Origin of the sequence: Paraliobacillus zengyii (assembly GCF_003268595.1) — a bacterium.
In the GTDB taxonomy this organism is placed as follows: Bacteria; Bacillota; Bacilli; order Bacillales; family Amphibacillaceae; genus Paraliobacillus_A; species Paraliobacillus_A zengyii.
On record NZ_CP029797.1, the window covers coordinates 437867 to 495537 of the forward strand.

The 57671-nt window shown below is 36.9% G+C and carries 46 protein-coding genes, 13 tRNA genes, 3 rRNA genes and 2 pseudogenes (1 of these 64 cut by a window edge); 55 read left to right on the plus strand and 9 right to left on the minus strand.

The genetic code is table 11. The features are described 5' to 3' along the window. The 15 genes from acpS to DM447_RS02370 form a co-directional block, all read left to right on the plus strand. On the plus strand, nt 1-145 hold the 3' end of the coding sequence (gene acpS, locus DM447_RS02300) for a holo-ACP synthase (protein ID WP_112179722.1). It extends 224 nt beyond the left edge of the window; 145 of the gene's 369 nt are visible here — the last part of the coding sequence; its start codon lies off the left edge, out of view; it ends in the stop codon at nt 143-145. A 67-nt stretch (nt 146-212) separates the two neighbouring features. Further along, the gene (locus DM447_RS02305) at nt 213-1724 is read left to right on the plus strand and encodes an NAD(P)H-hydrate dehydratase (protein ID WP_112179723.1); all 1512 of its coding nucleotides are present in this window, start codon (nt 213-215) and stop codon (nt 1722-1724) included. A gap of 53 nt (nt 1725-1777) precedes the next feature. Beyond that, nucleotides 1778-2797: a LolA family protein gene (locus tag DM447_RS02310; protein WP_112179724.1), complete on the plus strand. Its 1020-nt coding sequence runs from the start codon at nt 1778-1780 to the stop codon at nt 2795-2797. 164 nt (nt 2798-2961) lie between these two features. Continuing rightward, nucleotides 2962-4077, plus strand: a complete 1116-nt coding sequence (gene alr, locus DM447_RS02315) for an alanine racemase (protein ID WP_112179725.1) — start codon at nt 2962-2964, stop codon at nt 4075-4077. Between the two features lie 162 nt (nt 4078-4239). After that, nucleotides 4240-4521 carry a CopG family ribbon-helix-helix protein gene (locus DM447_RS02320; RefSeq protein ID WP_112179726.1) on the plus strand — a complete coding sequence of 94 codons (282 nt, stop codon included), beginning with the start codon at nt 4240-4242 and terminating at the stop codon, nt 4519-4521. Nucleotides 4522-4525: 4 nt separating this feature from the next. Then, on the plus strand, nt 4526-4876 hold the full coding sequence (locus tag DM447_RS02325) for a type II toxin-antitoxin system PemK/MazF family toxin (RefSeq protein WP_112182627.1): 351 nt from the start codon (nt 4526-4528) through the stop codon (nt 4874-4876). Between the two features lie 206 nt (nt 4877-5082). Beyond that, on the plus strand, nt 5083-5952 hold the full coding sequence (locus DM447_RS02330) for an RsbT co-antagonist protein RsbRA (protein ID WP_112179727.1): 870 nt from the start codon (nt 5083-5085) through the stop codon (nt 5950-5952). Between the two features lie 5 nt (nt 5953-5957). After that, nucleotides 5958-6314, plus strand: coding sequence for an STAS domain-containing protein (locus tag DM447_RS02335; protein ID WP_112179728.1), 357 nt, complete (start codon nt 5958-5960; stop codon nt 6312-6314). Between the two features lie 3 nt (nt 6315-6317). Then, nucleotides 6318-6737 carry an anti-sigma regulatory factor gene (locus tag DM447_RS02340; RefSeq protein ID WP_112179729.1) on the plus strand — a complete coding sequence of 140 codons (420 nt, stop codon included), beginning with the start codon at nt 6318-6320 and terminating at the stop codon, nt 6735-6737. Continuing rightward, nucleotides 6738-7751, plus strand: a complete 1014-nt coding sequence (locus DM447_RS02345; protein ID WP_112179730.1) for a PP2C family protein-serine/threonine phosphatase — start codon at nt 6738-6740, stop codon at nt 7749-7751. It abuts the gene before it with no gap. Between the two features lie 52 nt (nt 7752-7803). Further along, entirely contained in the window at nt 7804-8139 is a 336-nt protein-coding gene (locus DM447_RS02350; protein ID WP_112179731.1) for an STAS domain-containing protein, read from the plus strand. Then, a complete protein-coding gene (gene rsbW / locus DM447_RS02355) occupies nt 8139-8615 on the plus strand; it encodes an anti-sigma B factor RsbW (protein WP_112179732.1) in 477 nt (158 codons plus the stop codon). The genes DM447_RS02350 and rsbW overlap by 1 nt, the downstream gene beginning before the upstream one ends. After that, complete coding sequence (gene sigB / locus DM447_RS02360; protein ID WP_112179733.1) at nt 8587-9378, plus strand: RNA polymerase sigma factor SigB; 792 nt, start codon at nt 8587-8589, stop codon at nt 9376-9378. The genes rsbW and sigB overlap by 29 nt, the downstream gene beginning before the upstream one ends. Further along, nucleotides 9378-9974, plus strand: a complete 597-nt coding sequence (locus tag DM447_RS02365) for a SpoIIE family protein phosphatase (protein ID WP_112179734.1) — start codon at nt 9378-9380, stop codon at nt 9972-9974. Before sigB ends, DM447_RS02365 begins: the two co-directional genes overlap by 1 nt. Before the next feature lie 109 nt (nt 9975-10083). After that, complete coding sequence (locus DM447_RS02370) at nt 10084-12258, plus strand: Tex family protein (RefSeq protein ID WP_112179735.1); 2175 nt, start codon at nt 10084-10086, stop codon at nt 12256-12258. Between the two features lie 22 nt (nt 12259-12280). Here the strand turns inward: DM447_RS02370 and cmpA are convergent, their stop codons facing one another. Next, complete coding sequence (gene cmpA, locus DM447_RS02375; RefSeq protein WP_112179736.1) at nt 12281-12397, minus strand: cortex morphogenetic protein CmpA; 117 nt, start codon at nt 12395-12397, stop codon at nt 12281-12283. Nucleotides 12398-12478: 81 nt separating this feature from the next. On the opposite strand from cmpA, the gene DM447_RS02380 reads away from it, so the two are divergent. The 22 genes from DM447_RS02380 (at nt 12479) to tsaD (ending at nt 24022) form a co-directional block, all read left to right on the plus strand. Continuing rightward, nucleotides 12479-12922: a SprT family protein gene (locus DM447_RS02380; protein ID WP_112179737.1), complete on the plus strand. Its 444-nt coding sequence runs from the start codon at nt 12479-12481 to the stop codon at nt 12920-12922. A gap of 267 nt (nt 12923-13189) precedes the next feature. After that, nucleotides 13190-13264: transfer RNA gene (locus DM447_RS02385), tRNA-Asn, on the plus strand. Between the two features lie 2 nt (nt 13265-13266). Continuing rightward, nucleotides 13267-13357, plus strand: a tRNA-Ser gene (locus tag DM447_RS02390). Between the two features lie 19 nt (nt 13358-13376). Next, nucleotides 13377-13448, plus strand: a tRNA-Glu gene (locus DM447_RS02395). 40 nt (nt 13449-13488) lie between these two features. Next, nucleotides 13489-13565: transfer RNA gene (locus DM447_RS02400), tRNA-Asp, on the plus strand. 7 nt (nt 13566-13572) lie between these two features. Further along, nucleotides 13573-13647, plus strand: a tRNA-Gln gene (locus DM447_RS02405). A 115-nt stretch (nt 13648-13762) separates the two neighbouring features. Beyond that, nucleotides 13763-13835, plus strand: a tRNA-Lys gene (locus DM447_RS02410). A 36-nt stretch (nt 13836-13871) separates the two neighbouring features. Further along, nucleotides 13872-13958: transfer RNA gene (locus DM447_RS02415), tRNA-Leu, on the plus strand. A gap of 68 nt (nt 13959-14026) precedes the next feature. Beyond that, nucleotides 14027-14100: transfer RNA gene (locus DM447_RS02420), tRNA-Arg, on the plus strand. Nucleotides 14101-14107: 7 nt separating this feature from the next. Then, a tRNA-Pro gene (locus DM447_RS02425) sits at nt 14108-14184 on the plus strand. A 26-nt stretch (nt 14185-14210) separates the two neighbouring features. Next, a tRNA-Gly gene (locus tag DM447_RS02430) sits at nt 14211-14284 on the plus strand. Between the two features lie 9 nt (nt 14285-14293). Continuing rightward, a tRNA-Ile gene (locus DM447_RS02435) sits at nt 14294-14371 on the plus strand. 96 nt (nt 14372-14467) lie between these two features. After that, nucleotides 14468-16055: ribosomal RNA gene (locus DM447_RS02440) — 16S ribosomal RNA — on the plus strand. Nucleotides 16056-16410: 355 nt separating this feature from the next. Beyond that, nucleotides 16411-19357, plus strand: a 23S ribosomal RNA gene (locus DM447_RS02445). A 64-nt stretch (nt 19358-19421) separates the two neighbouring features. Beyond that, nucleotides 19422-19537, plus strand: a 5S ribosomal RNA gene (gene rrf, locus DM447_RS02450). The 16S, 23S and 5S rRNA genes sit together here with 13 tRNA genes alongside, the layout of an rRNA operon. 41 nt (nt 19538-19578) lie before the next feature. Then, a tRNA-Met gene (locus DM447_RS02455) sits at nt 19579-19655 on the plus strand. Between the two features lie 7 nt (nt 19656-19662). Then, nucleotides 19663-19739: transfer RNA gene (locus tag DM447_RS02460), tRNA-Asp, on the plus strand. A gap of 670 nt (nt 19740-20409) precedes the next feature. Then, nucleotides 20410-21384, plus strand: coding sequence for a thiamine-phosphate kinase (thiL, locus tag DM447_RS02465; RefSeq protein WP_112179738.1), 975 nt, complete (start codon nt 20410-20412; stop codon nt 21382-21384). A gap of 5 nt (nt 21385-21389) precedes the next feature. After that, nucleotides 21390-21848 (plus strand): tRNA (adenosine(37)-N6)-threonylcarbamoyltransferase complex ATPase subunit type 1 TsaE, encoded by a 459-nt coding sequence (gene tsaE, locus DM447_RS02470; protein WP_112179739.1) that lies wholly within the window; start codon nt 21390-21392, stop codon nt 21846-21848. Continuing rightward, entirely contained in the window at nt 21845-22552 is a 708-nt protein-coding gene (gene tsaB / locus DM447_RS02475) for a tRNA (adenosine(37)-N6)-threonylcarbamoyltransferase complex dimerization subunit type 1 TsaB (protein WP_112179740.1), read from the plus strand. The genes tsaE and tsaB overlap by 4 nt, the downstream gene beginning before the upstream one ends. A 16-nt stretch (nt 22553-22568) precedes the next feature. Next, on the plus strand, nt 22569-22991 hold the full coding sequence (gene rimI / locus DM447_RS02480) for a ribosomal protein S18-alanine N-acetyltransferase (protein ID WP_338418770.1): 423 nt from the start codon (nt 22569-22571) through the stop codon (nt 22989-22991). Beyond that, nucleotides 22991-24022, plus strand: a complete 1032-nt coding sequence (gene tsaD / locus DM447_RS02485) for a tRNA (adenosine(37)-N6)-threonylcarbamoyltransferase complex transferase subunit TsaD (RefSeq protein ID WP_112179742.1) — start codon at nt 22991-22993, stop codon at nt 24020-24022. Before rimI ends, tsaD begins: the two co-directional genes overlap by 1 nt. Nucleotides 24023-24271: 249 nt before the next feature. Here tsaD and DM447_RS02490 read toward each other — a convergent pair whose 3' ends face one another. Further along, nucleotides 24272-26209 (minus strand): ABC-F family ATP-binding cassette domain-containing protein, encoded by a 1938-nt coding sequence (locus DM447_RS02490; RefSeq protein WP_112179743.1) that lies wholly within the window; start codon nt 26207-26209, stop codon nt 24272-24274. 205 nt (nt 26210-26414) lie between these two features. Between DM447_RS02490 and DM447_RS02495 the strand changes: the two genes are divergently transcribed. Continuing rightward, nucleotides 26415-27053: a redox-sensing transcriptional repressor Rex gene (locus DM447_RS02495; RefSeq protein ID WP_112179744.1), complete on the plus strand. Its 639-nt coding sequence runs from the start codon at nt 26415-26417 to the stop codon at nt 27051-27053. A 35-nt stretch (nt 27054-27088) separates the two neighbouring features. Here the strand turns inward: DM447_RS02495 and DM447_RS02500 are convergent, their stop codons facing one another. Beyond that, a complete protein-coding gene (locus DM447_RS02500; protein ID WP_112179745.1) occupies nt 27089-27292 on the minus strand; it encodes a DUF4305 domain-containing protein in 204 nt (67 codons plus the stop codon). Nucleotides 27293-27295: 3 nt separating this feature from the next. Then, entirely contained in the window at nt 27296-28015 is a 720-nt protein-coding gene (locus tag DM447_RS02505; protein ID WP_112179746.1) for a CPBP family intramembrane glutamic endopeptidase, read from the minus strand. A 269-nt stretch (nt 28016-28284) separates the two neighbouring features. On the opposite strand from DM447_RS02505, the gene groES reads away from it, so the two are divergent. Then, a complete protein-coding gene (groES, locus tag DM447_RS02510; protein ID WP_112179747.1) occupies nt 28285-28569 on the plus strand; it encodes a co-chaperone GroES in 285 nt (94 codons plus the stop codon). A gap of 51 nt (nt 28570-28620) precedes the next feature. Then, entirely contained in the window at nt 28621-30252 is a 1632-nt protein-coding gene (gene groL, locus DM447_RS02515) for a chaperonin GroEL (protein WP_112179748.1), read from the plus strand. Nucleotides 30253-30428: 176 nt separating this feature from the next. Here the strand turns inward: groL and DM447_RS18455 are convergent, their stop codons facing one another. Next, nucleotides 30429-30587, minus strand: a complete 159-nt coding sequence (locus DM447_RS18455; RefSeq protein ID WP_241964547.1) for a site-specific integrase — start codon at nt 30585-30587, stop codon at nt 30429-30431. A gap of 1414 nt (nt 30588-32001) precedes the next feature. On the opposite strand from DM447_RS18455, the gene DM447_RS02525 reads away from it, so the two are divergent. From DM447_RS02525 to DM447_RS02530, 3 genes and pseudogenes are all read left to right on the plus strand, one after another. Then, nucleotides 32002-37338: a leucine-rich repeat protein gene (locus DM447_RS02525; RefSeq protein WP_162632538.1), complete on the plus strand. Its 5337-nt coding sequence runs from the start codon at nt 32002-32004 to the stop codon at nt 37336-37338. Between the two features lie 12 nt (nt 37339-37350). Further along, nucleotides 37351-37626, plus strand: a pseudogene (locus DM447_RS18900) (hypothetical protein); the annotation flags it as partial. A 9-nt stretch (nt 37627-37635) separates the two neighbouring features. Further along, nucleotides 37636-38958 carry an RHS repeat-associated core domain-containing protein gene (locus DM447_RS02530; RefSeq protein WP_338418776.1) on the plus strand — a complete coding sequence of 441 codons (1323 nt, stop codon included), beginning with the start codon at nt 37636-37638 and terminating at the stop codon, nt 38956-38958. 904 nt (nt 38959-39862) lie between these two features. Here the strand turns inward: DM447_RS02530 and DM447_RS02540 are convergent. Then, the gene (locus DM447_RS02540) at nt 39863-40123 is read right to left on the minus strand and encodes a tyrosine-type recombinase/integrase (RefSeq protein ID WP_241964548.1); all 261 of its coding nucleotides are present in this window, start codon (nt 40121-40123) and stop codon (nt 39863-39865) included. A gap of 135 nt (nt 40124-40258) precedes the next feature. On the opposite strand from DM447_RS02540, the gene DM447_RS18220 reads away from it, so the two are divergent. Beyond that, nucleotides 40259-40405 (plus strand): hypothetical protein, encoded by a 147-nt coding sequence (locus DM447_RS18220; protein ID WP_162632540.1) that lies wholly within the window; start codon nt 40259-40261, stop codon nt 40403-40405. Between the two features lie 497 nt (nt 40406-40902). Here DM447_RS18220 and DM447_RS02545 read toward each other — a convergent pair. After that, a pseudogene (locus DM447_RS02545) lies at nt 40903-41232 on the minus strand (tyrosine-type recombinase/integrase); the annotation flags it as partial. A gap of 663 nt (nt 41233-41895) precedes the next feature. Between DM447_RS02545 and DM447_RS02550 the strand changes: the two are divergent. The 4 genes from DM447_RS02550 (at nt 41896) to DM447_RS02570 (ending at nt 44248) form a co-directional block, all read left to right on the plus strand. Beyond that, complete coding sequence (locus tag DM447_RS02550; RefSeq protein WP_112179754.1) at nt 41896-42768, plus strand: ABC transporter ATP-binding protein; 873 nt, start codon at nt 41896-41898, stop codon at nt 42766-42768. Further along, nucleotides 42765-43484: a hypothetical protein gene (locus tag DM447_RS02555; RefSeq protein ID WP_112179755.1), complete on the plus strand. Its 720-nt coding sequence runs from the start codon at nt 42765-42767 to the stop codon at nt 43482-43484. Before DM447_RS02550 ends, DM447_RS02555 begins: the two co-directional genes overlap by 4 nt. Nucleotides 43485-43504: 20 nt before the next feature. Then, a complete protein-coding gene (locus DM447_RS02560; protein WP_112179756.1) occupies nt 43505-43738 on the plus strand; it encodes a helix-turn-helix transcriptional regulator in 234 nt (77 codons plus the stop codon). A gap of 321 nt (nt 43739-44059) precedes the next feature. Continuing rightward, entirely contained in the window at nt 44060-44248 is a 189-nt protein-coding gene (locus tag DM447_RS02570; protein ID WP_112179758.1) for a hypothetical protein, read from the plus strand. Nucleotides 44249-44371: 123 nt separating this feature from the next. Here the strand turns inward: DM447_RS02570 and lanM are convergent, their stop codons facing one another. Then, complete coding sequence (lanM, locus tag DM447_RS02575) at nt 44372-46531, minus strand: type 2 lanthipeptide synthetase LanM (RefSeq protein ID WP_112179759.1); 2160 nt, start codon at nt 46529-46531, stop codon at nt 44372-44374. 115 nt (nt 46532-46646) lie between these two features. Here lanM and DM447_RS02580 point away from each other — a divergent pair, with 115 nt between their 5' ends. The 4 genes from DM447_RS02580 (at nt 46647) to DM447_RS02595 (ending at nt 50735) form a co-directional block, all read left to right on the plus strand. Continuing rightward, nucleotides 46647-48407: a lanthionine synthetase LanC family protein gene (locus DM447_RS02580; RefSeq protein WP_112179760.1), complete on the plus strand. Its 1761-nt coding sequence runs from the start codon at nt 46647-46649 to the stop codon at nt 48405-48407. Nucleotides 48408-49193: 786 nt separating this feature from the next. Further along, entirely contained in the window at nt 49194-49583 is a 390-nt protein-coding gene (locus tag DM447_RS02585; protein WP_112179761.1) for a transposase, read from the plus strand. Between the two features lie 352 nt (nt 49584-49935). Continuing rightward, a complete protein-coding gene (locus DM447_RS02590; protein WP_241964550.1) occupies nt 49936-50211 on the plus strand; it encodes a helix-turn-helix domain-containing protein in 276 nt (91 codons plus the stop codon). Between the two features lie 281 nt (nt 50212-50492). Then, entirely contained in the window at nt 50493-50735 is a 243-nt protein-coding gene (locus DM447_RS02595) for a glutaredoxin family protein (RefSeq protein ID WP_112179762.1), read from the plus strand. A gap of 696 nt (nt 50736-51431) precedes the next feature. Here the strand turns inward: DM447_RS02595 and DM447_RS02600 are convergent. Further along, nucleotides 51432-51653, minus strand: coding sequence for a tyrosine-type recombinase/integrase (locus DM447_RS02600; RefSeq protein WP_277871507.1), 222 nt, complete (start codon nt 51651-51653; stop codon nt 51432-51434). A gap of 390 nt (nt 51654-52043) precedes the next feature. Here DM447_RS02600 and DM447_RS02605 point away from each other — a divergent pair, with 390 nt between their 5' ends. The 3 genes from DM447_RS02605 to DM447_RS02615 all read left to right on the plus strand — a co-directional run bounded on the left by DM447_RS02605 (nt 52044) and on the right by DM447_RS02615 (nt 57666). After that, on the plus strand, nt 52044-54986 hold the full coding sequence (locus DM447_RS02605) for a phosphatase PAP2 family protein (RefSeq protein WP_112179764.1): 2943 nt from the start codon (nt 52044-52046) through the stop codon (nt 54984-54986). 144 nt (nt 54987-55130) lie between these two features. Further along, nucleotides 55131-55385 carry a hypothetical protein gene (locus DM447_RS02610; RefSeq protein WP_162632544.1) on the plus strand — a complete coding sequence of 85 codons (255 nt, stop codon included), beginning with the start codon at nt 55131-55133 and terminating at the stop codon, nt 55383-55385. 466 nt (nt 55386-55851) lie between these two features. After that, the gene (locus DM447_RS02615; protein ID WP_232827977.1) at nt 55852-57666 is read left to right on the plus strand and encodes a TOTE conflict system archaeo-eukaryotic primase domain-containing protein; all 1815 of its coding nucleotides are present in this window, start codon (nt 55852-55854) and stop codon (nt 57664-57666) included. The last annotated feature ends 5 nt before the right edge of the window (nt 57667-57671 follow it).

Below are 57671 nucleotides of genomic sequence, written 5' to 3' on the forward strand. Positions count from 1 at the left end.
GGATATTGAAATTAGAAGAAACGAGTTAGGAGCTCCGTTTATTATCTCACAGTCAACCGCATCTAATATTGTCTTCTTATCACTATCACATAGTGACACTTATGCAATTGCTCAAGTCGTAATTGAGCAAAGTATACAAGAGTAGAATTGGACAAGTTTGCATAAATGGCTAAGCTGTCTCATATATTTTAGTGCGGGTAGGAGGGAATAAGTTGAAGATCGTTACCGCAAAAGAAATGTACGAAGTTGACCGAATTGCGATGGAAGAAAAGGGATTACACGGGTGTATTCTGATGGAAAACGCAGGACGATCAATAGCTGAAAAGGTAAAAAAACATACTAGTAAAAGCAGTAAAATAATAGTTCTAGTTGGTAGTGGAAATAATGGAGGAGATGGTTTTGTTATTGCTCGAACATTATTTAATCAAGGCTACTTGATCGAAGTTATTCAACTAGTTACTAATGATCAAATAAAAGGGGACGCGCTATACCATAAGAATGTTTTCGAACAATATAGTGGCATTGTTCATCCTTATTCTATGGCTAGCCACACATTGATTGCTGAGGCAGATGTCATCGTTGACGCAATGCTTGGTATTGGTGTGAATGGTAAAACGCGTTATCCATACAATGAAATAATAACCTCAGTAAATGCATCTCAAAACCTGATCATATCGGTTGATATTCCAAGTGGTGTTCCTTCAGAGAATGATCTGGATTTTGAAGTCGCAATTAAGGCAGATTATACGTGTGTAATTGAGGCACCAAAGTTAAGTGCTTTCGTTACAGGCTATGCTTCTTATTATGGTGAATGGGAAGTCATATCAATTGGTTTACCGGTTGATGCATTCGAACAAGTTCAAGAAAGACGTACATGGGATCAATGTGATGTTAAAGCTACTTTGCCTAAAAGGGATCGATTTGCTCATAAAGGAAGCCACGGGAAAGGGCTGATCATAGGAGGAAGTAGATTGATGCCTGGTTCGGTTACGATGACAGCAAAAGCTGCATTGCGTGCAGGAACAGGTTTACTAACAATTGGGACAAAGAAAGATGCAATCCCATCTATTGCATCACAGTGTGCAGAAGCAACCTTTATTGATTTAACTGCTGAAGGTGGTTGGATTGGTGCTGAGAATGTAATAAAAGACAGTAACTATGACGTGATTGCAATTGGTATGGGAATGGGAAGAGAAAAAGCTACCTGCGAATTTACTAAACAGGTTTTAAGGGAAGCAAAGGTCCCTGTGTTAGTTGACGCCGATGGTCTTTCTCACATCCAAGATGATTTGACTATTTTGCAAAGTCGCTCTTACCCGACAATCTTAACTCCACATCCAGGGGAAATGGCAATGTTACTGAATTGTTCAATAGCTGAGGTAGTTGCTGCACCTTTTAAGGTCGCTAAAGAGTTTGCTGAGAAATATCACTTGCATCTCGTTCTTAAGGGGACATATTCGATCGTAACGGATCCGTCTGGTAACCAATGGGTAAACACAACTGGTAATCAAGGACTTGCCAAAGGTGGAAGCGGAGATTGTTTATCCGGAATTATTTTGGCAATGATAATGCAAGATCAGACTATTTCTGAAGCATTGTCCAATAGTTGTTATATTCATGGGAAGTCAGCTGATTTACTTGTGGAAGATAGCCATAGTACGTATGATTTACTTGCGACAGATGTAATCGAAGGAATTCCTTTCGTGTTTCGTGCATTTTCTTAATGTGGTACGGTCATTCCTTTTGTCCTTGGATTTGAGCCGAAGGAGCTGTGACCATGAAAAAAAGTATCAGCGTTGGAATCATACTTGTGTCGATGCTGTTGTTAGTTGCCTGTGGAGAAAAGTCAAAAGAAGATGTGATGACGAAATTAGAAGAGAGTCTAGAAGAAATGAGTGGCTACCAGACACAAGCGAGCATGCGTCTTCAAACAGGTGAGAAAGAGCAAAGTTATGAGATTGAAATTGCGCATAAAAAGAAAGCCTATTATCGTGTTTTGCTAAAAAATGACCAAGATGAAGAAGGTAGTCAAATTATTTTAAAAAATGATGATGGTGTATTTGTGTTGACACCTGCATTAAACAAAAGTTTTAAATTTCAAAGCGATTGGCCATCCAATAGCAGTCAGCCCTATTTATATCAATCACTTGTAACCGATATATTAAATGATGGGGATGCCGTATTTAAGACGACTGAAAATTATTATGTGTTTGAGACGAAAACGAATTATCAAAATAATAGTACGTTACCGTATCAAGAAATTTATTTCGATAAAAAAACGTACACACCTGTAATGGTAAAAGTGTTAGATCAAGATCGAAAAGCATTAGTCGAAGTCGAGTTTACAAATTTCGAATTAGATCCTGAATTTCCTGATGATATGTTTGAAATGGAAAATAATATGACAAGCAGTCTATTTGGAATACCTGTAAGCGCGGATGTTGAAAATATGGATCAAGATTTAACTGTTTTATATCCAACGGAATTATTAGGAAGTGAATTAACCGAAACAACAGAGGTCGATACAGAGAATGGTAAGCGAGTCATGTTATCCTATCAAGGTGATAAAGATTTCACACTAGTTCAAGAGAAACCAGAAGTATATCAGACATCTGTGATGCAACCTGAAATGGTGAATGGAGATCCAGTTAGTTTAGGGTTTACCATCGCAGCACAGACTGCATCAGCATTAGAATGGAGCTATCAAGGTGTCGATTATTATTTGGCTAGTGAGGCATTAACGAAAGAAGAGATGACTGAAGTGGCGACATCTATAACCGCTCAAGCAACAAAATAATCGTTCATTAAAATTAATAGAAATGAAGCAGATACCTTTTTGTAAGGCTCTGCTTTTATTTTTTTAACGGAGCTGATGATAAAGGCTTCCATATTTCTTTTAAATCATAGTTGACACAGAAAAGCGGGAGGTAAATAATAAAGACATAAAAGGAGAAGTTGGACATGACACAATTATCATACCGCGCTGCTTGGATAGATGTTGATTTAGGGGCGATTCGCTATAATGTGAAGCAAATCAAAAAACGCCTCTCTCCTACAACAAAAGTCTATGCAGTTGTAAAAGCAAATGGATATGGACATGGAGATGTGGAAGTTGGTAAAACAGCACTTCAAGCAGGGGCTTCAGCATTAGCAGTAGCTTTACTAGAAGAAGCGATTCGATTAAGAGAATCGGGTATTACTGCTCCCATCCTTGTGCTAGGCAGGGTTGCACCTGAATACGTAGAAACGGCAGCGAAATATAAAATAACACTTACTTTTTATCAAAAAGATTGGCTTAAACAAGTAAAACAACAAGATTTTACAGAACAGTTAGATGTCCATTTGAAATTAGATACCGGAATGGGAAGAATTGGTGTACAAAAATCGGAAGCGTTAGTTGATATTTTACAAGAAATGACCGATCCACGAATTCATTTTCAAGGATTATTTACACATTTCGCAACTGCCGATGAGGGAAGTCTAACGTATTATGAAGAACAGAAGGATAAGTGGGAATCATTACGGACAGTTGTTGAATCTAACTGGTCCAATCCCGTGTTGATGCACACTGGAAATAGTGCTGCTAGTATGCGTTTTCCGGACGAGATGTTAGACTATGTGCGTTTCGGTATTAGTTTATACGGGTTATATCCCTCGCCAGTTGTTAAAGAAGAAAAGCCAATTCCCTTAAAACCAGCACTGTCATTACATGCGCAATTAGTACATGTAAAAAAAGTTTCACCGGGCATGTCAGTTAGTTATGGTGCGACCTATACTGCTACAGAGGAAGAATGGATAGGAACGATCCCACTAGGTTATGCAGATGGATTACGCCGTAAATTACAAGGAACAGATGTGCTAATAGCAGGAAAACGAATGAAAATTGTCGGAAAAATATGTATGGATCAATGTATGGTTAAATTAGATCAAGCATATCCTATTGGAACACAAGTAACATTAATAGGTAGAATGCAAGATGAAGAAATAACGATGGATGAAATGGCTGAAAACTTAAATACAATTAATTATGAAGTAGCTTGTATGTTAAGTAATCGTATCCCTCGTTATTATAAGTGAAAGAAGTTTTATAAGCTTAAATCTTAGTAAGGGCGCTTCATTTGGTTCAAAGGGATAATAAAAATTAAAAAAAGTGAAAAAAATGCCTTTGCAAAGCACTTTGCACAATGATATGATAGATAGTGGATAAAGTAAATGGGCTTGTAGATGTGGTGGAGGTGTATGGTTTTGTCAGAGAACGCACAAGAAATTGTTGTTCGATTACCTAAGAATCTGCTTAATGAGGTGGACCGTTTAATGAAGAATGAGAACAGTGATCTGAATGAATTTATTTATCAGGCAACTAAATCGTATTTACGAGAGAAGAAAAAAAGACATATTCGAGAATCCATGCAAAGAGGCTATATGGAAATGGCTAAAATTAATTTAAATATTGCTTCAGAAGCTTTTCAAGCTGAAGAGGAGGCAGAAAACACCCTTGAGCGCTTAGTGAGTGGGGTGTAAACAGTTGATTGTAAAAAGAGGCGAAGTTTATTTCGCCGATCTTTCTCCTGTCGTTGGATCAGAGCAGGGCGGGGTACGCCCGGTATTGATCCTACAAAATAATATAGGTAATCGTTTTAGTCCTACGGTTATCGTTGCTGCCATTACCGCACAAATTCAAAAAGCTAAATTGCCGACGCATGTCGAAATTGATGCAAAGAAATACGGTTTTGAACGTGACTCTGTTATTTTATTAGAGCAGATTAGAACGATAGATAAACAGCGATTAACAGACAAAATAACGCAACTAGATAATAACATGATGGAAAAAATTGATAAAGCATTAGAAATCAGTTTAGGTCTAGCAGATTTTTAACGCAGATGAACAGAATAAAAAAGCTCTTGTCTAAAATCGACAAGAGCTTTTTTATATAGGAAAGAGGATAGGGAAAGGACGATTAGAAAATATGCATAAAATACGACAAATAAGTATGTTATTATGGAACTGTTAGACAAACAATGATAAATTACTTATATATATAGTTTTGTTTAGATAAAAGATAGCAATACGGAGGAGATAAGATGCACAGAAGATTACAAGCAATTGTTGTTGATAACAGTGATACAATTATTAAGAATTGGCTAGAACAAGTGTCAGAAAAGCGTAAATCTGACTATACCTCTGCAATATCAGATGAATTATTTCAAAGTACAAATAGAGAATTTGTAAATGTAATCTTTACTAGTGTTGATAAAAGCGGTCTAACGGATGAATTAGATAACTTCTCAGAACGATTAGTTAATCTTGGCTGGCCATTAAGTTACTTAACAGATGGTCTACAGACGTTTCGTCGTGTAACGATTGACTTTATTCTTAGTCAATCCGAAAAAATAGATTCCGATCACTTTTCAACAGTTTTAGATATGGTCGATAGATGGATTGATCCAATTATTAATCGATTGGTTAATGAGTATTCAGGTAGTTGGGAGCATACGGTTTCGATGCAACGTGTTGCATTGCAAGAACTATCGGCACCACTCATTCCAGTAATGAATAATATCACTATAATGCCTTTAATTGGGACAATTGATACTGAACGAGCTAAGTTAATCATGGAAAACTTATTGGAAGGTGTTATTAAGCATAATTCGGAAGTTGTCTTAATTGATATTACTGGCGTGCCAGTTGTAGATACCATGGTTGCGCACCATATCATACAAGCATCTGAAGCAGTGCGTTTAATTGGATCTACTTGTATTTTAGTTGGAATTCGTCCAGAAATAGCCCAAACAATTGTTAATTTAGGGATTGATTTAAGCAAATTCCCAACGAAAAGTTCATTAAGAAAAGGTTTTGAGACAGCACTGGAATTGACTGACAGAAAAATTGAAAACTGCGGAGAAACGGAACAAAATATTGAGAAGTTATTAGGGTCTCTTAAAAAGGAGTGAGTGCCGTGCGAATACCAATTTTAAAGTTGCATAACTATTTACTTATTTCCATTCAAACTGATTTGGATGACCAAACAGCGATTCAATTTCAAGAAGATCTTCTAAATAAAATACACAAAAGCGGTGCCACAGGGGTAGTGATTGATTTAACATCTGTAGATATTATCGATTCATTTATTGCAAAGGTACTAGGAGATGTCGTGACTATGTCCGATTTGATGGGAGCAAGAGTTGTATTAACTGGCATCCAACCAGCAGTTGCCATGACATTAATTGATTTAGGAATTCATTTGCAAGATGTGCGAACTGCTTTGGACTTGGAACAAGGCTTGATTAAACTTCGCCAGGAACTGGAGGACTGATGAATGGACTTCAAACCCTGCGTTAACATACAAAATGAATGGGATATTGTTGGAGCGCGTCAACTAGGTCGTGAACAGGCTAAAGAGGTAGGATTCGGTACAGTTGATCAAGCACGCATAGCAACAGCTATCTCAGAGCTTGCAAGAAACATTTATCTCTATGCAGGAACCGGTAAGATTTGTTTTGAAATTATAAATAATTTAGAACGAAAAGGATTGATTATTGTTGCTGTAGATCAAGGGCCTGGAATAAGAGATATTAGTCAGGTAATGCAGGACGGATATACCACGTCAGGTGGTTTAGGTGCTGGTCTTCCTGGTGTAAGACGATTAATGGACGAGTTTGATATTGTATCAGATATTGGGGTAGGTACAGAAATACGTACATCCAAGTGGATACGTAAAGGTTTAGGGGGTGCTTAAGTGGAAACAATTAAGCTTGATATGGAAGATTATCGTAAATTACTAAAAGAATATTTACTTACAAAGGATGAAACTGCTCTTTATCGTGCAGAACAATTCAGTAAGTTATCCATGCAACATAATATTTCTCCAGAAGAGATTATTAATACGCATATTGAAGCTTTAAAAGAATTATATCCAAGTTTACAGAAAGAAATCAGTGACTCTTTAAACTTCTTGTTAGAGGCTATGATTTCTTATGGTTTGGCTTATCAAGAATTTCAGAGCCTCCGAGCCAAACAGTCTGAATTAAACTCGGAAATATCGGTTGCAGCTAACATGCAACAAACATTATTATCTACTATTAAGCCGCAGACAAAGGGTCTTGATATTGGAGCTATTAGTGTTCCAGCAAATCAAATGAATGGTGATTATTATCATTTTGTTACAGATAAAAAAGATGATTCTTTAGGAATTGCGGTCGCAGATGTTATTGGAAAAGGAATACCAGCAGCGCTAGCGATGTCGATGATTAAGTACTCAATGGATAGTTTTCCGGAATCTCAGCGTAATCCGAGCGCTATTTTAGAAAATTTAAATAGAGTTGTAGAACGTAATGTTGATCCTAGCATGTTCATTACCATGTTTTATGGCTTATATAACCCGAAAGACGCGGTTTTTTCATATGCATCTGCCGGTCATGAACCAGGTTTTTATTACCATGCAGATAAAGGTGAATTTGAGGAAATAGAGGCGAGAGGTCTCGTGTTAGGGGCAACAGATCAATCGAAATACCAACAATTTGAACGTCACATTAAAAAAGATGATCGAATTATTTTATTGACAGACGGTGTGTCGGAATGTCGTGTGGGTGATCGGTTTATTGAACGTGAAGAAGTCCTAGATGTTATCAAAGAATACATACACTTGCCTGCTCAAGAAGCTGTAGAACATGTCTATAAACACTTTGAACGTGTACAAGACTTCCAATTAAGGGATGATTTTACATTAATTATTCTACGAAAAATAGTTTAACGGTTTAATTGAAAGGGTAAAGAGTGAAGACAATTAATGATGGAGGTAAATAATGAATATTAACCTAGATATACAAGTAGTTGAGGAAGACTTAACTACGACGCTGGTATTAGCTGGAGAGATTGATGCCTATACTGCTCCTAAATTAAAGGATGCTTTACTTCCACTAACCCAAAAGGCTAACGTAATGGTTATCGTTGATTTAGAAAAAGTAGACTACTTGGATAGTACTGGACTTGGTGTCTTCATAAGTGCGTTGAAGTCAACAAAGGAGTACGGTAGTGAATTGAAGTTATTACAACTACAAGACAGGGTACGTCGATTATTTGAAATTACAAGTTTAGATAGCATCATTACAATTGAAACGACTGTACGGGGTGGGAACTAATGGAATATTTTGACTTCATTGAAATGAAGGTACCTGCAAAAGCGGAATATGTAGGTGTTGTACGTTTGAGTATCTCAGGCATTGCTAATAGAATGGGTTTTACATATGAAGATATTGAAGATTTAAAGGTAGCGATTTCTGAAGCGATGACAAATGCTACAACGCATGCATACAGCAAGCGAGAAGAAGGTGAAGTAACAGTAGGATTTGGTGTATATGACAACCGTTTAGAAGTTATGGTTGCCGATCATGGCGGTAGTTTTAACCTGGCGGAAGTTAAAAACGGGATAGGACCATATCGTCAAACGGAAGCAATTGAGAATTTGCGAGAAGGCGGGTTTGGTCTATTTTTGATTGATGCATTAATGGATAAAGTAGAGATTAAAAATGAATATGGTGTAATTGTGCTTATGACAAAGTATGTCCATACGAATGAGGTGGGAATAGATGACGACCAAATCTCAACCACACAATAGTCGTGGGGATGAGGTTTACCAATGGATAAAGCATCTTCAAGAAAACCCAAAAGACGAAGAAATACAAGAAAAAATTGTCTTGACCTATCAAAATCTTGTTCATTCTATCGCTCGTAAATATGCAAAGAATAGTATGATACATGAAGATCTTGTTCAGGTAGGGATGCTCGGATTATTAGCGGCAATCAGACGGTATGATCCAACATTAGGTAAATCATTTGAATCGTTTGCGATACCTACTATTATAGGTGAAATAAAACGATTCATAAGAGATAAAACATGGAGTGTGCATGTCCCACGTCGAATCAAAGAACTTGGTCCGAAGATTAAAAAAGCAACAGAGGAACTTACAACGGACAATCAACGTTCGCCATCTGTTGGAGAAATTGCTGCCTATTTAGAGGTGTCGGATGAAGAAATATTAGAAACGATGGAAATGGGTCAAAGTTATCGAGCGCTCTCAGTTGATAAAAAAATCGAGGCAGACTCAGATGGAGGAACTGTCTCTATCTTAGATCTAGTAGGTAATGAAGATGACGCCTATGAAACAACAGATCAGCGAATGTTACTAGAAAAGGTTTTACCCCTCTTAACTGAAAGAGAACAACAGATTTTACAATTGACTTACTTTGATAACAAAAGTCAAAAAGAAACAGGAGATACGCTTGGTATTTCCCAAATGCATGTTTCGCGCATCCAAAGAAAAGCTTTAAAGAAGTTAAGAGAAGCACTTCAAGCTGAAGATATAGGGGCGCATTACTAGTGAAACAACGTGAACATATGCAACTATCTGTTTATCAAAAGGCGAAAAAAGGTAATTATTATTGTGGAGACAGCTACTATTTTAAAGAAACAGAAAATGAGTTTATTTGTGCACTTGCAGATGGTTTAGGAAGTGGCGAACAGGCAAAAGAATCATCTCAAGCTGTAATGGATATTATTGAGGATAATGATTATGCAACTGTTGAGCAACTAATTAAATTATGTAATAAAGAATTAATTGGCAAGCGCGGTGTTGTACTAGGTGTGCTTAAAATTAACTTTATTGAAAAAACATACACATATTCTTCTATTGGTAATATTGGGATCATGACGATTTCTGCGGATTCAGAGAAAAAACGAAATATTCCCCAAAATGGATATTTAGGTAGTTTTCCTCGTCAATTGAAAGTAGTACATGAAACATTTTCTGAAAATATGGTTTTTGTCATGTTTTCCGATGGTGTAACTTCGAAAGACTTATCATATAAGTATTTTTTGGAAAAAGATGTTACAAAGATAACGGACTTGTTCTCACATTCGATGGATCCAATTCGACATGATGATACCACGCTGATTGTAATGAAATATAATTTATAAAAAAGTTCTTATCGATACGGATAAGGACTTTTTTTAGTAGCAATAATCTCTATTATGCAAAAACATAGGAGTTTGATAAACTATAGAGGAATAGATAGGAGGAAATAACGTGACAGAAGCCACCGCACCATTAAAAGAAATAATTGATTGGGTAGTAAAAGAAACGGATATAGCTGCATCTTCAATTAATCAAGTGATTACATTACTTGAAAAAGGCAACACTGTGCCATTCATTGCTCGTTATCGTAAAGAGCAGACAGGGGCATTGGATGAAGTTCAAATCAAAACAATTGAAGATAAATGGGAATATGCTGTACATTTATCTGAACGTAAGCAAGAAGTAATTCGCTTAATTGATGAACAAGGAAAACTAACAGATACACTGAAAAATGATGTGGAACAGGCAACACAATTACAACGAGTAGAGGATCTTTACCGTCCATATAAACAGAAAAGAAAAACAAAAGCAACCGTTGCGAAGGCAAAAGGCTTAGAGCCATTAGCAGAAATAATTTGGACACAAGATGTCATTTCCATAGAACAAGAAGCGACTTCTTACTTATCAGAAGAGCATGAATTACTAACGGTAGAAGAAGTCCTTGCTGGTGCTAATGATATTATTGCAGAATGGATATCTGATGATGCTGTGTATCGAGAATACATAAGAGAGAGCACACATAAAAAAGGAATTATACAATCAGAGGTAAAGAACAAGGCTGAGGATGAGAAAGGCGTATTTGAAATGTATTATGCATACCAAGAGCCGATTCGTTCTGTTGTCTCTCACCGTATACTAGCGCTTAATCGTGGTGAAAAAGAGGGAATTATTAAGGTAGGTATTTTACCACCGATTGAAAGTATTGAAGCTTATTTAGAAAGAAAAATAATAAAAACAAAAGCAGCTGAAGCGGTGCGGACGTTTTTACAACAAGCGATAAGTGACAGTTATAAGCGTCTTATTCAACCGTCAATAGAGCGAGAAATTCGCAACTTATTATCTGAATCAGCAGAAAAACAAGCGATTGATATTTTCTCGAAAAATCTTAAAAACCTTTTATTACAACCACCTCTTAAAGGTAAAACAATATTAGGTGTAGATCCTGCTTTTCGTACGGGTTGTAAACTAGCAGTTGTTGATGAGACTGGAAAAGTATTTGATATTAACGTTATATATCCAACTGCACCAAAACATGATACAGTTGGTGCAGAAAAAATAGTATTAGACTATTTGAAACGATATGATGTTGAATTAATATCGATTGGAAATGGTACAGCTTCTAGGGAAACAGAACAATTTATTGCTGATTTAATTAGTAAGCACGATCTTTCTGTAGCATACATGATAGTTAATGAGGCGGGAGCAAGTGTATATTCTGCTTCTAAGTTGGCTAGAGAGGAATTTCCTGACCTGAAAGTGGAAGAGAGAAGTGCTGTGTCGATTGCAAGAAGAGTTCAAGATCCTTTAGCTGAATTGGTTAAGATTGATCCGAAGTCCATAGGGGTAGGCCAGTATCAACATGATGTCACACAAAAAAGTTTGAATGAGTCATTAAAATTCGTGGTAGAAACTGCGGTTAACCAAGTTGGGGTTAATGTAAATACTGCGTCGACATCCTTATTGCAATATGTTTCTGGTTTAAGTAAAACCGTAGCAACCAATGTGATCAAGGAAAGAGAATCTTTAGGTAAATTTACAGATCGTAAGCAATTAAAAAAGATACCAAGATTGGGTAACAAAACGTATGAACAGAGTATTGGGTTTTTACGTGTCTCTAATGGGACTGAACCTCTTGACCGTACGCCTATTCATCCAGAGAGTTATCCGGCTACCAAAGCTTTACTAAAAATGATTGGTTGTAAAACCGAAGATTTAGGTTCTGAAAAACTAAAACTGAAATTAGAAGAACTTGATGTTGAGGCTGTTGCAGAACAATTAGATTTAGGGAAGTTAACCTTATCGGATATTGTTAAAGCATTGGGTAGTCCTGAACGAGATCCGCGTGATGATCTAGCACAACCTTTATTGAAGAAAAATGTATTATCAATGGAAGATCTAAAAACAGGTTTAGAATTACAAGGTACCGTCCGCAATGTAGTGGACTTCGGTGTGTTTGTGGATATTGGTGTTAAACAAGATGGGCTTGTTCATATTTCAAAGATGTCAAACAAGTTTGTTAAACATCCAATGGATATAGCGGCTGTTGGTGATGTAGTAACAGTTTGGGTCGATAAAGTTGATGAGCAAAAACAACGTATTGCTTTAACGATGATTAAAGAAGACTAAGAGATAGAAGGATATCGAGAGACTATCTCGATATCCTTCTATCTAAATAAAAAAACCAGCATTGATTTAAGATTTTTATCTGTCTTAAGTTTTTTTCTTGAAAGGCGTCCGACATTTGTTTTTTGAACCAATTGGGCATATGATCTTCTCCTTGGTTTGGTTATGATGATATAAGATATGTAGGACATAAGTTGAATGTGATAAATGAGGGGTATAGTAGATGGAACAAATAGAATTAGAACGATTGATCAACGAATTGTCACTTACTTATTTTAAAAAGCCATATATAGATAAAGTTTCCTTTAATAAAAGATTACGAACTACTGGTGGAAGGTATCTTCCAACAAAAAGGTCGATTGAATTAAATCCGAAATATTTAGAGGAATTAGGATTAGAAGAGTTTTGCGGTATAATTAAGCATGAGTTATGTCATTATCATTTACATATAGAAGGAAGAGGATATAAGCATGGCGATATAGAATTTAAGCGTTTGCTAGAGAATACTGGATCACCTCGTCATTGTCAGCCTTTACCTACAATGAATGAGGATCCGTTACATTTATATGAGTGCATAGCATGTAAACAACCTTATCCTAGAAAAAGAATACTTAATGTTAAGAAGTATCGTTGCGGTAAATGCAGAGGAAAGTTAGTAAAGCTCTAGTAATGAGAGCAGTTATTAAATTTGTAGCGGTTTTTTTAATTAAAAGATTGACGAGTAATAAGATTTTATGTTAAATTATATAAGCATTTGAAAAACAGACCTACTTTTTTATATAAGAAGCTTGACCTCTTCCTATTCTTTTTAGTAGAATATAAGGAGTGTCGACAGTATATGAAAAGACTAATAGAGAGTTTTGAAAAATGTTATTGACATAGGGTGTTAATTGTAGTATTATTTTAAAAGTCGCCAAAGAAAACATTTAATTATTCCACAGTAGCTCAGTGGTAGAGCAATCGGCTGTTAACCGATCGGTCGTAGGTTCGAGTCCTACCTGTGGAGCCATTGGAGAAGTACCCAAGTGGCTGAAGGGGCGCCCCTGCTAAGGGTGTAGGTCGTGTAAGCGGCGCGAGGGTTCAAATCCCTCCTTCTCCGCCATTTTTATATATTTTATCAAGGCCCGTTGGTCAAGCGGTTAAGACACCGCCCTTTCACGGCGGTATCACGGGTTCGATTCCCGTACGGGTCACTTTTATTATTTTGAATATTTTCGCTTTGCGAAAATTATTGGTCCGGTAGTTCAGTTGGTTAGAATGCCTGCCTGTCACGCAGGAGGTCGCGGGTTCGAGTCCCGTCCGGACCGCCATTATTTATGGGCTATAGCCAAGCGGTAAGGCAACGGTTTTTGGTATCGTCATGCGCTGGTTCGAATCCAGCTAGCCCAGCCATTTTAAATAAAGCAAACTTAAATATTTCTACTATATTAAAACCTTTGGAACGTAAGTGTTTTCGAAGGATTTTCTATTGTTACAAAGAAAATTAAAATTTGGTATTTTATAATTCGAGCCATTAGCTCAGCCGGTAGAGCATCTGACTTTTAATCAGAGGGTCGAAGGTTCAAGTCCTTCATGGCTCATCACATATAGTTGTTTCTTTTGTCTCAATTATATATGCGGTCGTGGCGGAACGGCAGACGCGCTAGGTTGAGGGCCTAGTGGGTGAATAACCCGTGGAGGTTCAAGTCCTCTCGACCGCACCAAGTTGACTATAGAAAATCATTGACGTTTTAGGTGCTCTGTGATATATTTAAATATGTCGCTTTAACGAGCGCCCGTAGCTCAATTGGATAGAGCGTTTGACTTCGGATCAAAAGGCTAGGGGTTCGATTCCTCTCGGGCGCATCATAACCGGGAAGTAGCTCAGCTTGGTAGAGCACTTGGTTTGGGACCAAGGGGTCGCAGGTTCAAATCCTGTCTTCCCGACCATGAGGACAATTTATATATTTAATAATGCGGGTGTAGTTTAGTGGTAAAACCTCAGCCTTCCAAGCTGATGTCGAGGGTTCAATTCCCTTCACCCGCTCCATTGTAAAATGGGCCTGTAGCTCAGCCTGGTTAGAGCGCACGCCTGATAAGCGTGAGGTCGGTGGTTCGAGTCCACTCAGGCCCACCATTTAACAATTGATCTTTGAAAACTGAACGAAACACACAGTATGTTAAGTAAGTAGAAACAACAAGCTAGTTAAGTATTTGAGCAGCAAGCTCGCATTTTATGGAGAGTTTGATCTTGGCTCAGGACGAACGCTGGCGGCGTGCCTAATACATGCAAGTCGAGCGCATGAAATAAGTGAATCCCTTCGGGGTGAAACTTATGGATTGAGCGGCGGACGGGTGAGTAACACGTGGGCAACCTGCCTGTAAGACTGGGATAACTCCGGGAAACCGGGGCTAATACCGGATAACACTTTTCTTTACCTAAAGGGAAGTTGAAAGGCGGCTAGGGTGAAAGTTTACTTTCACCCCTGGCTGTCACTTACAGATGGGCCCGCGGCGCATTAGCTAGTTGGTAGGGTAATGGCCTACCAAGGCGACGATGCGTAGCCGACCTGAGAGGGTGATCGGCCACACTGGGACTGAGACACGGCCCAGACTCCTACGGGAGGCAGCAGTAGGGAATCTTCCGCAATGGACGAAAGTCTGACGGAGCAACGCCGCGTGAACGATGAAGGTTTTCGGATCGTAAAGTTCTGTTGTTAGGGAAGAACAAGTACCGTTCTAACAGGACGGTACCTTGACGGTACCTAACGAGGAAGCCCCGGCTAACTACGTGCCAGCAGCCGCGGTAATACGTAGGGGGCAAGCGTTGTCCGGAATTATTGGGCGTAAAGCGCGCGCAGGCGGTTCTTTAAGTCTGATGTGAAATCTTGTGGCTCAACCACAAGCGGTCATTGGAAACTGGGGAACTTGAGTACAGAAGAGGAGAGTGGAATTCCACGTGTAGCGGTGAAATGCGTAGATATGTGGAGGAACACCAGTGGCGAAGGCGACTCTCTGGTCTGTAACTGACGCTGAGGCGCGAAAGCGTGGGGAGCAAACAGGATTAGATACCCTGGTAGTCCACGCCGTAAACGATGAGTGCTAGGTGTTAGGGGGTTTCCGCCCCTTAGTGCTGCAGCTAACGCATTAAGCACTCCGCCTGGGGAGTACGGCCGCAAGGCTGAAACTCAAAAGAATTGACGGGGACCCGCACAAGCGGTGGAGCATGTGGTTTAATTCGAAGCAACGCGAAGAACCTTACCAGGTCTTGACATCCGCTGCCAACCCTAGAGATAGGGCGTTCCCTTCGGGGACAGCGTGACAGGTGGTGCATGGTTGTCGTCAGCTCGTGTCGTGAGATGTTGGGTTAAGTCCCGCAACGAGCGCAACCCTTGATTTTAGTTGCCAGCATTTAGTTGGGCACTCTAAAGTGACTGCCGGTGATAAACCGGAGGAAGGTGGGGATGACGTCAAATCATCATGCCCCTTATGACCTGGGCTACACACGTGCTACAATGGATGGTACAAAGGGCAGCGAAGCCGCGAGGTGAAGCAAATCCCATAAAACCATTCTCAGTTCGGATTGTAGGCTGCAACTCGCCTACATGAAGCCGGAATCGCTAGTAATCGCGGATCAGCATGCCGCGGTGAATACGTTCCCGGGTCTTGTACACACCGCCCGTCACACCACGAGAGTTAGCAACACCCGAAGTCGGTGAGGTAACCTTTACAGGAACCAGCCGCCGAAGGTGGGGCCAATGATTGGGGTGAAGTCGTAACAAGGTAGCCGTATCGGAAGGTGCGGCTGGATCACCTCCTTTCTAAGGATAAATGAAAAGCGTAAGCACGCGTTTAACGACGTATGAACTGGACTGAACCGAAGGAGATAAAGAAAACACAACGAACGAAAGTGAGTTGATGTTGCCTTATCGTACGGAGGAGAAGGAAGTTTACTAGTCGTTGCGTGCTAGAAGCTGGACATAATAGGAAAACATACTGTGTGGTTTGGTTCAGTTTTGAGAGATCAAGTATCTTTCATTTTATGTACCTTGAAAACTAGATAAGAAGTTAGGAAGCGAGAAGGATTGTACTTTGTATAAAACAGAACGTGAGCCTAACATATGACAAGACATCATATCAAAGTAAGAAGAACCAAACGCTTTTATTAACTAATATAGTTAAGTAAGAAAGGGCGCACGGTGGATGCCTTGGCACTAGGAGCCGAAGAAGGACGGGACAAACACCGATATGTCTTGGGGAGCCGTACGTAGGCATTGATCCAGGAATTTCCGAATGGGGGAACCCCCTGCTCGTAATGGAGTAGGACACTTTACTGAATACATAGGTAAAGTGAGGCAGACCCGGGGAACTGAAACATCTTAGTACCCGGAGGAAGAGAAAGCAAATGCGATTTCCTGAGTAGCGGCGAGCGAAACGGAATCAGCCCAAACCAAAAAGCTTGCTTTTTGGGGTTGTAGGACACGCTATACGGAGTTACAAAGAAACGTTTTACATGAATCGATCTGGAACGATCAGCCGAAGAAGGTAAGAGCCCTGTAATGAAAAGGACGTTTCCTCCAGCGTGGATCCTGAGTACGGCGGAACACGAGAAATTCCGTCGGAATCCGGGAGGACCATCTCCCAAGGCTAAATACTCCCTAGTGACCGATAGTGTACCAGTACCGTGAGGGAAAGGTGAAAAGCACCCCGGAAGGGGAGTGAAAGAGATCCTGAAACCGTGTGCCTACAAGTAGTCGAAGCTCGATATTTTCCTTCGGGAAAAAGAATGAGTGACGGCGTACCTTTTGTAGAATGGACCGGCGAGTTACGATTCTTTGCAAGGTTAAGCCGCACAGGTGGAGCCGCAGCGAAAGCGAGTCTGAATAGGGCGTGATAGTAAAGGGTCGTAGACCCGAAACCGTGTGATCTACCCATGTCCAGGGTGAAGGTCAGGTAACACTGACTGGAGGCCCGAACCCACGCATGTTGAAAAATGCGGGGATGAGGTGTGGGTAGGGGTGAAATGCCAATCGAACACGGAGATAGCTGGTTCTCTCCGAAATAGCTTTAGGGCTAGCCTCAAGGAACGTATGTTGGAGGTAGAGCACTGATTGGACTAGGGGCCCTTACCGGGTTACCGAATTCAGTCAAACTCCGAATGCCAATCATATTGCCTTGGGAGTCAGACTATGGGTGATAAGGTTCATAGTCGAAAGGGAAACAGCCCAGACCGTCAGCTAAGGTCCCAAAGTATACGTTAAGTGGAAAAGGATGTGGCGTTGCATAGACAACCAGGATGTTGGCTCAGAAGCAGCCATCATTTAAAGAGTGCGTAATAGCTCACTGGTCGAGTGACGCTGCGCCGAAAATGTACCGGGGCTAAACGTATCACCGAAGCTACGGATTCCAAGAAGTATTGCACTTCTTGGATTGGTAGGAGAGCGTTCTAAGTGCAGCGAAGTCAGACCGTGAGGACTGGTGGAGCGCTTAGAAGTGAGAATGCCGGTATGAGTAGCGAAAAAGAAGTGAGAATCTTCTTCACCGAAAGCCCAAGGTTTCCTGAGGAAGGCTCGTCCGCTCAGGGTTAGTCGGGACCTAAGCCGAGGCCGAAAGGCGTAGGCGATGGACAACAGGTTGATATTCCTGTACCACCTCCTTTCCGTTTGAACAACGGGGGGACGCAGTAGGATATGGAAAGCGCGCTGCTGGTTATGCGCGCCCAAGCAGTGAGGCTGTTGGATAGGTAAATCCGTCCAATGTAAGGTTGAGCTGTGATGGGGAGGGAACTTAAGTACCGAAGTTCCGGATTTCACACTGCCAAGAAAAGCCTCTAGTGAGGAAAGAGGTGCCCGTACCGTAAACCGACACAGGTAGGCGAGAAGAGAATTCTAAGGTGATCGGGAGAACTCTCGTTAAGGAACTCGGCAAAATGACCCCGTAACTTCGGGAGAAGGGGTGCTTCTTTTACGAGAAGCCGCAGTGAAAAGGCCCAAGCGACTGTTTAGCAAAAACACAGGTCTCTGCGAAGCCGTAAGGCGAAGTATAGGGGCTGACACCTGCCCGGTGCTGGAAGGTTAAGGGGATGCGTTAGCTTTCGGGCGAAGCGCTGAACCGAAGCCCCAGTAAACGGCGGCCGTAACTATAACGGTCCTAAGGTAGCGAAATTCCTTGTCGGGTAAGTTCCGACCCGCACGAAAGGTGCAACGACTTGGGCACTGTCTCAACGAGAGACCCGGTGAAATTATACGATGCGTGAAGATGCGCATTACCCGCGACAGGACGGAAAGACCCCGTGGAGCTTTACTGTAGCCTGATATTGAATGTCGGCACAGCTTGTACAGGATAGGTGGGAGCCGTTGAAGCGTGAGCGCTAGCTTACGTCGAGGCGCCCGTGGGATACCACCCTGGCTGTGTTGACCTTCTAACCCAGAACCGTGATCCGGTTCGGAGACAGTGTCAGGTGGGCAGTTTGACTGGGGCGGTCGCCTCCTAAAGAGTAACGGAGGCGCCCAAAGGTTCCCTCAGAATGGTTGGAAATCATTCGAAGAGTGTAAAGGCAGAAGGGAGCTTGACTGCGAGACCTACAAGTCGAGCAGGGACGAAAGTCGGGCTTAGTGATCCGGCGGTACCGTATGGAAGGGCCGTCGCTCAACGGATAAAAGCTACCCCGGGGATAACAGGCTTATCTCCCCCAAGAGTCCACATCGACGGGGAGGTTTGGCACCTCGATGTCGGCTCATCGCATCCTGGGGCTGTAGTCGGTCCCAAGGGTTGGGCTGTTCGCCCATTAAAGCGGTACGCGAGCTGGGTTCAGAACGTCGTGAGACAGTTCGGTCCCTATCCGTCGTGGGCGCAAGAAGTTTGAGAGGAGCTGTCCTTAGTACGAGAGGACCGGGATGGACACACCGCTGGTGTACCAGTTGTTCTGCCAAGAGCATCGCTGGGTAGCTACGTGTGGAAGGGATAAGTGCTGAAAGCATCTAAGCATGAAGCCCCCCTCAAGATGAGACTTCTCATCTTTTTAGAGTAAGATCCCTCAGAGACGATGAGGTTGATAGGTTCGAGGTGGAAGCGTGGTGACACGTGTAGCTGACGAATACTAATAGATCGAGGACTTAACTATAATACTATATGGTGTCTTGTTGTAATTCTTATCTAGTTTTGAAGGTACACTATCTTCAAAATGGTTTAGTGACAATAGCGAAGAGGTCACACCTGTTCCCATGCCGAACACAGCAGTTAAGCTCTTCAGCGCTCATGGTAGTTGGGGCTTTGCCCCTGCGAGAGTAGGACGTCGCTAAGCCAGAATTTTTTTAATATAGTAGGTTATATAATCTACATTATCGCGGGGTGGAGCAGTCTGGTAGCTCGTCGGGCTCATAACCCGAAGGTCGCAAGTTCAAATCTTGCCCCCGCAACCAAATTATTGGTCCGGTAGTTCAGTTGGTTAGAATGCCTGCCTGTCACGCAGGAGGTCGCGGGTTCGAGTCCCGTCCGGACCGCCATTTTTATTTTAAATTAATAATACATATAATTGAAGCCTTAGGAATATACTCCTAAGGCTTTTTTGAATAAAATTATTTATCTACCAAAATTATACTTTTTCTGAATACTAATTTTTCATTGAAGGACGATTAATAAAATATATTACTTTTAAAATGTATGACTCGATCTATATTTCGACGCAGCGAAATTTTTTTATCCACTATGTCAGCAAATTGACTCCCTTTTCTGTGCGCAAAGCTTAAAGTTTTCATTGGTAAAGAAAAACAAATTACCAAGTGGATCTTCGACTCGTGCTGTTCCCACAGAACAAGTAATGCTTCAAAGCTATACATTGCAAGAAGAAAATCGCTTTTAATTTTCCATGAGTATCATCCATTTGCTTCTTCAGTTGGATATAATTTAAAAGTAATACGCAATACGCAATCTGTTGGCTCATAAAGTTTTATTGTGCTCATAACAACGTTGATCTATCTGTTATAGTTGATATAGCACCTCCAACAATAAACTGTACCAACTAATGTATTTCCAAAGCGTGTTAAGCCTGTAATGTTTACGTCGAAGTTTATAGATATATCTTCTTGAAATAGCCTAAATATATGCGTCATGATTTTTAATTGTTTGTTTTTTTGCTATGATATAGATAGTAATAATAAAAAATGAGGGTCGTTCATGGATGAGTTTAAATTTATTGATTCAATTAAACAGAGTACGTATAAACAATCAAGCATAGTTAAAGGAATTGGTGATGATGCAGCTGTTTTTCGCCAGAATTATCAAGATGTAGTCACAGCTGTTGATACATTCGTTGAGAATATTCATTTCTCAAGAGAAACAATGGATCCGTATCATGTTGGATACCGCGTCTTGGCTACAAATATCAGTGATATGGCAGCAATGGGTGCTACGCCGACTTATTATATGATCTCAATAGTAATACCAGAGGATTGGTCTGATCAGGAGTTACAAGAAATTTATCAAGGAATGAAGGCTATTGCATCAAATTATCGTATGGATTTAATTGGTGGTGATACTGTAGCTGGTTCCGAGTTAGTAGTTTCTGTTACAATTATAGGTATTGTCGACAAAGGAAAAGCACGGTATCGAAGTGACATGAAAGAAAATGATATACTATTCGTAACGGGAACATTAGGAGATGCCGCTGCAGGACTATATTTATTAACTACAAAAGAATTGGATAACTTAAAGAATCATAAGTATTTAATTGATCGACATCGTTTACCTACACCACGAGTGGCATTTGCAGAAGCTTTAGGAGAATTAGATCGTGTAGCATTAAATGATATAAGTGATGGAATTGCTAGTGAAGCAAATGAGCTTGCTGTCGCGTCAAATCTTACCATTCATCTTGATTTGTTAAAACTACCAAAGCATGAGAATTTAACGCAATTTACAAGTGAACAACAACGAAACTTTCAATTGTTTGGCGGAGAGGATTTTGAGTTGATAGGATCAGTTCCCCAAAAAGATTGGAATAGAGTCCAAGAGGCAGCTAAGAAAACAAATACGAAAATTACAAAGATTGGCTTTGTATCAGATGAAGAGTCTACTAATAAGCTGGCTTTTATCCATGAAGGTGGAGCGAAGAAGTTATTAAATAAAGACGGCTATACACATAGGAGATAGAGTTTATGACGAAAAAATTTGAGATTATAACACATACATCTGAGGAAACAACGCGTTTTGCTGAAAAGTTAGCAATCTTGTTAAGACCAGGTGATGTAGTCACATTAAAAGGTGATTTAGGTGCTGGTAAAACGACTTTTACTAAGGGAATAGGTGCTGGATTAGGTGTTAGGCGAACAATAAATAGCCCCACCTATACAATTGTAAAAGAGTATGTCGGTGAATTAACACTTTATCATATGGATGTTTATCGTCTAGAAGATAGTGAAGAAGACATTGGATTTGACGAATACTTTAATGGAAATGGTATATCGATAGTAGAATGGCCACAATTCATTCAACCGTTTTTACCTGAAGCGCGGTTAGATATATCTTTAGAAGTGATAGACGATCTAAAACGAAAGATTACATTTTATCCAAAAAGCGCTGATTTTCAAAGGTTATGTGAGGAGTTATTACGATGAATATACTAGCAATAGATACATCAAGTGAGACGATGGGAATTGCCATATACGAACAAGATAAATTGAAAGTTGAATATATTTCTAACAGTAAGAATCAGCATTCTGTTCGATTAATGCCTGCTATTCAGCAACTTATGAGTGATGCAATGTTAGCGCCCAGAGACTTATCAAGAATTGTTGTTGCGAAAGGTCCGGGGTCGTATACTGGTGTAAGAATAGGATTATCAACTGCTAAAACGATGGCATGGTCTTTAAATATTCCTGTAATAGGAATTTCTAGTTTAGAGACACTAGCACTACAGGCAGCAAGTTTTCAACAACTTATTTGTCCGTTTTTTGATGCGAGACGTGGATTAGTCTATACTGGATTGTACCAACCTAATGATATTGGTGTATTGGAATCAGTAGAAGAGGAACAAAATATTTTATTTGAAGATTGGTTAAAGCAATTAAAACAAAAAAATGAAAAGATCATTTTTTTAAGTCCAGACATAGAGATGTATAGGGAATTAATAATGGAGACACTTGGCGAGTTGGCCATTATTCCATTAGAATCATTTCATATTGCAAGACCATCACTATTAGCAATAGCAGGAAGAGATCGTCAACCTACTAATGTACATGAGTTAATTCCAAATTATTTACGGTTAGTAGAGGCTGAAGCGAAATGGTTAGAAGCACAAAGGAAAGAACATAATGGATGATATCCTTTTTAGAGAAATGACATATAAAGATATAGAAGAAGTAGCAATGATTGAAAAAAAATCATTTACCTTACCGTGGACAATAGATATATATGAAAAAGAGTTGACGGAAAATTCATACGCACATTATTATGTTGTAGAAAAAAACGATAAGATCATTGGTTTTTGTGGTGTATGGATCGTAATTGATGAGGCACAAATAACAAATATAGCTATCTTGCCAGATTATCGTGGTCAAAATTATGGTGTAGGTTTATTCCAATATATTATTAATCAAGTTATTGCAAGTGGGGTAAGAAGACTTTCTTTGGAAGTACGTGTATCAAATATAATTGCACAGAGGTTATATCGGAAGTTTGGTTTAAAACCGGCCGGTATAAGGAAAAATTATTATACTGATAATAATGAAGATGCAATAGTGATGTGGGTGGACTTATAATGCATACAAAAAAAGATGAATACATATTAGCAATAGAAACGAGTTGCGATGAAACTGCTGCTGCGGTTATTAAAAATGGAACAGAAGTAGTAGCTAACGTAGTAGCATCACAAATTGAAAGTCATAAGCGTTTTGGTGGTGTTGTCCCTGAAATTGCATCACGACATCATGTTGAACAAATTACAATTGTATTAGAGGAAACATTTGAACAAGCTAAAATGACTGTAGATGATGTTGATGCAATTGCTGTTACAGAAGGCCCAGGTCTAGTTGGTGCTTTGTTAGTTGGGGTAAATGCAGCAAAAGCCTTAGCATTTGCTCATAATAAACCACTAATTGGTGTACATCATATTGCGGGTCATATTTATGCAAATCGGTTATTGGAAGAATTCACTTTTCCACTCCTTGCATTAGTTGTTTCTGGTGGACATACAGAGTTAATTTTAATGCGAGAACATGGAAAATTTGAAGTCATTGGTGAAACGCGAGATGATGCAGCTGGTGAAGCTTATGATAAAGTTGCCAGAACATTGGATTTACCCTATCCTGGTGGACCACAAATTGATAAACTAGCACAAATAGGTAAAGAAGTGATCGATTTTCCACGTGCTTGGCTTGAAGAAGGCTCTTATGACTTTAGTTTTAGTGGCTTGAAATCCTCCGTAATCAATACGATTCATAATGCGACGCAACGTGGAGAAGTTTTAAAGAAAGAAGATATAGCAGCAAGTTTCCAAGCTAGTGTGGTAGAGGTTTTAACAGAAAAGGCTTATCAAGCAGCAAAGAAATACCAGGTAAAGCAAGTTATTGTAGCAGGTGGTGTAGCTGCGAATCAAACCTTACGAAAGTCCTTAACAGATAAGTTTGAACAGGAACCAGTAGCGTTACTCATACCACCGTTATGGTTGTGTACCGATAATGCTGCAATGATAGGCGCTGCAGGATCGATTGCTTACACCTTAGGTCATCGTTCAGATTGGTTTTTAAATGCTAACCCTGGGTTAGATATTGAGCTCTATGGTCGACGCTAAGAAGCGAAAGGATAAATAATTCCTTTCGCTTCTTTTTTAAATGAAAAACTATGTTATCCACAGAAAGTTATTCGAAATGTGGATACATTTTTACAAACCCACTAATAACATATACTATAGTTGTGCACAATTTCTGTGGGTAAGTAGTTAAAAAACTGTTGATAAAGTGGATAACTTGTAAATACATTATATTATAAGTACTTTTTATGTATATAACCCTGTGGACAATAAAAAAGGCTAACTCTTTTGTTAGCCTTTCACTTCTTCCTGAAGCAATTCCCATTCCTCCATTAAATCTTCCATTTGTTTATTATTCTGGTCATTTTTTTCTGTTAATTCTAAAGCTTTTTCATGATCTTGAAAAATTTCTGGCTGGCATAATAAATCTTCATTTTCAGCTATTTCCTGTTCGAGTACTTCTATTTTATTTTCTATTTCTGTAATTCGTCTCTCTTTCTTACGTTGTGTTTGCTTCTTTTCTTTATCAGTATGAAAGTTAGTCTTCACGTCTTTGGTTTTTGTGACTTGATTAGAAGTCTGCTCTTCTAATTTTTTTAATTCAAACGCTTCTTGTTTCTTTTCTAAGTAATAATCATAATCACCTAAGAAAATAGTAGCCCCGTCTGGTTGCATTTCGATAACTTGAGAAGCAATTTCATTAATGAAATAACGATCATGTGAAACGAAAATCAGTGTTCCTGGAAACTCTAGTAATGCAGCCTCTAATATCTCTTTACTGTCTAAATCTAAATGATTTGTTGGCTCATCGAGTACTAATAGATTTGCCTTTTGCATCATGAGTTTAGCAAGAGCTAGTCTAGCCTTTTCACCACCACTTAGGGAGTTAACACTTTTTAAAACATCGTCACCAGAGAATAAAAAGTTACCAAGCACTGTCCGTATATCTTTTTCATTTACTGTTGGATAATCGTCCCAAAGTTCCATTAAAACAGATTTAATGGAACTGAGATTTGCTTGTTCCTGATCATAATAACCGATTTGTACATTGCTGCCAATATCGATAGACCCACTAGAAGGCTCTAGTTCATCTATAATCGTTTTTAATAAAGTGGTCTTCCCTACACCATTAGGTCCAACTAAAGCGATGCGGTCACCTCTATTTGTTTGGAATGTAAGGTCAGAAAAGATAGTCTCTTCATCCTTGTTATAACGAAAAGCAAGGTTATTAATTTTTAAAACATCATTACCACTTCTACGATTTATATTGAAGGAGAAGGTGGCTGAAGATTCATCACCACTGGGTTGATCTAATCTATCCATCTTTTCTAGTTGTTTTCGTCTACTTTGTGCTCTTTTAGTTGTAGATGCGCGAACAAGATTCTTTTGAACAAAATCTTCAAGTTTTTTTATCTCGGTTTGCTGTTTCTCGAATTGCTTCATTTCTAACTCATAATCTACAGCCTTTTGTTCTAAATACTTAGTATAATTACCATGATACTTTTTCGACTGATTACGGGAAATCTCATATACCGTTTTCGTTGTCTTATCTAAGAAATAACGATCGTGTGAAACAATTACAACCGCACCATCATAATTATTTAAATAACCTTCAAGCCATGTTAATGTTTCAATATCTAAATGGTTTGTTGGTTCATCTAATATTAAAATAGAGGGCTTTGATAGAAGTAGTTTTCCTAACGCTAAACGTGTTTTCTGACCACCACTAAGTGTATTAATTGGCGTTTCTAGGTCGTAGTCTTGAAAATGCAAGCCATTTAATACAGACTTTATATCGGCTTCGTAGTGATAACCGCCCTCCATTTTAAAGGCTTGTTGCTGTATATCATATTGTGCAAGTAGTTGTTGATATCTTTTTTCATCTTGAATAATTGCAGGATCGCCCATTTGTAATTCCATTTTACGAAGTGCAGTTTCCTTTTTTATTAAATCCTCGAAAACATGAAGCATTTCAGCCCAAATGGTTTCATTGGTCTCTAGCCCAGTGTTTTGTGCTAAATAACCTAAGGAGACATCTTTTGGTTTATGGATTTCACCTTCATCGTAAGAGAGGAGACCAGCCATTACTTTTAGTAAGGTTGATTTACCTGCCCCATTTCTACCAACAATAGCAATCCGATCGTTGGTTTGTATTTCTAATTTTATATTTGATAGAATTAATTCAGCACCATATCTCTTCACTAAATTGTTTACTTGCATTAAAATCATCTTTTTGTTCACCTCATCTTTTCTAGTGTATCGCACTTTTTATCACACTAGCAAGCAAATGGACGTGTATTAATTGGTGAATTGCTTTATACTAGAAGAAGTAAGTGAATTAGTTCACGACAAATACGTTGGATTTTAAAAACGTATGGCTTTAGGTCAAGGTTTATTAGGGGTTTGTACAAATTGTTATAAAGGGGATTGAAATATGCAAAGTAAAATACCACAAGCAACAGCTAAAAGATTACCATTATATTATCGCTTTTTAAATAATTTACATATACAAGGAAAATCGCGTGTCTCTTCAAAAGAACTGAGTGAAGCAGTAAAAGTTGACTCTGCAACGATTAGACGAGATTTCTCGTATTTTGGAGCATTAGGTAAAAAAGGTTATGGCTATAATGTCGAATATTTATTAGGCTTCTTTAGAAAAACATTAGATCAAGATGAGACGAGCAATGTAGCATTAATTGGTGTAGGTAATTTAGGAACTGCCTTTTTGCATTATAATTTCACGAAAAATAACAACACAAAAATAGAAATGGCATTTGATGCAGATGATGGTAAAGTAGGCCAAGAAATTGGAGGTGTACCGATTCATCATATAGATGATTTGGAAAAGAAACTTGGTAACGTTGAGGCGGTTATTTTAACTGTACCAGGTGCAGAGGCACAACAAATAACGGATCGATTAACTGATTCCGGAATTACAGGTATTTTAAATTTTACACCTGCACGTATAAATGTTTCAGAAGATGTCCGAGTCCATCACATTGATTTAGCAGTTGAGTTACAGTCATTGTTATACTTCATGAAGCATTATCCAAATGATGCAGTAGAGGAATAGAAATAAAGCAGTGACCTAATTAGGTCACTGCTTTATTATTTTGAATTCTTCGCTTTCTTTATATGAATGTGTATTCTAATTAGGCGAATTGCTACTGCAAAATCTAAAGTAGCAAATATAGCAAATAATAGAATTAATAAACTCCAACCGGTCTCTTGGATTGATGTTATCCCTATATATGTGAATGCAATCCCAATACCAATGTAAAAGGTTGCTGCAACCAATGGCGAGGTTCGCATATGTTAGCCTCCAATCACTATCATTTGTAATTTTTCATATTGCTCGAGCATTTTCTCAAGCTCTTCTGGTGAAATACTTAATTGTGCAATGACGACCATTGTATTCATCGATGCATGTGCAATGATTGGTACAATAATCCGTTTTGATTGAACATAAATAAACGCAAACACAAATCCAATTGTTAGATAGGTTAAAATGTGTGGGAAATCATTATGCACCACTGCAAAAATTAAACCAGAAGCTAAGGCGCCAATAAAGAAGTTCGTTCTTTTATATATGCTTCCGAAAATGATTTTTCGAAAAACAATTTCTTCTAAAATTGGACCAATTACAGCAACTACAATGATAAAGATTGGTGCTGCTCTTGCAATTTCGATTATATTTTGGGTATTCTCTGAATCTGGACTAACTCCAAGAAATGTTGTTTGAAGATAGTTGATAACCCCTTGGCCAATGAATGCTAAGATTAAGCCTATAAGAGACCAAATGATTACCATACCATTACTGGCTGCTTCTGGGTCTTTTCTCAAATTTTTCTCAGGTTTTAACAACAGTAATATAATGAGTAATGCTGCCAAAAAGCTGAATACGGTCCACGCGATACCTATTGTTCCAAAATAGTCTTCGTTCACATCAGCAATTTCTAGGACCAATAGAAGTGGATAAGAAGAAAGTTGCATCAATATATATGTTCCTAAGATGTATATGTAGTTTCTAGTCAAAGCTAAACGTCTCCTTTAATAATATATAATTGTCCAATATACGTATTTTAACATAACTTTAGAATAGAATTGTACTAGTTCGATTTTTCTAATTGAATGATGAAATCCAATGTAATTTACTATGTTTAAAAAAAACATAAAAAAAACAAGTGCAATACTTGCAAAATGGTAAACAATTCATTATTATAATAATTGTGTTAGCACTCTTCATTGGTGAGTGCTAAGAATAAATAAAACCATTTTGAAATATATGAAGGAGGGTTTTTATAATGTTAAAGCCATTAGGAGACCGTGTCATTATTGAACTCGTAGAAGAAGTACAGAAAACAGCAAGTGGAATTGTTTTACCAGATTCTGCACAAGAAAAGCCGCAAGAAGGAAAAGTTGTTGCAGTCGGGTCTGGTCGTGTAGCAGATAATGGAGAAAGATTTCCTTTGGAAGTCGCAGAAGGAAATACAATTATTTTCTCTAAATTTGCAGGCACAGAAGTGAAGTATGAAGGTAATGAATACTTAATTCTTCGTGAAAGTGACATTCTAGCTATTATTGGCTAAGCGAAGACAATTAATTTTAAAGATACTTAAGAATCAAGGAGGGCTTTTAAGATGGCTAAAGAATTGAAATTTAGTGAAGATGCTCGTCGCGCAATGCTACGAGGTGTAGATACATTAGCAAATGCAGTGAAAGTAACATTAGGACCAAAAGGACGTAATGTCGTATTAGGTAAAAAATATGGTTCACCGCTTATTACTAATGATGGTGTAACAATTGCTAAAGAAATTGAATTAGAAGATGCGTTTGAAAATATGGGTGCACAGCTTGTAGCTGAAGTTGCATCTCAAACAAACGATGTTGCTGGTGATGGTACGACAACTGCAACAGTACTTGCACAAGCAATGATTCAAGAAGGTTTGAAAAACGTTGCTTCTGGTGCAAATCCAGTAGGCGTACGTCGTGGTATTGAAAAAGCAGTGAAAGTTGCAACTGAAGAATTACGCAGTATTTCTAAACCGATTGAAGGAAGAGATTCAATTGCACAAGTTGCAGCAATCTCCTCTGGTGACGATGAAGTAGGACAATTAATCGCAGAAGCTATGGAACGCGTTGGTAACGACGGTGTTATCACAATTGAAGAATCAAAAGGTTTCAATACAGAATTAGAAGTAGTAGAAGGTATGCAATTTGATCGTGGTTATGCTTCTCCATATATGGTTACTGACCAAGATAAAATGGAAGCAGAACTTGAAGATCCGTACATTCTAATTACAGATAAAAAAATCAATAATATCCAAGAAGTACTTCCTGTTCTAGAACAAGTTGTACAACAAGGTAAACCACTTCTATTAATAGCTGAAGATGTAGAAGGCGAAGCACTTGCAACACTTGTTGTAAACAAACTTCGTGGTACATTTAATGCCGTAGCAGTTAAAGCACCTGGTTTTGGTGATCGTCGTAAAGCTATGCTTGAAGACATTGCAGCATTAACTGGTGCAGAAGTAATTACAGAAGACCTTGGTCTTGAGTTGAAGAACACTACAATCGAACAATTAGGTCGCGCAACTAAAGTAGTTGTAACAAAAGAAAACACTACAATAGTTGAAGGCTCTGGAAATCCAGAACAAATCTCTTCACGTGTTGCACAAATTCGTGCACAAGCAGAAGAAACTACTTCTGAATTTGATAAAGAGAAACTACAAGAACGTTTAGCAAAACTTTCTGGTGGGGTTGCAGTAATTAAAGTTGGTGCAGCAACTGAAACAGAATTAAAAGAACGTAAACTACGCATTGAAGATGCATTGAACTCAACACGCGCAGCTGTAGAAGAAGGTATTGTTGCTGGTGGTGGTACAGCGTTAATTAATGTCTACAAAAACGTTCAAGCACTTGATTTAGTTGGAGACGAACAAACTGGTGCAAATATTGTACTTCGTTCTTTAGAAGAACCAGTTCGTCAAATCGCACACAATGCTGGTTTAGAAGGCTCTATTATTGTAGAACGTCTTAAAACAGAAAAAGTAGGCATGGGTTATAACGCGGCTACTGGCGAATGGGTAAACATGATCGACGCTGGTATCGTAGACCCAACTAAAGTTACACGCTCAGCACTACAAAACGCAGCATCCGTTGCAGCAATGTTCCTAACTACTGAAGCAGTAGTAGCAGACATTCCTGAAGAAAACACAGGTGGCGGAATGCCAGACATGGGCGGCATGGGTGGCATGGGCGGCATGATGTAGGATAGTTACATCAAATACTGTTAAATCAACGTTTACACCCTTTTGAAACACCTTTTCACAAGAAAATGTCACTGTTATGTCACATTTATTTATAAAACTAAGTCTGAAAGGGCGTTTTCGTACAAAGTTTTTACTTTGGCGGAGGCGTCCTTTTTCATCTTGTTAGTAGCGTGCGTTTAAATCTTCATTGTGGTTTTCATATCTTCGTGGCCAACCTTTTCCATGATTGTCGCAAGATCGATTCCTGCTTCTGTCAACATGCTAATATGTGAGTGTTTAAATATAGGTGGTGTGGCTATCTTTAATATTTTCGTATGCTCTAATATCCTTTGCATTCTCGTGATGATATTTTGTGAATGTACGGATAACCGTTCGCACGACTAAAAACAAAGTGATATTCTTCAAATTCATGTTTGTGCTGCAAGTTGAATTTTTTCTGTCGTCTGTTTAGGTGGAGTTAATTCATAGCTTCACATATTATTCGAAAATAGTAAATTTCATGGGCTGTAATTAATAAATAGAATAGTTACCCAGATACGTTAATTTAAGTGGCTAATTACCGTTAATATACCGTAATAAATCATAAGTATTTGTTGGTGAAACGGTGAAATACACACTTAAAAGTTGAATAATAAGTTTTAATTTTAAAAGTTCTGTTAGACTATAATCATACTGGTAATTCATTTTATATTTGGAGTGATTATAAAAATTTTAATTCTAAAAGTAGTTTTCTGGAGAAACAGGCAGTAAAAGATAAAATTTTGGTCACTGTAAATGGGACAGCTCCTATTTAATTCTCTAACTTAGTTTTGGGATTGATTGAATTTGTGACTCCTGAAAATATCAGAAAAATGATGGATATGAATAAGCATGGATTTAATATTTATCGTTAAAATATGGAAACTTGTATTTTGATTAATTTATAGCGATCAATATTCAAGAATGGGGTGCTAATCTGTAATAAGAATTGCAACCTTTCTTTATGTATAGGGCCAGATTGTGAAGTGATATTATATAGACTATTACTGCGAAACAAATACCTTCATTTTCAATTACTTTCATAAGTCATTAGAGGTAGTAATTTCCCACACTGTAAGCATCATTTATCATTACTAACACTTTATTAAAAAATTATATGTTATTCGACAATCGATTCAGTTAATAAAAGAAATAGTTATCTTACTGAAATATTATTAATTTTACGGAACTATAACCAATTTATTTAAACCTGTTTCTTAACCAATTAGAATTATCCTTACAAACAATTGATGGTGGCCACCATAGTGAAGGAGAGCATTCCTCCTTACATGTCATAGAAACATCCGTTTAAGATATTATAGAAGAAATCAAAAGCACTGAATCTATACAAGGATTCAGTGCTTTTAGATGTACTAATTAATCGTTTTAAAAGATAATCTATAATATATATTTGGTTCGTTTAAATTAATTATAGCTAATAGATGTATCTTGACTTTCTGTTTTCTTCTAAATACTTATAATAAAAAGTTCTATATCTAGATTATTTTTGATTTTTTTCCAATACATAACAATTATTCGCTTAAAGTATGGGGGGATAATTCATACAATCAACTAACTAACGAATCAATAGAGTTTCTACAAACACCAACTAATATATCGGATTTTCCTGGAGACTCTAATCCTCCAACAATCAATATTTCGCAAGTTAACCAATCTAAAACAGAAGTATTGATTACCGCAGAAGTATCAGATAATGATACGGGTCTAGCTTTGCAAAAATGGGGGAAAGGGAAGAAAAATTCAAGTTATTTTGATGAAAATGGAAATGAATTTACTGGTTCAACCTTTATAATAGATAAAAATGATACTTATACAGTATATGCAAAAGATAATGCAGGGAATACAAATATAAAAACTATTTTAATAGATAGTATAGATAATGTTGCACCATCGATACCTACAAATTTAATTTCTACTACGAAAACAGAAAGCTCCATAACTATTAAATGGGATTCTAATAGCCAAGACGATGATTTAACTAACTACCTGATTTTTCGAGATAACGAATTAATAAAAAAATCAGCAGAAAATGAATATACTGATACAGGACTTTCAGAAAATACAACCTATAATTATATTATTAAAGCGGAAGACGATGTTGGAAATATATCAAATGCAAGTAATGAACTTTCTGAAGTCACAAAAAGTTCATATGATATTTCTTCACCAACAATCCCTAGTAATGTTGAAACTAGCTCAATATTAGAAACATCTATAACGCTTTCCTGGAAACCTTCAACAGATGATGTAGGAGTTGTGGAATATGAAATCTACCGTGATGGCAAAAATATAAGTAGCAGTCCTACCACTACTTTTATAGACACATCTTTGAAAGGATCTACTACTTATATTTATACAATTAAAGCTGTAGATGAAGCTAGTAATAAATCAGAATACTCTAAGGAATTGTCCGTTACAACATCTGATCCAATTGATAAAGAGGCTCCCTCAATTCCTTTAAACCTTGCTTGGTCATCTAAAAGTGATGCCTCTGTAACTCTTTCTTGGGATTCTTCAACTGATAATGTTGAAGTTACTAATTACAGAATTTTTCGTGATGGATTAGAAATTGGATCTACGAAAAATACTACTTATCAAGATGAGAATCTTGGCATGGGAAAAAGCTATATCTATACGATAAAGGCTGTAGACGCAGAAGGAAATCTTTCTAATTTTAGTAACTCTGTTAGTGTAACTACTTCAGTATTCTTTTATTATTCTTTAAACGAGGACGGAACAATTTCAATTACTGGATATACAGGAGATGAAGGTAATGTCATTATTCCGTCTGAAATTGAAGGAAAGACGGTAACTACTATCGGTACTAACGCATTCTCTTCTAACGATGTTATAACAAACATATATATTCCAGAAAAAATTACATCTATAGGTGATAATGCATTTAGATATATGGAAAACCTTATTGAAATTGAGGTTGATAGCAATAACATAAATTACACTAGTGAAAAAGGTGTATTATTCGATAAGACTATGAAATTATTAATTCAGTATCCTGCAGGTAACTCGGCAACAGAATATGATATACCAGATGGAATAGAAGAAATAGATTCCTATGCGTTTATAATTAGTTCAAATTTAGTTAAAGTAAGTATGCCAAGTAGTATTATTACAATTGGTGAATGGGCATTTGGACATGCTGTTAATCTTTCAGACTTAACAATCCCGGATAGTGTTGTAACAATAGAATCTTTTGCCTTTTATAATTGTAATAATATCACAAGTTTAATAGTACCGAATAATGTAAAATATATAGGAGGAAGGGCATTTTCAGAATGCGACAATTTACATAGTTTGTCAATTACAGGATACGAAACTTATATTTCTGGATATATAGCTGAAGATTCAAATAAGCTCACAAAAGTTACATTAGGTGATGATAACAATAAGAAAAATCAAATGGTAATAGATGACTTTGCGTTTAGTAATCTTAGTAATTTAAAAAATGCAACATTTAAAAATGGTGTTTCAACTATTGGAAATAGAGCTTTTTCCTATACTGGTATCGAAACCTTAGTTATTGATAATGATAGTGTAGTAATTAAAGAATTTGCCTTTAGCGGTGCTAACCTAACTGAGCTAAGTTTAAATGTAAGTAACATTGAAAGATTTGCTTTTTCAGATTGTAACATTTTAATAAGTGCAGATATAAAGACACAAAATATAGGAGAGTATGCTTTCTTTGATCTCGAAAATCTAGAATCACTAGACATTGAAGCAACTAACATTGATAGATATGCATTCGCTTCTCTTCCTAATTTAACTAGTCTCAACCTTCAAGCAGGGGATATAGGTGAATGGGCTTTCAGTCAGCTCCCTAATTTGACTAGTCTCAATCTTCAAGTAACAGATATAGGGGACTGGGCATTTGGGTATTGCGAAAATCTAGAAAGCATTGTAATTCAAGCAGAGAATATAGGAAACTATGCTTTTGCACAATGTTCTAATTTGTCTTCAATTATTCTAGGTGAGAACGTTAAGACCATTGGGGAGGGTGCTTTTCTCGGAACGAACATAAGTAGTATTAGGATTCCTGATAGTGTCGTAAGTATAGGTGCAATTGCATTTGTTGAATGTTCTAACTTAGTGAGTATTTATTTCGGAAAGAATCGACCAACTATGACTCCTAACACATTTGCGGGCACTCCTTATAATTTAATGACTTATTATAGTTCTTTAGAAGATAATGATCCACCGTTAAAACCGGCAGAAACGCATGTAGCAGATCCGGTTGATACATCAACTGGTGCGCATTTTCTTGACATAGATTTACTAAATATTAAAGGAGCACAAGATTTATCTTTTAAATTAAACTATAATTCCTCACATTTAACTATTGGAACGATGGGTAGAGGATGGAACAATAACTTTGAGATACGAATTGATGAACAGTATGATAATTCAATTTTTGTCTATTGGTCACCTTCTATTTACACTAGATTCACCAAGAATGAGAAAGGTATTTTTACTTCAGATTCACTTGGCAAACAAAACTATGAACTTTCTCAAAATAGTGATGGAAGTTATAAACTTAATAATCCTTATGACAAAAATTACTCATTTAACACCAATGGTCAATTAACAAAAATAAAAGATCACGCTGGCAAGGAGCTGCTTATTACTCATAACTCTGAGGACAGTTTTACGGTTACCGAACCAGTTTCTAACAAAACATTTACGATTAGGTATAATTCTCTTGGTCTTATTGATAGCGTTACTGATTCATCAGGTAGAGAGGTAACATTCGAATATGATGTTATAAAATGTCTGACTTCTATTACAGACGCTGATGGTAAAGTAACAGAATTTACTTATGACAAAAATGGACGCGTTCTTACTGGAACTAATAATGAAGAGATAACATATTTCACTAATACTTATGATAATAGAGGAAGGGTTTCATCCCAAGATGATGCGATTGAAGAAAATAAGCTTACCTATTTTGATTATAATACATCAGATACAGGAGAAACTACAGTTACAATTACGGATCGTAACGACCATGTCCGAAACAATGTTTTTAATAGTTTGCAGCAACTTATTTCGACTACAGATAATAATGGTAATACTAAAGGTTACTCTTATGACTCTAACGGTAATATCATGGAAGAGATTGATGCACTTAGTAACAATTCTTCTTTTACCTATGATAATAATAATTTACTTACGGAGAAAATTGATCCTGTAGGATTTAAGACAGTGTACACTTATGACAATAATGGAAATCTATTAAGTGAATCATCATCCGATGGTAGTAAAATAACTTACACGTATAATTCTAGCAATCTCGTTTCCAGCAAAATTGACCTGCATGGAAATAAGACAACTTATGACTATGACAAAAATGGTCTTTTATTCGAGAAGAATGTTGGAACGAGAAAGTATCAATATACTTATGAAGATGGGCTACTAAAAACAGAAACAAATCCTGATGGTGGGGTTACTACTTATATCTATGACAAAGCATCCAGAGTAATCTCGAGCATAGATGAATATGGAAACAAGACTTCTTTTTCGTATAATGCTAATGGAGATCAACTATCAAAAACTGATCCTTTAGGAAACAAAACTACTTATACTTATGATAGTAACGGAAACATCCTAACAGAAACAGATGCTAAAGGAAATGTAACAACTTATAATTATAATGGGAATGGAAAAGTAATTTCAGTAAAAGACCCTAAATCCAATATCACTTCATACAAGTATGACGGTGAAGATAGAATTATTCAGGCTTTGGATCCTAAAGGAAATGCTACAATTAAAACTTATGATCCTGTTGGACAGATGGTTAGTGAAAAGGATACTAATGGCGATAAGACTTCTTACAAGTATGATAATGTAGGTAATTTACTTACAATAACTTTGCCAGGGGGCGGTAGTACATCTTATACCTATTATCCGAATGGGAAGATAAAAACAGAAACAGATGCTGTTGGTAACTTAACAACCTATGATTATAATTCTAGTTGGCTACTTAGTAAGACTACCAACGCACAAGGGAAAGCTTCAGTATATAAATATAGTATTGCCGGTGACTTGTTAAGTATCACGGATCCTCTTGAAAATACAACTTCCTATACGTACGATGAATATGGGAATAATCTTACTCAGAGCGACCCTAATGGGAACATTATAACTTTCACTTATGACATAAATAATAATAGAGCGAGTCAAACTGATGAGCTTGGTAATAAGACGTCCTATTCTTATGATATGATGGACAGATTGTTGAGTACAACAGATGCTAAAGGAAATACGATATCCTACTCTTATGATGCTGTAGGAAAATTGACTTCAACCACGGATCCACTAGGAAATACGGTTGCAATAGAGTATGATCCTAATGGTAATCCTGTGCAAATTACTGATACACTAGGTAATCTTGTTAGTCAGACAAAATATGACTCTACTGATCTTGTTACATCTGTTTCAAATGCTCTTGGTAATAAAATTCATAAAGTCTATGACTCTCTCGGTAATGTTATAGAAGTATCAAATCCAAAGGGGAATATTACAACTTTGGACTATACTTCTTCAGGCCAGTTAATGTCATCTACTAATGCGCAAAATGCAGTTAGTAGTTATGAATACGATCCAGATGGAAATGTGACAGCAATTAATGGACCATCGGATAGTTCAACCGAATATAGTTATGATACAGCAGGCAGATTAGTTACTGAAACAACAACTTCAAGTGGCGTTATAACTTATGAGTATAACTCTTTAAATTTATTAGAAAAGATGACGAACGCACGTGGGCAAATAAGGGATTATAGTTATGATACAGCAGGCAGAATTAAGAGTTATACAGATGCCAAAGGTGTTACGAATTTTACTTATGATAAAAATGGAAATATTCTAACTGAGACTGACGATCAGGGAACAATTACAAGAGAATATGACCTCCACAATAGAGTAACTAAATACACTGATGTATTCGGAAATGTAATTCAATATGTTTATGATGAAGTAGGAAATCTTTCATCACTAATCTACCCTGATGGTAAGACAGTTCAATATGTTTAGGATGCTGCTAACCACTTAATCAAGGTGACAGATTGGGAAGGAAGACGTACGACTTACGATTACGATGAAAATGGGAATTTAGTAAATACAAAAAGACCAGACTCAAGTGAACTTATTCAGTCCTTTAATAAGGCTGGAATGCTCACTGAAATGGTCGATGTTGATTCCGATAGTAATATTATTAATAAATATACCTTTACTTATGATAGTAATGGTCAAATTATAAGTGAAGTAGCGACAAGTAATGCAAAGACAACTGAGTTAAGCTATGATGAACTAGGAAGACTTATAAAAAAAATGGAACTTGATTTAAAGGGGAATCTGCTTAATAGTTATACTTATACGTATGATGATGCTGGAAATATTACATTAAGTGAATCTTCAATCGATAGTAAGACTATGACATATGATAATCAAAACAGAGTTATATCGTTTAATGGTAATAATATTCTGTATGATGAAGATGGAAATATGATAAGTGGCCCTATAGAAATCAAAGATACCAGTTTTTCTTATGACTCGGGAAATAGACTCGTACAATTAGGAAGTACAAATTATGAATATGATGCAGATGATCATCGCATTTCAGAAACAACAGATGGAGTAACTACTGAATATGTATATGATGATGAATCGAATGATCTTAGTCAACTTCTAGTCAAAACAGACTCAGATGGAAATAGTGATTTTTATGTTTATGGTCTTAATCTTATAGGGGAAGAGACTACGGATGGGACCTATAATATCTATCACTTTGATTACCGTGGAAGCACAACAGCAATTACAGATCAGCAAGGTGGAATTACTGATACTTTTGAATATGATTCATATGGCAAACTTCTAAATCATAATGGTTCAAGTCAAACAGCATTTCTTTATAACGGTCGCGATGGAGTTATATCTGATAAAACTGGTCTTTATTATATGCGTGCAAGATATTACTCTCCAGAACTAATGCGATTTATAAATGCCGATACTGTTAAGGGAGAAATAACTAATAGTATAACGTTAAACCGCTACGCATACGCAAATGGAAACCCTGTTTTAAATGTTGATCCAGAAGGTGAGTTTATAACTGTTGCTATTGGAGCAGCTATTGGTGGCATAGTAGGGGGAAGTGCCAACTTAATTAATCAAGTTGCAACAGAGGGATGGAGTGACGTTAGTTGGGGAGAAGTTGCCATAAATACAGGTTCAGGTGCTTTATCCGGCGCTGTTGCTGGTACCGGTGTCGGTCTTGCTGGTGCGATTGTTGCAAATGAAGCAATCAGTGTTGCAAATTATGCTGCCACTCAACACGTGAATAACGACTCTTTATCTTGGCAAGGTTTAGGAACAACCCTAGTATGGGGTGGATTTGGAGCAGCTAAAGGAGGTAGTGGAATATTGCATGGTGAAACTGGTAGAATAATAAGAAATTGGCAAGGTACAGCACTAAAAGCTAAATTGATAAATGTGCAAAGCGTTGAGATTTATGCAAAGCTATCGATTAAAAACAAGCTTATTCAAGAAGGTAAATTAGCTACTAGAAACACAATAGAAGGAACGGCATTAAATAGTATTGGAACATATGCTACTAACAAAGCATTTGAATATAGTACATCAGGAACAGCAAAATAGTTGATATTTAGAAGGGGGGACAATTGAATGGGAGAAAAAAGTTTAGAATTTATATATCGCATATCTCTCTTTCCTTTATTTTTGCAGTTTATAATATTGACTCCTGTATTTTTTATCCTTTCCATTATTCTTTTTTATGTATCTAGATTGTTAGATATATGGATGCATAGCTCTAAAAGGGATTATTATGAAACCAGTTATGATCCTATAACAAATAAAAAATTGTTATTAAGGTCCCTGTTTGGTACTTTTTGTCTAATGGCCGCTTATTTAATTAGCACTTCATAGTTTGTTTTATGAGAAGAGAGGTCAGTCAATATGTTTTATACTGATCTCTTTTAAATATGTTGAACATAAATAAATCTATTATTACAAAGCAAGAAATACCAGGGATTAGGAATAATTATGGATTGTTATTAAACGAATAAACCGGTAGATTCATAAAGGGACTGCACTAAAAGCTTAGCTGCTAACTAACAAAGAATCAATAGTACTAATATCTCTATTTTGCACTTTTTCTTTAATGGGCGTGTACTTTATTTGCGTTTAGATATTAGTATTGTAAGGGTAATATTTCTGTGCATTCCGGAGAATTTACTAAGATATAATTAAAATTTAAAATATTTAATACCTGTAATTATATAATATAGTGTAAAAACCTACAGAACTCCTCCCGTTTGGAAAGAGTTCTGTAGTTTTTTTTGGCTATGTTAAAGATAATGTTAACAAGTTTTAATAAATCAAAGGAGATATGTATGACCGAGTACACATCGGCCGTATAGGACATAAAGTAATTTATCAATCGCTTTATTTTAGGTTTATTAATTATACAAATAGTAACCTCGTTAAATCTAATCAAAATTTAAATTTAACAATAGTGCTAGGATAGCTATTCTTGATACATTTACCTATCTAATCTATCTATAGCATTCCACGCATGCTCCTCAGTTGTAATAATATAAAGTGCGGATGTGTCAGTTGAACTATGTCCAAGTTGCCTCATTAAATCATATACTGAATTTTTCTTCGCATACTCTGTCGCAAAAGTATGTCTTAATTTATGTGGAGATAATTTTTCATCACGAAACGCCTCTTTACGCGTAGTTAGAAACTTAAACAGTGATTTAGGGGAAATCTTCTTACAATTGATTGTGTCATCCTGCAACTCCAATTCTTCTCGTAAATAGAAAAAAAAGAATTCGCTTCTGTAAGTGTTAAATGTTCTAAGGTAGAAAAGGAGATATCCTTGATTTTTCCCACCTTTACAATACCTTCTGCCAGAAGCGAATAAAACAATTTTTTGAAATCATTCAAGTACCCGATTAAAGTAAAAGGGGAAGTATTAGCTGAAGTCATCTCATCTTTATATTCTTCTATATATAAAGTGAAGAAGTTTAGTTTTTCTATTGAAGATGAAATGGACCATGCAACAATATTATTTGGGTAAATAGTAGTAAACAATAACACTTTAAATTTAGAGAACGGTGAATCATTTAGGGGGAATTAATATTTTTCATATACAGCTAAAGGTTGCTTATATTGAACAAGATCAACTAATAACATAAAGTCATTGCTGCTCAGTACAACGATACTATGCAATAGAAGATTGATTTTCAACTATCAGGCGTGATTGTTGAAGGATGAACTTGTTAAAATAAGTCCACAGTAAAAAAATATAAAGGTTAAGTGCTCATGTTTTGCTCATGTTAATATGTGTACTAGGGCAGTTCTATTTATTTCACTTGAGAGAAAATGCTGATTTAAAAGGGTTTATAATATGTATTTCACTGTATTTAACAGATTAATACACGGGCGGCATGATGTAAGGTGCCCCTTAAACCCTTGATATGACTGGGTTTTTAAGTGAGATAAGAGTGAAATGCTAACATTTTGCTAACATAGTGCAATAAAAAGTAATAGCACCTGTCATTGAGACAGGTGCTATTACTTTTGTAAACTTTTCATTAAGAGGCCAAATTTCTGCGAAGCATCTTTTTTCAATTCTTTTGTGACATGTAAGTAGATATTTTTGGTAGTATGATCGTCCGAGTGCCCTAAGCGGTCCATGATCTGTTCTAAGCTAACTTTTGCTTCTGCAAGTAAAGAAGTCTGTGTATGACGTAAAGAGTGTGGAGTTAGCTTTTCATTTAAGCCAGCACGCTTCAATATTCTTTTCATGCGTAATAGTACCTTTTTTACATAGATTGGGTAGCCAGGATGATATTCACTAGAAGCAAAAATGAACCCTCGATGCTTTCTGTAAGAATATAGTATTCGCTTGCTGTCATAATATTTTTTTTGTTTGTAAGCACTTCGAGCATGGCAAAACTTTCAAGGGTTTCTTTTTAGATATACTTGTCTGGAAACACCAAACTTCTTAGCTGATTCATCAAATTTTTTGACCGCACTAGGATCAAAGTTTCTAATTTTTAATTCCATTTGTGAAACCTCCTGAGTGAAAAAGATTCATTAAACCTATATTTAGTAAAATAAGTAAAGATTCTTAATGAAATATACAGGTAAGTTGTTAGCTTATGTTACCCCCTTCTTCATTTCATCTTAGGTGCTAACGCATTCCTATGAAAACCTGTAATATCCAGTTAAAGATGTTACAGTAATAATTTAGTTAAACCTTGATATATCGCACTTTTTGCACAACATGTTAAACGTTGGGACATAGTCCTAATCTATTTCATCTATAGTTCTCAGTTAAAAAGACATTAAGACGCTTTGTGCTTTTGATATAGAATAGAATGCTCGAAATCTAAATTAGATAATGGTAATACTCTCCGAAAATTATTGTTTAATCTTACAAGTGTATGAATTGTATAGAAACATAATTAAAAAAATTTGTAAATTTGTACACTTAACTTTACATTTTGACAAGTAAAATGTATATTAGAGATAGTCAAAAGTAAAAAATTGCGAGGTGAAAAGATGGAGCTGGTAAGTGTAAGCAAGAAGTATGGAAAACAGATGGTGCTTAAGGAGATTGATTTAGAGTTAAGAAAGGGCGTTATTACGGGACTCATTGGTAAAAATGGTGCAGGAAAGACCACGATAATGAAGATTTTATGTGAAAACATTAAAAATTTTGAAGGATCCTTGAATATGGATAATCATGAGGAAGTAGGATATTTAATCGAGCATCCAAAAGCTTATAAACATAAAAGCGGATGGTATAATTTAACGTATTTTTCCCGTATTTTCACTATTGAGTATGATCCAGAGTATGTTGATTTTCTGATTGAAGCGCTTGGAATGAAGAATTACATCCGAAAGAAAGTTAAAAATTACTCCATGGGAATGAAGCAGCGCTTAGGGATCGCCATTTCAATGCTTAGTAAACCGAATTATTTAATTTTAGATGAGCCGACAAATGGAATGGATCCGGACGGTTCGATTGAAGTACTGAAGACTCTTAAGCAGCTCAGTGAGAAGTATCAGATCGGAGTATTGATCTCCAGTCATAAATTAGAGGATGTGGAAATGATAAGTGATGAGGTTGTGTTTATTGATCATGGAAATATTAAGAAGAAATTTGAGACTGGAGACTTGGCCAAGTCGGGAGTGATCAAGATTGGATTGCAACCTGAGGAAACCGAACAGGCATATGCGATTATCAGTGGTTTAACAGAAGTGGCCAGAATAGAAGAAGAGCAAATCGTTGTCCCGTTTTCCAGTGATCTTTCTCAAATTATAAAAGAATTATCGAAACAGGAAATCTATCCAATTAACATTACAAAGAATCCCCATTCATTGAAGGATTATTATTTCCAAATGACTCAATCAGGGGAGGTAGCACAATGATTGTATCGAGAGTAGTCCTTTATGATATGAAGAAAATATTTAGTAATTGGTTTCTGTATATGTCGTTGATTCTATCATTCCTTCCAGCAATGGGCATCGCTTACGCAATTAAAAATTTAGATGGACCGTTTACACTTGAACACGTCACATCCTTTTATGCACTGTTTGGCACCATTATGAGTGTGGTCGTTGCGATGAGGCTGTATACTGATGACCTGTCCAATGAAACAATTACACTTGTTATAAACAATAAGAAAAATCGCGTGAAGTATCTCCTTTCCAAGGTTTTTGGATTTGCGCTTGTAGGGCTTGTCTTTGGAGTCTTATGTGCGCTTACCCTGTTATTTGTTAAGGAGTATTTAGCCGTATTACCTGAGTCTTCTTTGTATCTAAAGACAATTGTAAACTATACCTTGTTCACAACCCTTTATACTATTCTCTTTTTCTTTATCAGTATTTTTTACAGAAACGTCGCTGCTATATTCGTCATCGCTGTGTTATCGATTTCCTTTTTGCCGAATCTGTTTGGCACCCTATTAGATAGCGGCAGTTTACCGGAAAGTCTGAATACAGTTATTGAAAGCCTTCCGATTTATTACTTACCAATCTTAATTGGATCTCATAATCTAGATGGAGTACAATATTTAACAGTAGCTGTCTTCTTGTTGGTTTTCTTTTTAGGCTCATTCTTTGCGATAAGAAGTAGGGATTATTAAAGGAATAGAGAGGAATAGCAATGGCTAAAAAATCAAGTGATGAAATAACAAATTTAGTTTATGAATACAGGGTCTTAAAACGTTTAACACAACAGGATTTAGCAAAAGCAGTCGGAGTTTCAAGACAGACCATTCAGGTTATGGAAAAAAACAAATATACCCCGTCTTTGCTTTTTGCATTCAAGTTAGCTGAATTTTTTGAAGCCGACATTAATGAAATCTTTAAATATAAAAATGGAGGGTATGATGATTGAATTTATTGACGCTTGGATGAACAGCAGTGTAACAAACTTTAATTTATTTAACGGAATAACTTTAGTTTTATTCGCTCTATCTACTGTACTGATTGTTATTTTTAATAAAAAACTGGGAGAGGCAGACGAGAGAAAACGTGTAATACAATTGAAGATCAACCAGGGGATGTACATTACCCTTCTTGTTTTTCTATTCCTTATGATTGCAACGATGAACAACAGCTTGGTTTACACTAAACATTTTTTGTTTTTTGGAATCTCGCTTTCTCTGTTCGCAGGGACATGTCTATGTATTTATTATTATTTTAAGGAGAGAATTTAATGGAATTTGGGAATACCTTACTTGCTGTAGTTCTTGGAGTGATTACCTTTATTATCGTGCAGGGAGTCTTAACAATGTTTCTCCACCCGGGAGACGGGAATAATGGTGGAATGAGCTACCTTATTAAAGGGATTGCACTGGGCCTTTGTTTGATGGTAGCTCTGATGGTCTTTCGAAAAGGCAACTAAAACTAAATAGGGTATAAAAGAAGCGCCTGGATCCCGTCTGGCGTTTTTCTTTTAGGTGAAATACTAAATTAAAATAAACAGGATGTGGAACCCATTGCGGTTCCACATCCTGTTTTACACACATCACGACAGGTTTAAGGTACGATTACTAAAAGTAGTCTTCAGTCCAATAAAAGACGGAAAATCATACATTTTTCTAAGATGGTTATAGACAGGTCCACCTGCCCCAAGCATGAAGCTGTCATAATGTAATGTATTACCGACACCGTTCTTCTGTTTCAACTTAAGCTGCTTGAACAACAAATCATAGACGGGAGCGAGTTTTTCGGTTCCAATCAATTCCAGGCGTTCTATTTCCTGAAACAGTTCGATAAACCCACCGATGCCATGACAGATGCAATAGCTGTACTCATTGAGATTTATTGTCTCGTTCTTCAAATCATTTAGGAGCCGTAAGGCTCTCGCCTGAATTTCTTCTTTTAAATAGATATAACCATTTCCATAAAGCTCGAGTCGAGAAAAGAGGATCCCGACAAGGCCGTAACATAAGTAATATTTACCTGCAGTTTGATCTCTTAAATCCAAATAATTATTCTGCTCAACAAGATAATAGCTTTCCTCGATGGCTATTAGTTCCTGAATAAGGGGTTGGTTCTCATTCGATTCGGTTGATCGATCAAATCGGGAAAGAGCGATGATGACTCCGCTGTACCCGTGGGACAAGCCGATCCTGGAATCAGAATCATGCATTTGCTGCAGGTTTTTTTTCAAATAGTGGGTATAAAAGGTCAAAAAATCCAATAGCCTCACCTTCTGAAGACTTTCTTCCATATCAGCGTATATCTCAGAAAGAATTGAGATCGAACCGGATATGCCTGTAAAGTAATCAAGGTTCTTTGCTTCTTTGGTGTCCTTTGCTAAGACATGATCGATTTCTTGAAGCAACTGATTGTAAAAATAGGATTCACCCGTCATTTTGTAAGTAGTGTAGAGCAGGTAAAGATAGCCGCTTACGCCGTTGAACCCGGATAGTTCCTCATATGTAAAAGTATTCCATTTCTTCATGGTCGCAAATATTCTCTTTAGATTATCCAATTCAAGTCCGACTTCTTCACGGAAATAGACGGCTAGCAGTATATTTCCTCCATAATCAAAAATCGAAGGTGTAACAGGGGAAATAATCATTTTTTCACCAGAGAACGAAGGCAGCAAAGCAGAGTAGGATTCATTCACTTGTTTGAATTTCCTCATGAACTCTTCTACATACTGGATTGGGTCCTGATGTTTAATGGATTTTGTTCGTTCGGATTCAGCATGCTCTTTCACATAGTTGTAATGGTGGATAAAGAGGGAGCTTGAGATATGGCTGATCTCCTGATCCAATTTCTCCTTAGTAAAAGAGGATATACGATCCCAAATATTGTCCTTAATGGTTCTGGAGAAATAATTGGACGATAAAAGCTCCCCTCCTGAGTAGAGATCTTTACTATCGGCATATGTGTAAAAAAACGGGATGTCGCCATTTTTTAAGTGCTTGGTTTCCTCCTCATAAATGATTTCAGATGTAGAATTTCCTAAATGCTGAAACAGCTCGGAAAAATTCTTCTCATTTCTTAAGTAATAGGGTTCTGTGCCGATGTTCAAATATTTGGCATAGACGTGAGTTGGGCGGATTATTTGGCGGATTGGGAAGCCTTTCATAACATGGATCAACCGCTCGTAAGTTTCTTCTGGCTTATCTAACACTTGTTTACAAAAATCTGCGAATCCTCTTGTAATCACTTCTAAATACATGCTTGGCAACTGTTTCTGATCATCTAAAAAAATTTCATTCTTTTGTCTTTCAAGTGCTGGATTGACCTCTGAAAAATCCAGTTCTCCATTTGGATTGATCGTCGGAACCGTGTTCTTGTAGTGAAAATTCGTTACCTCCCCTTGTTCGCCTGTAAGGGCAGATATATTTAAATAGTTATCGGTCATTTCAAACGGATAAATCATACTTTGGAAAACAGAATTAGAAAGAGTTAAAAATAAATCGTTTCGCTCAGAAGCGGTTTCGAAATCTGTTAGATCTGAAATGGTTTCTAAATCAATAAAGAATGGCTTCTGACCATCTACTATGACATTTTCGAAGTGCATATCTGTCGAAGCCATAAAATAGAAAATCGAGGAAATAAAGCCCATGTTATAAAAAAAAATTCGAGATTGTAGATTCATCTGTGTGATACTGGTGACTTTTAATTTCCTGATGAATGGAGAATTCCTCATAGCTGTAGATTTCATAGGTATAGTCCTTCAAGTATTCGGACAAAAGGTGAAGGAATCGCTGATCCAATGAAGCGTTTCTCGGTTTATAGAAATAGGATTCACCATCATTAATTTCAAGGAAGACTTTACTGTGTTTGATACCTCGCTTGTGACTTCATTTTCAGTAAGGGAAAAGACGCTCGCAGCCTTTTCAAACAACTATGGTGGCGATCTCGATATCAATACGTATACATTTACAATCGGTGATGATGGTATTGAAAAAGAGCTACAAGTAACTGAGAAGGAATCAAACACCCACAATGTTCCTTCGTATAAAGGAGAGGTGCTTTCGTTTTACAAGCACAAGCACTTGATCATTGAAGGATTTGAAAAAGCTTATGATTTTTTCCTTGCGCAAAAAACTGAGGTTGTCACGCTTGTGAAAAGCTTGTTCACCAATAAGGAAGCACGGGTGATTGATAAGCACACCTACATATATAGTGATGCGATTTGGTCGAGCTACACACCAAGACTCTTAACGGACAAAAGTTTAAGAAGATCCTTTCTTGATGATTTGGGGATCTTTAATGAAACAGAAACACCATTTTTACTGGAAGGCTTTGTACCGTATAAAACGAGAGCGATCACGATTCCTGACAATTACTTTTCCAAGTTCCATCTACATGATAAGCAGAAGCAGGTGACCTTTATCGAAGAAGCTTACCTGTTAGAAGAACGGAGAGACCTGGAATATAACGAAAAAGCTCCGGTGAATATGGAGGAGATCCTGAACAACTGTTACGCAAATCTATTGAAGAAGCAGGTTCCTATGGTGGATGGGGTAAGTTGGCTTGAAGTTCTGGAAAAAGGCAACACCCTATATAGAGACTTTCAAATTGAACCGATGCCCGAAACAATATACTACGGAAAGTCAGGTATTTACCTGTTTCTGCTGAAATATTTCAATCACTTTCCTGAGAAAAAGGATCATTTCCCGGATTTTGAACAGGAACTCGAGCGCTTCATCCGCCAGTTTTCAGAAAAAGTGAAAGCCACCCCTAGTGTGCAAAATGGACTCTTGGACGGAGCAGCAGGACTTCTGTGGCTTATGGCAGAAAGGGAGCAACAACAGGATATTCTTTCCCTGGCGGAGTTCTTAAGTGAAAATGTCAACAATGATCAGTCCTATGATATCGTTTCAGGCAGTGCAGGCTTATTAAAAGTTTTCCTTGCCTTATATGAACGGCCCTCCTTTTCTTTGGATAAGCAAGAATTGTTCTCCTACATTGTGCAAGTGAAAAATCACCTGTTGGAACACGTCTATTCTGATGGCGAGGTGATTGGGTGGATATCCAAAGGCATGGAAGTAGATGTTAATTATGGCTATTCCCATGGGCTCGCAGGCTATCTTCCAGTTTTGTATGAGACTTACAAAATTACAGGGGATGAGTCCGTCCTCATTGTTGTGGAAAAGGGGCTAAAGCACTTGTTGTCGGTCAAAGAGGAAGGCAGACAAACATGGCCGACATCCAATCTGAACGATAAAGCCTTAACCAACTGGTGCCATGGCACGCCAGGTATTTTACTCAGTCTCGTTGAGTTACATAACAAAGGATTTCGCGTCATAGATTTGAAATCGATTATTCTATCAAATATGGACACCCTTACGCAGACTGAGAAGGATTCCGTATCTCTCTGCCATGGCAGATTCGGCAATCACTTCATTGGCTTGTACATTGCCCGTTCACTTGAAGAAAAAGAGCTTGTTTTCACATTTACTAAAAAAATCAACGAAGACTTCCACCATTCTTTTACTGAGACCGGGATCCAAATGATGTATAAATCGTTTATGATCGGCTACAGCGGGATTTTGTATATGTATTTGGCCTTTAAGGAGCAAGGGCTGCTTTAAAAAGATCTTCCACTTTTCTGTTTGTATACTGACCAGATACCGAATCAGGGCACTTTTTTATAAGTGTCCATGAAACTATACTAGATTGCTAGCCAGAATCCTTATTGTTAATAAGATTCTGGCTTTTTTGGTTGTACAATAAATAACGTTGGTGAGTAAAAACTTGCCAGCTTTATTTTTCTATATAAATAGAAAAGAAGTGAGTTTCCCTGTAGAATTGTAGTCGACGAAAACCAAATTCCAAAAAGGGAGTTCACTTGTCTATTTTAAATGATATAAGAAAACTACTAGATATTAAAGATAAAACATTATTTTAAAGGGGAATTGTGTCTGTGAAAATATAAAGGGGAGACATGTAAATTCGTACAAGCCACTGATCCACCACACTGTCCGAAATGTGGCGTCTCCATCTATAAAAATGGGATGCAACCATCCCGGATTACCATTCCAACGAATGGAACGCACCTTACCAACTTACGATTAAAGAAACCGTTTTATGCGTAAGGGATATTGGGCAAGTTTTACTGCCAAAACGCCTATCGTTAAAGCACAGTTGTAGACGATAGAGCTGATTCTATTTTAAGGAATTACTACCAACAAGCTTTCAAAAGACAGTATTTCTTCAGATCTTCTCCATTGGAATTGACAATCCTTCGAAATATTTTTGATCGCTTGTGCCTCTGCAGCCTTAATAAGTACATGCGCTTTAGTAGTATAAACAACTAAACAATTTACAAACAGTATCGCTTATCTGGAGAACGTCTAGAATCTGCAATTATACAAGAAATGGTAGCTTATGATAAAGTGTTAGCGGTCAACTATAACCTTTGTCAAAGCCTTTTGAGAGGAATGAACAAGCATGATTACAAGGGGTTAGAAAGTATTCTAAACAAAAGATGTCCGAACGAAACATCAACTTATTTACGAACAAGTCTCAAGACGCTCAGAAAATATTTACCTTATACACAAAACAGCTTCAACTATTCGTACAATAATGATCGTATTGATCGTATTGAATGGATTAACAACAAGATTAAAGTACTTAATCGCGTCGCCTATGGGTATGGGAACTTTATGCTTTATAAGAATAGAATCATCTTAGATTCCAACTTAAAGCTAGTAGAAAAAACAGCGAAGAAAACAAACAAAAATAAAACACGCTCCAAAGTAGCTTAACTACTATGAAGCGTGATCATATACTTCGATTTTGTCGATAATTATTCTTTAATAACGTCATTTGACAGAAACCTTTTTTTACCCCGACCACTGGTATCTAGTGGGATATTTGAAGTTGATTTTATTCCCTTTTGAGAAAAGAAAATGCTCGTGTTCATTTTTATAAACAGGTTTAATAATGTGATCATATAAATGAAATGTTGTTTTATGGAGGTGCTATCAAAATGCTGTAACTGCTAAACTAAAATGGACAGCTATTGCTCGATAAAACTGAACACTTTCTGCTCAAACTACCTCCAATCAGTTATTATTAGAAAGTATAAAAATAACTGAGATTTGGGGGATCAGGAAGGTGTTGAAATTAGAAGTGATTGTGGAAGTTCATCAATTGAAGAGGCAAGGCTTTAAAGTTGCTGCCATCGCTCGTAAATGTAGTTTATCGAGAACAACAGTCTATGAATATCTAGAAAAGGACTTTGAAGAAGCTTGTAGATGGGTGGATAATTTGAAGATAAGACAACGAAAACTAGATCCTTTTCAGGATCAAATCTTAGGATGGCTAAAGGAACATCAAGATTTATCAGCTTCACAAATTTCAGTTGGTGAAAATTTAACTTTTAAGCGCTGATTATCCGCATAGTAGCGTACCACGAACAATCTCTTCTATTTTCCGCTGTCAAGTACCTGCCCCTTCCGGTGACTACTAAGAATTGGCAGCATTCAAAAGCAAGCTGCTAAACCTGTACTATTGACACTAGTACTCCACACTAATACTTTTGACTTATGACGTTGATTTATTACCTGGTTTTTTGGAGCTACAAAAAATATATTCAAATAATTGATAGAAAGGTTGTAAATTCAAGAATCTAATATTCTTTATTAAGTAACAACTTTTTAGGAGATGTGCTTATGGAAGTAATCGTGTATTCAGCAGATTCTTGCATTTACTGTAAAAAACAAAGAGATTTTCTTGAAAGACAAGGTATTGACTTTGTAGAGAAAGATATAAGAAAAAGCAAGGATAGTTTGAATGAGTTTAAAGAATTAGAAGGAAAAGGAACACCACTCACTATCATTAAAGAGGATGATGAGATTGTAACTAAAATTACAGGTTTCAATCACAAACAATTAGTTCAAGTTCTACAATTGTAAAGGGTGTTTAATTACATCATTACATATTGGTGGCATAACCAAGTGATAAGGCTATGCCACCAATACCTTGAACCTAGGTTCAAATCCGAGTGCCACCTTATGCTTAAATTAAACATATTATTGGTGTTTAAATAATTGTTAAGAAGTGGTTTTCAGTTTTGCTAATTGATTGGTATCACGGACCAAAAATAAGTGTTCCACCGATCATATATATAAACGGTAGTTAAACATAAAGATATTTGATATAATCCCGTAGAACCCCATTTCCTGTACTTGTTGAGGATGAGCCGAAAGCTGATTGCGCATTTGTCGCTATTGCGAGGAAAACCATTACTTTAGGCATTCACTGTTTCTCTATAGCAAACCCGTCAATAACAGGGGATGAAATTTGTGGCAACTGCTGGTAAAAAACAGGGCGGATTTGATACCATATTTTTAGATGCAATCAGAATAGTAAAATGCTAACATTTTGCTAACGCAATCTCATGAAGAACGGTAAATCAACGTTAAAGATGTTCCAGTTAACAATATCCAAAATGTTGATTTACCGTACTTTCTGCACCTCGTGTTAACGATATTACACACTCTCCCTTACGGGCGGCATGATGTAATATTCCACTCTAAAACGTTGATATAATAAGGTTTATAGCCTTTTAAATCTCCTTTTATAGTGAAAACATCACATTTATGTCACTCTTATTTTAAAATTAAGTCTAATAAGACGTTTTCGTACAAAGTTCTCACTTTGGCGGAAGCGTCTTTTTTTATTTTATTTGTAACGTGTTTCGTTGTTTTAATGTCCTCATGACCAACCTTCTCCATGATCGTCGCAATATCAATCCCTGCTTCTGTCATCAGACTAACGTGCGAGTGTCTAAATATGTGTGGAGTTAATGAACCAGAAACAGAGTGAAAAATAGAAAGTCATACGATATGAAACGTCGCTTGGTGCGAGAACATCAGACAGTTCATGCACTGCCCTATAATCGGGCGACTTACCTTATATTAGAAAAATAACCCCACCCAAAAGCCTGTCTGGCAAGGGTGGTTTTTTTGATAAAAAAAGAGAATGTCTATAGTACAATACAGTACAGGCACACGGTTCTGCTGTTTCACTCTTACCTGGTGCAGGCCAACAGCATTTTTCTCTAGTAATACTGAACCGGCTAATTTTCGTGATAAGTTTCCTCCCTTCTACATAAAGTTTACGAAACTTCTACATTTTTCCTACATTCATTTAACAAATATCCATTAAAGTAAAATTATGGGTTGAAAATTCGCGATAGAAAAGGGGGAAATAAAAAAGGTATGAAATTCATCAAAAAAATAACGATAATACTACTACTTACAATGCTAACTATGGCTTCTTTTGAGCTTCCTGTTCTAGCAGCTAGTCAATATTCTGATCAGGAGCACTCAAAACCTTCAAAACCAGAAGGGACTACTGGAGAAATAAATACAAATCCTCCTGAAGTTGGACAACCTTTACCTGTAGTCGATAATGGTGGAAATGCTAATGATTCTACATTAAAGAACATAGCTGCGACTAATCCTTTTATTAATATTTTAGACGGTTTTGATCTAGTATGGTCAATTAATCAACCAACTTGGAGAGATGGAACAGCGTTAACTGAACCAAGTGCATTTGATAAGGTTGCAAACTATGGTGACGGACCTTCTGTTTATTTTGATGGATATAAAAATGATGCTACAAAAGTAGTAGCAGATAAAAAAACATATGCTAATGAAGAAATCAAAGATGCAGAGACTTGGGAAGCTAATATTAAATATGTTGAAGATGTTACTCAAAACAGAACGGATGAAGAGGCGTTAGCAGCCTATTATGATGATCAACGAGATAAGATATATAGTATGATGGATGCTTATGGTCCTTTAGCTAATGACTATGTGGATATAGTTAATCCAATAACAAGTGTTTTAAGAACTACTGAAGAAATGAATCAAGTATTAGAAGAAATGACTGTTGAAGATCAAAGCCAAGGAATGGGAGATTGGGAGGAGTCTGAACTTTCAGATGCGATGGATTTAGTTGCTTTAATAAGATTTAGAAATCCTTCTTCGTCAAACCCATCGAAGTACTTTTTCTCTTCTCCAAGACCATACAGAATGAATTCAAATGGAGAAGTGATAGAAGTTGTTGATGCGAACGGCTTACCTGTTTGGGAAACAATTGGTAGTGGTGATAGTGTAGTAGCTGAATTACCTTCAGGTGGTAATATAGAAACAGGTGAAAAACATTTCCAACAGTATGAAACAAATGTTGAAGTAATCCCTGCATTAGAATATGTAAGAAGAAAAGCGGAAGACGGGAGAGGTAAAGATGGTGCTTTTCCAAGTGGGCATACAAGTGCAGCTTATTTGTCGACATTTGGTTTTGCATACGCAACACCGGAAAGATATGCTGAATTTTTAACAAGAGCAGCTCAAATGGGAGAAAATAGAATAGTGACGGGCATGCACTCGCCACTTGATGTTATAGGAGCAAGAATACAATCAACTGCAATGACTGCCTACGCATTCAACCTTACAGAAAACCAAGAAGTATTGGATAAGGCTTATGTAAATGCTGGAGAGGTATTCGGTGAATTAGCTGAATCAGAAGAAATGAGTTTGTACGAATATGCACATACTGTAACAGAGGGATATACGTTTGAAAGTGCGTACGATGAACAAGAGTGGGAAGATCATGATGCAAATAAAACTTTCTATCGTGAAAAACTCACTTATGGATTACCTCAAAATGGAACGATAGGTTTAGACCCTGTAGTACCTAAAGGGGCAGAGGTTTTATTAGAAACGCGTCAACCTTATTTGACAGACGAACAACGTAGAGAAGTATTGTATACCACAGAAATTGAATCAGGCTATCCTGTTATAGACGAGTCAAATGGTTGGGGTAGAATTGATTTGGTAACTGCAGCTGATGGCTATGGTGCGTTTTTAAATAATGTAACTGTTGATATGGATGCTTCAAAAGGAAGATTCAATGCCCAGGATTGGTGGAGAAATGATATTACTGGTAGCGGTATGCTTACCAAACAAGGGACGGGAATCCTTACATTGACAGGAGATAATAGTTATACAGGAGGCACGTTGCTACAAGGTGGATCGTTAGAAGCTACTTCTACGACTGCTTTTGGTGAAGGCGATCTTTATTTAGAAAATGGTACAGTTTTAGTTAATGTAGATGAACCTCTGAATTTAAACGGTAACGTAACAATGGAAGCTGGAAGCCTAGATATTGCAATCGATAATGACGAAACTCAACTAAATGTAGATGGACTGTTGTACCTTGATGGTGGGGATCTGAATTTAGATCTATCTAATTATGAAATGGACAAGGCTGCGGATATTACTTTAATGACTGCTGGTGATGTGTCTGGTCAATTCGATAATATAACTGCAGATGATTACGAGGTAACTGTCACTTATAACAATAATAGTGTCGTTGCACATGTCAAAGCAATCGATAATTCTGATCCAGTTTCACCAGATCCTGAAGATTCAGAAGACCCTGTCGATCCAGAAGCTCCTGATGACTCAGAAGCTCCAAATAAACAAACCAGTGTTACCTTGACGCCTGACGTTACCAATGGAGAGGCAACGATCGGAACAGATTCGCTCGATCAGCTAGCTGATCATGGTGAATTAAGGATAGAATTACTTGATCATAATGATTCTGTTAATCTAGCATTTACTTCTGACCAAATAAAATGGCTGAAGGAGAATAGTATAACGATCATCATTCAGTTGAAAAATGTCAGCTTGCAACTAGCTGCCTCCAATTTCACTAATGGATCTGAGTCTGCATCAATTCTGTTAGATCGTTTAGCTGATATAGATGAAGCATTGAGTGTGGTCTATGATTTTGAAATCAAACAAGGCGAAAAAGAATTAAATACCTTCGACGAAAAAGTGACACTGACTTATTCTGTTGATAGAAACAAAGTAAATGATGAAAATCAGGTGCAACTTTTCTATTGGAATCCAGAACTCGAAGAATGGGAAGCAATCGGTGGAGAGTGGCAAGATGGAAACGTGACAGCACAAACCGATCACTTCAGCACCTATACCGTTTTTGAACAGGAAGAAATAGAACAACAGCCTGTAACGGACGACGAACAAAAACTACCGGAAACAGCCACTACGATCTATCAGTACTTATTAGTAGGATTTTTACTCTTCTTAAGTGGCATGTTCTTCCTCTTCATGAGAAAAAGAACAGCGTAATCGTTTAGGTAGATAAATATATGAAAATATCAAACTGATTAGAAAACCAAATCTTAAATGATTTGGTTTTCTAATTAACTTGTTGAGATTTTGAAAGTTATAAACGAGAGTGGTCAAGGGCAGCTATTTCTCACATCACATAATTTGAGAATTTTAGAAGTACTCCCAATAAGTAACTTATGGTTTACAACTCTAAATGAAGAAGAGCGATACATTCAATTAAAAGGCGTAAAGAAATTAAATAATGCTCGTGATATTTATCTAAGGGCTGACCAACTTGGAGACCAAGAAGAGACGTTGTACGCAGAAACTGATTCTTTTGATATAAAGAAGTCATTTAGAAAAGCAGGGATTTCAAATGGAAAATACTATAAAAAAAGTAGTTTTAGTAATTGTTGAAGGGGAAAGTGAAGAGATCTTGATGAATGAATGTTTAAAAGAGTTATTTAATAATCATCAGATCCATTTTGAAGTACAAAGGGTAGAATATCCCTTTTGATTTTAATAAGAGGAGAAGTCCCATTAAGAATATCATAGGGGATAAATTCAAAAAATATGAATATTAGAAAGTATAAAAAGGAAGATACTTTACATAGGAATACATAAAATATTGTAATAAAGTTTAATTAGGATTTAGAATGAGAATTACATTGTCAAATGTTATAAACCTAACCCCTTTTTTGAATCATATTGAATGAAGTGGCATATTGAATGCTTCTTGAAAACTCTCTCAATAAATCATATAGTTTAGTGGAGGGCTCTTTTTCATGGAGACACCTTAGCTAAGTTCCTATAGCATTATACTGTTAAATAACTTCATTCTTGGCTAAACTAGAGTTAACATTATAAATGATGGGAGTAGCTTATGGATATTCAAGAACAGCTCAGGTCTGCTTTAAAAGAGATTGATAGACTAAAAAAGGAAAATATGCGATTAAAAAAGGATCTCTATAAAGCACAAGGTCGCAATACCTCTTATAGTCGAACATTTAATATAAAGAAAACAGTGACTGATTTCAATCCGAAAGAAAAGGCTGCAATCTCGCTATTTATGAACCTTTTTCGAGGGAGGTCTGATGTATTTGCAAAAAGGTGGGAATCGAGTACTACGGGTAAATCTGGTTATTCACCTGCATGTGAAAACGAGTGGCATAAAGATCTTTGTCAAAAACCTAAAATCAAATGCCAGGATTGTTCTAATCGATTATTTCACACTCTAACTTCCCAAGTTATTTATGAACATTTAAGTGGCGTAAAAACTATAGGAATATATCCATTACTTGAAGATAATACGTGTCATTTTCTGGCTTTGGACTTTGATAAAAAACAATGGCAAGATGATGTACATGCATTTGTCGAGATATGCAGGGATTTAGAGTTGCCATATTATATTGAACGTTCCCGTTCAGGGCAGGGTGCTCACGTTTGGTTCTTTTTTGTAGATGCAATAAGTGCTTCGCTAGCTAGAAAATTTGGAATGATTCTATTGTCGAAAACGAGTGAAAAAGGTTTTGAAGTTGGAATGGATTCGTTTGATAGAATGTTCCCGAACCAAGATATATTACCCAAAGGTGGTTTTGGTAACCTAATAGCTCTCCCATTACAGAAGCAGGCAAAAATAAAAGGAAATAGCGTGTTTGTAAATGATTCATTTGAGGAAATAGTGGATCAATGGCAGTATCTATCGTCGATAAAAAGGATATCCGAAAAAGATATTTTACAAATAGTATCTAACTTTTCAGAGGAATCCAGTCCCATGATGGTAAAAGAGGAAGTTGAAAATATTGAACTGCCAAAAGAAATTACGATCGAATTAAATCATGGAATTCAAATACCTAAGAATTTATTACCTAGTAAGATACTACATGAATTACAAAAACTTGGGGAATTTAGTAATCCAGCGTTTTTTAAAGCGCAAGCAATGCGTTATTCCACGTATCAAATTCCTAGAATAATTGATTGTACAAAGATAAATGATAATATGCTCCTATTACCAAGAGGTCTATTAGAAAAAGTGAAGGAAATTTTCTTTAAGTATAATATACTTCTTAAAATACACAACGATCAATTCGAAGGTAAGTTGATTGTTCCTAAATTTCATGGTCAACTGACGATTCAACAAGAGGATGCTGTAACTTCTTTGGCTAATTATGACAACGGAGTAGTAGCAGCAGATACAGGTTTCGGAAAAACTGTAGTAGCTGCAGCATTAATTAGTAGAAATAAAACCAATACACTTATAATTGTACATCGAACACAATTAGTTGAACAATGGAAAGAGAGATTATCAACTTTTTTAAACATTCCAGTAAAAGAGATTGGTCAAATTGGTGGCGGGAAGAATAATCCAACCTATAATATAGATATATCTACGATTCAATCGCTTAATCATAAGGACATAGTAAAACCTGAGTTATACCATTACGGACAAATTATCATAGATGAATGTCATCATATTTCTGCTGTCAGCTTCGAAAGAGTATTAAAGGCTGTTCGAGCAAAAAGAGTCTATGGTTTAACAGCAACCCCAATTAGGAAAGACGGTCTGCACCCAATAATATTTATGCAATGTGGACCAATAAGATATAGAACGAATAGTAAACAGCAAGCCAAGATGCGATCGTTTAAACAAACCCTTGTTAAAAGACAAACAAGCTATCTATTCTTTGTTAGCCACTAATAAAG

Bases quoted from the DNA above. Each gene is read 5' to 3' on its own strand.
- DM447_RS02310 (WP_112179724.1), top strand. From the start codon at position 1,778: ATGAAAAAAAGTATCAGCGTTGGAATCATACTTGTGTCGATGCTGTTG.
- alr (WP_112179725.1), top strand. From the start codon at position 2,962: ATGACACAATTATCATACCGCGCTGCTTGGATAGATGTTGATTTAGGG.
- DM447_RS02320 (WP_112179726.1), top strand. From the start codon at position 4,240: ATGGTTTTGTCAGAGAACGCACAAGAAATTGTTGTTCGATTACCTAAG.
- DM447_RS02330 (WP_112179727.1), top strand. From the start codon at position 5,083: ATGCACAGAAGATTACAAGCAATTGTTGTTGATAACAGTGATACAATT.
- DM447_RS02340 (WP_112179729.1), top strand. From the start codon at position 6,318: ATGGACTTCAAACCCTGCGTTAACATACAAAATGAATGGGATATTGTT.
- DM447_RS02350 (WP_112179731.1), top strand. From the start codon at position 7,804: ATGAATATTAACCTAGATATACAAGTAGTTGAGGAAGACTTAACTACG.
- rsbW (WP_112179732.1), top strand. From the start codon at position 8,139: ATGGAATATTTTGACTTCATTGAAATGAAGGTACCTGCAAAAGCGGAA.
- sigB (WP_112179733.1), top strand. From the start codon at position 8,587: ATGACGACCAAATCTCAACCACACAATAGTCGTGGGGATGAGGTTTAC.
- cmpA (WP_112179736.1), bottom strand. From the start codon at position 12,397: ATGCCCAATTGGTTCAAAAAACAAATGTCGGACGCCTTTCAAGAAAAA.
- DM447_RS02380 (WP_112179737.1), top strand. From the start codon at position 12,479: ATGGAACAAATAGAATTAGAACGATTGATCAACGAATTGTCACTTACT.
- thiL (WP_112179738.1), top strand. From the start codon at position 20,410: ATGGATGAGTTTAAATTTATTGATTCAATTAAACAGAGTACGTATAAA.
- tsaE (WP_112179739.1), top strand. From the start codon at position 21,390: ATGACGAAAAAATTTGAGATTATAACACATACATCTGAGGAAACAACG.
- tsaB (WP_112179740.1), top strand. From the start codon at position 21,845: ATGAATATACTAGCAATAGATACATCAAGTGAGACGATGGGAATTGCC.
- rimI (WP_338418770.1), top strand. From the start codon at position 22,569: ATGACATATAAAGATATAGAAGAAGTAGCAATGATTGAAAAAAAATCA.
- tsaD (WP_112179742.1), top strand. From the start codon at position 22,991: ATGCATACAAAAAAAGATGAATACATATTAGCAATAGAAACGAGTTGC.
- DM447_RS02490 (WP_112179743.1), bottom strand. From the start codon at position 26,209: ATGATTTTAATGCAAGTAAACAATTTAGTGAAGAGATATGGTGCTGAA.
- DM447_RS02495 (WP_112179744.1), top strand. From the start codon at position 26,415: ATGCAAAGTAAAATACCACAAGCAACAGCTAAAAGATTACCATTATAT.
- DM447_RS02500 (WP_112179745.1), bottom strand. From the start codon at position 27,292: ATGCGAACCTCGCCATTGGTTGCAGCAACCTTTTACATTGGTATTGGG.
- groES (WP_112179747.1), top strand. From the start codon at position 28,285: ATGTTAAAGCCATTAGGAGACCGTGTCATTATTGAACTCGTAGAAGAA.
- groL (WP_112179748.1), top strand. From the start codon at position 28,621: ATGGCTAAAGAATTGAAATTTAGTGAAGATGCTCGTCGCGCAATGCTA.
- DM447_RS18455 (WP_241964547.1), bottom strand. From the start codon at position 30,587: ATGCAAAGGATATTAGAGCATACGAAAATATTAAAGATAGCCACACCA.
- DM447_RS02530 (WP_338418776.1), top strand. From the start codon at position 37,636: ATGGAACTTGATTTAAAGGGGAATCTGCTTAATAGTTATACTTATACG.
- DM447_RS02550 (WP_112179754.1), top strand. From the start codon at position 41,896: ATGGAGCTGGTAAGTGTAAGCAAGAAGTATGGAAAACAGATGGTGCTT.
- DM447_RS02555 (WP_112179755.1), top strand. From the start codon at position 42,765: ATGATTGTATCGAGAGTAGTCCTTTATGATATGAAGAAAATATTTAGT.
- DM447_RS02560 (WP_112179756.1), top strand. From the start codon at position 43,505: ATGGCTAAAAAATCAAGTGATGAAATAACAAATTTAGTTTATGAATAC.
- DM447_RS02570 (WP_112179758.1), top strand. From the start codon at position 44,060: ATGGAATTTGGGAATACCTTACTTGCTGTAGTTCTTGGAGTGATTACC.
- lanM (WP_112179759.1), bottom strand. From the start codon at position 46,531: ATGAAATCTACAGCTATGAGGAATTCTCCATTCATCAGGAAATTAAAA.
- DM447_RS02585 (WP_112179761.1), top strand. From the start codon at position 49,194: ATGGTAGCTTATGATAAAGTGTTAGCGGTCAACTATAACCTTTGTCAA.
- DM447_RS02595 (WP_112179762.1), top strand. From the start codon at position 50,493: ATGGAAGTAATCGTGTATTCAGCAGATTCTTGCATTTACTGTAAAAAA.
- DM447_RS02605 (WP_112179764.1), top strand. From the start codon at position 52,044: ATGAAATTCATCAAAAAAATAACGATAATACTACTACTTACAATGCTA.
- DM447_RS02615 (WP_232827977.1), top strand. From the start codon at position 55,852: ATGGATATTCAAGAACAGCTCAGGTCTGCTTTAAAAGAGATTGATAGA.